This window comes from Paenibacillus sp. ALE2 (assembly GCF_054113385.1).
In genome coordinates this window covers 5,589,557-5,647,227 of sequence record NZ_CM134213.1, presented here as the reverse complement: position 1 = coordinate 5,647,227, position 57,671 = coordinate 5,589,557, and the positions used below count along the sequence as shown (strand labels likewise).

The 57,671-nt window shown below is 45.6% G+C and carries 51 protein-coding genes, 1 tRNA gene, 1 pseudogene and 1 riboswitch (2 of these 54 running past the window's edge); of the genes and pseudogenes, 43 read left to right on the top strand and 10 right to left on the bottom strand.

Annotated features, from left to right (window positions below; all coding sequences use genetic code 11):
- The 8 genes and pseudogenes from ACXHJ1_RS24460 to ACXHJ1_RS24425 form a co-directional block, all read left to right on the top strand.
- Positions 1-632, top strand: partial view of an ATP-binding protein gene (locus ACXHJ1_RS24460; protein WP_019686642.1) — the 3' portion only. It extends 472 nt beyond the left edge of the window; only the last 632 of its 1,104 coding nucleotides appear in the window; the start codon falls outside the window, past its left edge; the stop codon is at positions 630-632.
- 341 nt (positions 633-973) lie between these two features.
- Complete coding sequence (locus tag ACXHJ1_RS24455; RefSeq protein ID WP_019686643.1) at positions 974-3,115, top strand: bifunctional diguanylate cyclase/phosphodiesterase; 2,142 nt, start codon at positions 974-976, stop codon at positions 3,113-3,115.
- 107 nt (positions 3,116-3,222) lie between these two features.
- Positions 3,223-3,293 (top strand) — tRNA-Gly (locus ACXHJ1_RS24450).
- Between the two features lie 264 nt (positions 3,294-3,557).
- Complete coding sequence (locus tag ACXHJ1_RS24445) at positions 3,558-4,595, top strand: pectate lyase family protein (RefSeq protein WP_031463156.1); 1,038 nt, start codon at positions 3,558-3,560, stop codon at positions 4,593-4,595.
- Positions 4,596-4,957: 362 nt separating this feature from the next.
- A pseudogene (gene abc-f, locus ACXHJ1_RS24440) lies at positions 4,958-6,808 on the top strand (ribosomal protection-like ABC-F family protein).
- A gap of 448 nt (positions 6,809-7,256) precedes the next feature.
- Positions 7,257-8,288: a phenylalanine--tRNA ligase subunit alpha gene (gene pheS, locus ACXHJ1_RS24435; RefSeq protein ID WP_016820540.1), complete on the top strand. Its 1,032-nt coding sequence runs from the start codon at positions 7,257-7,259 to the stop codon at positions 8,286-8,288.
- Between the two features lie 28 nt (positions 8,289-8,316).
- Positions 8,317-10,764, top strand: a complete 2,448-nt coding sequence (pheT, locus tag ACXHJ1_RS24430; protein WP_107733932.1) for a phenylalanine--tRNA ligase subunit beta — start codon at positions 8,317-8,319, stop codon at positions 10,762-10,764.
- A 208-nt stretch (positions 10,765-10,972) separates the two neighbouring features.
- The gene (locus tag ACXHJ1_RS24425) at positions 10,973-12,997 is read left to right on the top strand and encodes a DNA repair protein (protein WP_107733931.1); all 2,025 of its coding nucleotides are present in this window, start codon (positions 10,973-10,975) and stop codon (positions 12,995-12,997) included.
- A gap of 149 nt (positions 12,998-13,146) precedes the next feature.
- On the opposite strand, the gene ACXHJ1_RS24420 is transcribed toward ACXHJ1_RS24425, so the two are convergent.
- The gene (locus tag ACXHJ1_RS24420; protein ID WP_016820537.1) at positions 13,147-13,506 is read right to left on the bottom strand and encodes a phage holin family protein; all 360 of its coding nucleotides are present in this window, start codon (positions 13,504-13,506) and stop codon (positions 13,147-13,149) included.
- A gap of 153 nt (positions 13,507-13,659) precedes the next feature.
- On the opposite strand from ACXHJ1_RS24420, the gene ACXHJ1_RS24415 reads away from it, so the two are divergent.
- The 4 genes from ACXHJ1_RS24415 (at position 13,660) to ACXHJ1_RS24400 (ending at position 18,628) form a co-directional block, all read left to right on the top strand.
- Entirely contained in the window at positions 13,660-16,029 is a 2,370-nt protein-coding gene (locus ACXHJ1_RS24415; protein ID WP_044785881.1) for an endonuclease MutS2, read from the top strand.
- Between the two features lie 52 nt (positions 16,030-16,081).
- Positions 16,082-16,495, top strand: coding sequence for a DUF350 domain-containing protein (locus ACXHJ1_RS24410; RefSeq protein ID WP_014599569.1), 414 nt, complete (start codon positions 16,082-16,084; stop codon positions 16,493-16,495).
- Between the two features lie 54 nt (positions 16,496-16,549).
- Positions 16,550-17,257, top strand: coding sequence for a hypothetical protein (locus ACXHJ1_RS24405; protein WP_025364442.1), 708 nt, complete (start codon positions 16,550-16,552; stop codon positions 17,255-17,257).
- Positions 17,258-17,374: 117 nt separating this feature from the next.
- Complete coding sequence (locus tag ACXHJ1_RS24400; protein WP_025364443.1) at positions 17,375-18,628, top strand: MFS transporter; 1,254 nt, start codon at positions 17,375-17,377, stop codon at positions 18,626-18,628.
- 70 nt (positions 18,629-18,698) lie between these two features.
- On the opposite strand, the gene ACXHJ1_RS24395 is transcribed toward ACXHJ1_RS24400, so the two are convergent.
- Entirely contained in the window at positions 18,699-19,937 is a 1,239-nt protein-coding gene (locus ACXHJ1_RS24395) for an NAD(P)/FAD-dependent oxidoreductase (protein WP_107733930.1), read from the bottom strand.
- Between the two features lie 113 nt (positions 19,938-20,050).
- On the opposite strand from ACXHJ1_RS24395, the gene ACXHJ1_RS24390 reads away from it, so the two are divergent.
- From ACXHJ1_RS24390 to ACXHJ1_RS24335, 12 genes are all read left to right on the top strand, one after another.
- Positions 20,051-20,287: a hypothetical protein gene (locus ACXHJ1_RS24390; RefSeq protein WP_025364445.1), complete on the top strand. Its 237-nt coding sequence runs from the start codon at positions 20,051-20,053 to the stop codon at positions 20,285-20,287.
- Between the two features lie 32 nt (positions 20,288-20,319).
- A complete protein-coding gene (locus tag ACXHJ1_RS24385) occupies positions 20,320-20,703 on the top strand; it encodes a spore coat protein (RefSeq protein ID WP_025364446.1) in 384 nt (127 codons plus the stop codon).
- A gap of 143 nt (positions 20,704-20,846) precedes the next feature.
- Positions 20,847-21,347 (top strand): Lrp/AsnC family transcriptional regulator, encoded by a 501-nt coding sequence (locus ACXHJ1_RS24380; protein ID WP_107733929.1) that lies wholly within the window; start codon positions 20,847-20,849, stop codon positions 21,345-21,347.
- A gap of 12 nt (positions 21,348-21,359) precedes the next feature.
- The gene (locus tag ACXHJ1_RS24375) at positions 21,360-22,571 is read left to right on the top strand and encodes an aminotransferase class I/II-fold pyridoxal phosphate-dependent enzyme (RefSeq protein ID WP_016820529.1); all 1,212 of its coding nucleotides are present in this window, start codon (positions 21,360-21,362) and stop codon (positions 22,569-22,571) included.
- Between the two features lie 114 nt (positions 22,572-22,685).
- Positions 22,686-22,892, top strand: a complete 207-nt coding sequence (locus tag ACXHJ1_RS24370) for an aspartyl-phosphate phosphatase Spo0E family protein (protein WP_016820528.1) — start codon at positions 22,686-22,688, stop codon at positions 22,890-22,892.
- Between the two features lie 100 nt (positions 22,893-22,992).
- Positions 22,993-23,562 carry a hypothetical protein gene (locus tag ACXHJ1_RS24365; protein ID WP_107733928.1) on the top strand — a complete coding sequence of 190 codons (570 nt, stop codon included), beginning with the start codon at positions 22,993-22,995 and terminating at the stop codon, positions 23,560-23,562.
- 18 nt (positions 23,563-23,580) lie between these two features.
- Positions 23,581-24,144, top strand: a complete 564-nt coding sequence (locus tag ACXHJ1_RS24360) for a cob(I)yrinic acid a,c-diamide adenosyltransferase (protein WP_016820526.1) — start codon at positions 23,581-23,583, stop codon at positions 24,142-24,144.
- A 21-nt stretch (positions 24,145-24,165) separates the two neighbouring features.
- Positions 24,166-25,122 (top strand): RluA family pseudouridine synthase, encoded by a 957-nt coding sequence (locus ACXHJ1_RS24355; RefSeq protein WP_107733927.1) that lies wholly within the window; start codon positions 24,166-24,168, stop codon positions 25,120-25,122.
- 42 nt (positions 25,123-25,164) lie between these two features.
- Positions 25,165-25,530 (top strand): arsenate reductase family protein, encoded by a 366-nt coding sequence (locus ACXHJ1_RS24350; RefSeq protein WP_019686701.1) that lies wholly within the window; start codon positions 25,165-25,167, stop codon positions 25,528-25,530.
- Between the two features lie 72 nt (positions 25,531-25,602).
- Positions 25,603-26,499 (top strand): 5'-3' exonuclease, encoded by an 897-nt coding sequence (locus ACXHJ1_RS24345; RefSeq protein WP_017426645.1) that lies wholly within the window; start codon positions 25,603-25,605, stop codon positions 26,497-26,499.
- Between the two features lie 217 nt (positions 26,500-26,716).
- Positions 26,717-27,595, top strand: coding sequence for an ROK family protein (locus tag ACXHJ1_RS24340; protein WP_457906199.1), 879 nt, complete (start codon positions 26,717-26,719; stop codon positions 27,593-27,595).
- Positions 27,596-27,760: 165 nt separating this feature from the next.
- Positions 27,761-28,768 (top strand): HRDC domain-containing protein, encoded by a 1,008-nt coding sequence (locus tag ACXHJ1_RS24335; protein WP_107733925.1) that lies wholly within the window; start codon positions 27,761-27,763, stop codon positions 28,766-28,768.
- A gap of 121 nt (positions 28,769-28,889) precedes the next feature.
- On the opposite strand, the gene corA is transcribed toward ACXHJ1_RS24335, so the two are convergent.
- The gene (gene corA / locus ACXHJ1_RS24330) at positions 28,890-29,825 is read right to left on the bottom strand and encodes a magnesium/cobalt transporter CorA (RefSeq protein WP_013370115.1); all 936 of its coding nucleotides are present in this window, start codon (positions 29,823-29,825) and stop codon (positions 28,890-28,892) included.
- Positions 29,826-30,373: 548 nt separating this feature from the next.
- Positions 30,374-30,500, top strand: a riboswitch (SAM riboswitch).
- Between the two features lie 117 nt (positions 30,501-30,617).
- Between corA and metA the strand changes: the two genes are divergently transcribed.
- The 4 genes from metA (at position 30,618) to mqnC (ending at position 35,494) form a co-directional block, all read left to right on the top strand.
- On the top strand, positions 30,618-31,535 hold the full coding sequence (gene metA / locus ACXHJ1_RS24325; protein ID WP_019686767.1) for a homoserine O-acetyltransferase MetA: 918 nt from the start codon (positions 30,618-30,620) through the stop codon (positions 31,533-31,535).
- Between the two features lie 124 nt (positions 31,536-31,659).
- Positions 31,660-32,844 carry a PLP-dependent transferase gene (locus ACXHJ1_RS24320; protein ID WP_107733924.1) on the top strand — a complete coding sequence of 395 codons (1,185 nt, stop codon included), beginning with the start codon at positions 31,660-31,662 and terminating at the stop codon, positions 32,842-32,844.
- Positions 32,841-34,019 (top strand): aminotransferase class I/II-fold pyridoxal phosphate-dependent enzyme, encoded by a 1,179-nt coding sequence (locus tag ACXHJ1_RS24315; RefSeq protein WP_017426650.1) that lies wholly within the window; start codon positions 32,841-32,843, stop codon positions 34,017-34,019. The genes ACXHJ1_RS24320 and ACXHJ1_RS24315 overlap by 4 nt, the downstream gene beginning before the upstream one ends.
- A gap of 341 nt (positions 34,020-34,360) precedes the next feature.
- Positions 34,361-35,494 carry a cyclic dehypoxanthinyl futalosine synthase gene (mqnC, locus tag ACXHJ1_RS24310; RefSeq protein WP_016820516.1) on the top strand — a complete coding sequence of 378 codons (1,134 nt, stop codon included), beginning with the start codon at positions 34,361-34,363 and terminating at the stop codon, positions 35,492-35,494.
- 148 nt (positions 35,495-35,642) lie between these two features.
- On the opposite strand, the gene ACXHJ1_RS24305 is transcribed toward mqnC, so the two are convergent.
- The 4 genes from ACXHJ1_RS24305 to ACXHJ1_RS24290 form a co-directional block, all read right to left on the bottom strand.
- A complete protein-coding gene (locus ACXHJ1_RS24305) occupies positions 35,643-36,506 on the bottom strand; it encodes a YitT family protein (RefSeq protein WP_107733923.1) in 864 nt (287 codons plus the stop codon).
- Positions 36,507-36,590: 84 nt separating this feature from the next.
- A complete protein-coding gene (locus ACXHJ1_RS24300; protein ID WP_107733922.1) occupies positions 36,591-37,817 on the bottom strand; it encodes a cation:proton antiporter in 1,227 nt (408 codons plus the stop codon).
- A 4-nt stretch (positions 37,818-37,821) separates the two neighbouring features.
- Complete coding sequence (locus ACXHJ1_RS24295; protein ID WP_025364453.1) at positions 37,822-38,316, bottom strand: cation:proton antiporter regulatory subunit; 495 nt, start codon at positions 38,314-38,316, stop codon at positions 37,822-37,824.
- A 196-nt stretch (positions 38,317-38,512) separates the two neighbouring features.
- Complete coding sequence (locus ACXHJ1_RS24290) at positions 38,513-38,908, bottom strand: hypothetical protein (protein ID WP_016820512.1); 396 nt, start codon at positions 38,906-38,908, stop codon at positions 38,513-38,515.
- Positions 38,909-39,147: 239 nt separating this feature from the next.
- Between ACXHJ1_RS24290 and ACXHJ1_RS24285 the strand changes: the two genes are divergently transcribed.
- The 12 genes from ACXHJ1_RS24285 (at position 39,148) to ACXHJ1_RS24230 (ending at position 51,921) form a co-directional block, all read left to right on the top strand.
- Positions 39,148-40,029, top strand: coding sequence for a putative sporulation protein YtxC (locus tag ACXHJ1_RS24285; RefSeq protein ID WP_016820511.1), 882 nt, complete (start codon positions 39,148-39,150; stop codon positions 40,027-40,029).
- A 61-nt stretch (positions 40,030-40,090) separates the two neighbouring features.
- Positions 40,091-40,666, top strand: a complete 576-nt coding sequence (locus ACXHJ1_RS24280; protein WP_016820510.1) for a 3D domain-containing protein — start codon at positions 40,091-40,093, stop codon at positions 40,664-40,666.
- An 84-nt stretch (positions 40,667-40,750) separates the two neighbouring features.
- Entirely contained in the window at positions 40,751-41,059 is a 309-nt protein-coding gene (locus ACXHJ1_RS24275; RefSeq protein ID WP_016820509.1) for a hypothetical protein, read from the top strand.
- A 195-nt stretch (positions 41,060-41,254) separates the two neighbouring features.
- Entirely contained in the window at positions 41,255-42,838 is a 1,584-nt protein-coding gene (locus tag ACXHJ1_RS24270; protein ID WP_019686771.1) for a S1C family serine protease, read from the top strand.
- Between the two features lie 150 nt (positions 42,839-42,988).
- Complete coding sequence (locus ACXHJ1_RS24265) at positions 42,989-43,678, top strand: response regulator transcription factor (RefSeq protein WP_016820507.1); 690 nt, start codon at positions 42,989-42,991, stop codon at positions 43,676-43,678.
- 1 nt (position 43,679) lies between these two features.
- Positions 43,680-45,158, top strand: a complete 1,479-nt coding sequence (locus tag ACXHJ1_RS24260) for a sensor histidine kinase (protein WP_017426656.1) — start codon at positions 43,680-43,682, stop codon at positions 45,156-45,158.
- A 110-nt stretch (positions 45,159-45,268) separates the two neighbouring features.
- Positions 45,269-46,225 carry a 4-hydroxy-3-methylbut-2-enyl diphosphate reductase gene (locus ACXHJ1_RS24255; RefSeq protein WP_025364457.1) on the top strand — a complete coding sequence of 319 codons (957 nt, stop codon included), beginning with the start codon at positions 45,269-45,271 and terminating at the stop codon, positions 46,223-46,225.
- Between the two features lie 266 nt (positions 46,226-46,491).
- Positions 46,492-47,529, top strand: a complete 1,038-nt coding sequence (gene aroF / locus ACXHJ1_RS24250) for a 3-deoxy-7-phosphoheptulonate synthase (protein WP_017426658.1) — start codon at positions 46,492-46,494, stop codon at positions 47,527-47,529.
- Between the two features lie 272 nt (positions 47,530-47,801).
- Positions 47,802-49,226, top strand: a complete 1,425-nt coding sequence (glnA, locus tag ACXHJ1_RS24245; RefSeq protein ID WP_016820503.1) for a type I glutamate--ammonia ligase — start codon at positions 47,802-47,804, stop codon at positions 49,224-49,226.
- Between the two features lie 268 nt (positions 49,227-49,494).
- Positions 49,495-50,586, top strand: coding sequence for a 3-phosphoserine/phosphohydroxythreonine transaminase (serC, locus tag ACXHJ1_RS24240; RefSeq protein ID WP_016820502.1), 1,092 nt, complete (start codon positions 49,495-49,497; stop codon positions 50,584-50,586).
- A 245-nt stretch (positions 50,587-50,831) separates the two neighbouring features.
- Positions 50,832-51,296, top strand: a complete 465-nt coding sequence (trmL, locus tag ACXHJ1_RS24235) for a tRNA (uridine(34)/cytosine(34)/5-carboxymethylaminomethyluridine(34)-2'-O)-methyltransferase TrmL (RefSeq protein WP_017426659.1) — start codon at positions 50,832-50,834, stop codon at positions 51,294-51,296.
- A gap of 376 nt (positions 51,297-51,672) precedes the next feature.
- A complete protein-coding gene (locus tag ACXHJ1_RS24230) occupies positions 51,673-51,921 on the top strand; it encodes an AbrB/MazE/SpoVT family DNA-binding domain-containing protein (RefSeq protein WP_014599574.1) in 249 nt (82 codons plus the stop codon).
- Between the two features lie 99 nt (positions 51,922-52,020).
- Here the strand turns inward: ACXHJ1_RS24230 and ACXHJ1_RS24225 are convergent, their stop codons facing one another.
- Positions 52,021-53,088 carry a phosphodiester glycosidase family protein gene (locus tag ACXHJ1_RS24225; protein WP_016820500.1) on the bottom strand — a complete coding sequence of 356 codons (1,068 nt, stop codon included), beginning with the start codon at positions 53,086-53,088 and terminating at the stop codon, positions 52,021-52,023.
- On the bottom strand, positions 53,085-53,492 hold the full coding sequence (locus ACXHJ1_RS24220) for a hypothetical protein (RefSeq protein ID WP_017426660.1): 408 nt from the start codon (positions 53,490-53,492) through the stop codon (positions 53,085-53,087). Before ACXHJ1_RS24220 ends, ACXHJ1_RS24225 begins: the two co-directional genes overlap by 4 nt.
- 271 nt (positions 53,493-53,763) lie before the next feature.
- Between ACXHJ1_RS24220 and ACXHJ1_RS24215 the strand changes: the two genes are divergently transcribed.
- On the top strand, positions 53,764-54,420 hold the full coding sequence (locus tag ACXHJ1_RS24215; RefSeq protein WP_016820498.1) for a response regulator transcription factor: 657 nt from the start codon (positions 53,764-53,766) through the stop codon (positions 54,418-54,420).
- Positions 54,421-54,469: 49 nt separating this feature from the next.
- Positions 54,470-55,723 carry an aminotransferase-like domain-containing protein gene (locus ACXHJ1_RS24210; RefSeq protein ID WP_016820497.1) on the top strand — a complete coding sequence of 418 codons (1,254 nt, stop codon included), beginning with the start codon at positions 54,470-54,472 and terminating at the stop codon, positions 55,721-55,723.
- Between the two features lie 19 nt (positions 55,724-55,742).
- Here the strand turns inward: ACXHJ1_RS24210 and ACXHJ1_RS24205 are convergent, their stop codons facing one another.
- On the bottom strand, positions 55,743-56,501 hold the full coding sequence (locus tag ACXHJ1_RS24205) for a DUF2161 domain-containing phosphodiesterase (RefSeq protein WP_457905347.1): 759 nt from the start codon (positions 56,499-56,501) through the stop codon (positions 55,743-55,745).
- Between the two features lie 283 nt (positions 56,502-56,784).
- On the opposite strand from ACXHJ1_RS24205, the gene ACXHJ1_RS24200 reads away from it, so the two are divergent.
- Positions 56,785-57,671 carry the beginning of a PrkA family serine protein kinase gene (locus tag ACXHJ1_RS24200; protein ID WP_457905346.1) on the top strand. The gene runs 1,009 nt beyond the window's last position, so only the first 887 of its 1,896 coding nucleotides appear in the window; it begins with the start codon at positions 56,785-56,787; its stop codon lies off the right edge, out of view.

The window sequence follows — 57,671 nt, the reverse complement described above, 5'->3', positions numbered from 1 at the left end:
TCGCCCATGAAATCCGTAACCCGCTTACTGCAATCCGGGGTTTTATTCAATTGCTTCGGCCGCACTTGGTGGAGTTGGGCAGGGACGAGTATGCCCGTATTATTTTAACCGAGATTGATCGTGCGAACGACATTATTTATGAGTTTTTAAATTCGTCCAAGCCTTCTGCTCCACAAAAAACGGCTGTATCTGTGATGGGACTGTTGAAAGAAGTAGTGATGCTGACAGAAAGCGAGGCGTTGATGAAGGGCTGCCAGATCGTACTGGATGAAAATGATGAGCTCATGAAGGTTTCCATTGACGTGAAGCAGATTAAGCAGGTTATCCTCAATATGATTAAAAATGCGATGGATGCCATTGAAAGCATCAGCGGGGAACGAGAGGGATGCATTGATATCCACACCGTGCTTGAGGGATCTTATGTGCACATTTGCATTGAGGATAACGGCTTAGGTATGGATCACAATACATTGGCGCGTTTATTCGATCCTTTTTTTACAACAAAAGAAAGTGGAACCGGCTTGGGATTGGCTGTGAGCTATCGTATTATCAAAAATCACGGAGGCTTCATTCATGTAGACAGTAAACATGGAAGCGGTACACAATTTAAAATCACACTTCCTGTAGTCTAATATGATGAGATTTTCGCAGAGGGGTCCTGTACATACTATTTCTGTTGTGGTGTGCAGCGTTGGGGTATAGGTATCACCTATTTGAAAAATGTCATCTGAAGCGCATGATCTGAAAAGATGATGCGCTTTTTTGGTACTGTAAGCATGTGCATTTGCATAAATGCGAAAATAAATTCATGAATATAGAACAAAAAAATGATTCACCTTTCACAGATTAAATGCTATTATATACCAGAATACAACATTTTTTTTGATACTATAGACTTAAACAACGGCTTCCAAAGCTGTCAAACGTCTTAGATGATCGGAATCTCCGATATGCAGGGGGCTGAAGAGGCTGAATGAATATACGGCTGGAAGTAAAAAAAACGATAGGCATTGGAATTGCCGCCATAGTTTTATTTGTCTTAGTGCAATTATTTCACGTAACTTTGAATAAAATATACTCCTATAATGTATTTTTCTTGGTATATCCGATTATAGGATTTGCCTGTGCGGCGATTTGTTTTTCTATTTTTTATCAATCCTGGTCCGTATTGCTGGAACAGTTAACCTGGCAGAGACTTCTTATTGCCCCAACGTTTTTGGTGGCTGGTCTGCTTTATCTTGTTCATATCGTTTCGTTTAGTTTCGTAAGCCTGACGGACTTTGCTTTGTCTCCGGGCATTTCGTTGTGGCTGCTGTTTGTAAATCGTGCCTTTACCTCGGTCATGCTCTTATTCGTTTGTTCCCTTCCATTTAGAAAGACGAAGTCAGAATACAAGACAGTGGCTTTGTGGGCAGGGATAGGCTGCACGTTGCTGATTCTAGGAGTTATAAAGGCATATGATGCAGGCTTGCCGGATCTACGTATACGGTACGAATTAGGTAACCTGGGCTGGACGTTGAATCTGGTTGTCATGTTACTGCTGGTACTCACATTTATTTTTGGAGTACGAAAATATCGGAAAGTTCGCCCCGCGGAATTGGGCATGTTGCTTATGGTTCGTGGGATTGGGCTGTGTGTTGTGAGCCAGTTGTTCTATTTATTTGCTGAGCAAATGAGTGATATCAATCATCTTATAGGACTTTTGACTAACGTGATTGCGTTTTATAATTTGTTGAGCGGTCTGGTCCGGCTTATGGTTCTGGTTCCTTATCGGGAAAAACAGGCGGCAGAATCTGAATTTAATCATATTGCTTATAACGATGATATAACAGGCCTCCCCAATCGGCGACGTCTTTCCCAGCGCCTGGATAAAATATTGCGCCATTCATTGAAATCTGATGAGACAGTAGCGCTTTTAGTGCTAAATATTGATCGTTTCAAAGCGATTAATGATTCGCTTGGGCATACGGCAGGCAATTATTTGCTGTATGCGGTAGGCGAACGCTTGGGGCATTTTTGCCGCGAAGGGGAAGCGGTCTTTAGCATGGGTGGAGATGAATTTGCCTTTCTTCTAATGGGCTACGAAGATTCAGATGTCATGAGAAATCGTATTGATGATATGGTGAAGCTGTTCGATCAGCCGTTTGATATTAATGGGGAGTCTTATCATGTGATGGTGAGCGTTGGCATAGCTTTGTACCCGTCGGATGCGAATCAGAGCGAACAACTTATTCAACAGGCGGATACTGCTGTACATAGTGCCAAGGAGCAAGGGGTGAATTTTCAGCGGTATGCTAGTGCGATGCAGATGCGAGCGCATGAAAGACTCCAGTTGGAGAATGATTTGCGGCGTGCGCTTGAAAATGAAGAATTTTCATTGGTGTATCAGCCACGTGTCCACCTGCAAAGTGGCGAGCTAACGAGTTTGGAAGCGCTGGTGCGTTGGAATCATCCTCATCGCGGGATGGTGATGCCTGGTGATTTTATTCCAGTAGCTGAAGAAAGTGGCCTGATCGTGCCCTTGGGGGAATGGGTGTTGCGTGAGGCATGTCTCCAAAATAAGCAGTGGCAGGAGCTGGGGTATCCATCGATTCCGATTTCGGTCAATTTATCCATGCGCCAATTCCAGCAAAAAAAGCTGGTTGATGTCATTCGGGGCATTTTGTCCGATACGGGACTGGAGGCACGCTATTTAGAGCTGGAGATTACCGAGAGTATGACTTTTGATAAGGACCGGGCCTTTGAACAGTTGAAAAAAATAAAAGCTATTGGTGTTGCAATCAGTATTGATGATTTTGGAACGGGTTATAGCTCATTGCATTATTTGAAAAATCTTCCGATTGATCGTCTGAAAATTGACCGGTCCTTTGTAAATGAGGTACTGGTTGACAGCAAAAATGCGGCCATTGTATCTACCATTGCCTCTATGGCTCACCATTTGAAGCTGAAGGTTACGGCTGAAGGGGTGGAGAATGAGGAGCAGCTTCAATTTTTGCAGGCGCAGGATTGTCATGAAGGTCAGGGGTATTATTTTAGCCGTCCCATTCCGGCAGAAGTTTTTGAAAAATTGTTTTTACGTAAACCTGTGAATTGGCTGGCTCAGGATGGCGTCTAGTATGCTTGCATTTTACAAAAAGGTAAGTTATACTAAATACCATCCTGATTCAGTTAGTTGACAAAGGTTTGTGCATGTCATACATAAGAATCAAGATGTTATATAATGCGGGTGTAGTTCAATGGTAGAACTTCAGCCTTCCAAGCTGATAGCGTGGGTTCGATTCCCATCACCCGCTTACGATTTTTAAAATTTCGAAACCCTTGTGACTCAAGGGTTTTTATTTTGTTTGCAATAAGAATATATTTTAGCCGGGATACCAATGGGGGATCCCGGCTTTTTGCGTTCCTGCGAACTATTTTCACGCTGATAAATAATACAATATTAAATATTTTTCTTATATGCTATAAATAAACAGATAAAAAGAACTATTTACCATTTTGCGAAAAAAGTATAGTCTCGTAATTGGAATTTAATATAAAAAAAGGATGGTGTAGCTGCGATGAGAAAAATCTCTTTTCTTTTAGCTTTAGCCTTTGTGTTTTTTACTTTTTCAGCAAGTGCTACGTTCGCTGCGACTGATTTCCCAAATACGTCGACGAATGGCATGATTGGTTTTGCTGGACAGGCTAAAAGCGAAACGGGAGCTTCAAAGCCTGCTACAACAGGGGGCAAAAATGGTCAGGTCATCTATATCAATAATCTAAACGAATTGAAAAATCAGCTAGGGGACTCAACACCTAAAATTCTGGTCATCGAAAAGAATATTTCTGCTTCTTCTAAAATCGTGATCAATATTGGTTCCAACAAATCGCTAATCGGCTCTTATGCGCAAAATAAGCTAATCAATATTCATTTGAAAACAACAGCTAACTCGGGAAATGTGATCTTTCAAAATTTAACTTTTGAGCACAGCGCCAGCATTAATGGCAATGATGATATCCAGCTATATCTTACTGCGGGCACAAATTATTGGATTGATCATGTTACTTTTGCAGGTCATAATTATAATGCAAATGGCTCGGATCTGGACAAGCTTTTGTACATAGGGCAATCGGCTGATTATGTAACCATTAGCAACTCCAAATTTGCTAATCATAAATATGGCCTTATTCTGGGTTATCCAGATGACAGCAATAAAAATTATGATGGCATGCCGCATATTACAATTGCTAATAATTATTTTGAAAACTTACTTGTACGCGGTCCAGGTCTGATGAGATATGGATATTTCCATGTGAAAAATAATTATATTAATAATTTTCAGTTGGCTTACACAATAGCAACCAATGCACGAATTTATTCCGAAAATAATTATTTTGGAAAAGGTAGTGAAAAGGGTGGTATTCTGGATGATAAAGCCAATGGTGAATTTAAAGATGTAGGTAGTTTTCCAGCCATCACCAACCAAAAATCGCCTGTGACCCGATGGAATCCGAGCAAGAACTACAGTTATCAAGTTCAAACCCCTGAATATACTAAAGAATTTGTAACTAAGTATGCAGGTTCGTCCAATACAACGTTGGTATTTGGAAAATAAAGCGGGTATTGGAAAATATGCTGTGGTCTGCTATACTGACTGCAAGTAAGTATCCCATGAAAAGGAAGGTAACCATACGTCCGATGAAGTAAGCACACTGATTTTCCCACTTAACTGCACGTTACTGGCAGGCGGCTGCAAGCTGCAACGGGAGAAGTGTGTCTGAAATGAAAGTAGGGACGTATGCGTTGAAGATCCGTAACGAGATTTTCTTTTTCGTTCGCGGTGTTATTTTTCATAGGTGTATGTTCTGAAACCATTCATAACAGTCATTCTATATTCCTGTATGCAAGCCGCAGCCTTCTGCGGCTTTTTTTATTGCTTCCGGTATAAAAACCGGACTGGGAAAGGATGATCGTGGTATGAAAACCATTTTACGGGTTCGCAATATAGTCAAGGAATGGAACGGGACATCTTTATTTGAGAATGTGTCGTTGGACGTGACGGAAGGAGAACGGCTCGCGTTGTTTGGAAGAAATGGGGCCGGTAAAACGACGTTGCTACGAATATTGCTGGGAGATGAAGCGCCAACCTCCGGTCAAGTAGAGTATGATTTGCCGCTGGAAGAGCACGGCTGGCTGAAGCAACAGGATACGGTGGATGGGTCTCGAACCGCACTGGAGACCGCACAGCAGGCCAGCCCTAAGCACTGGGATCTCAAGCAAGAGTTGGGACAGCTGGAAGCTGATCTAGCCGATCCTGAAAAGGACATGGAGCATCATCTGGAGCGTTACGGCGAGCTGATGGATGAATATGAGCGTCTGCAAGGCTTTGCCTGGGAGTCTGAGGTGGAAAAGGCGCTCACCCGAATGGGGATGCCTGCACAGACGTGGTCCATTGCTTATAGTGATCTAAGTGGTGGACAGAAGACAAGAGTACGACTGGCTGGACTGATGGTAAGGCAGCCGAAGTTGCTGGTGCTGGATGAGCCAACCAACCATTTGGATGCCGAAAGCTTGCTCTGGCTGGAGCAGTGGCTGTCCTCGTATTCTGGAACACTGCTGTTTGTATCGCATGACAGAGCCTTTTTGGATCAGGTGGCTACGAGTATAGTTGAGCTTACATCCACAGGTATTGGTCGCTATAAAGGCGGTTATAAGGAATATAAAGCACAAAAGGAGCGGGAACAACGAGAGCAGGAGGCGAGCTATCGGAAGCAGGAACTGGCGAGACAGGCGCTGGAGGAAACGATTCGAAATTACAGGGAATGGTTTCACCAGGCACATCGTAGCGCATCCAAAGTCGAAGTGGCTATTACACAGAGCTTCTATAAGGCCAAGGCTAAAAAAAATATCTCCCGTTATCATGCGAAAGAGAAGGAACTGGAGCGACTGGAGGCTAACAGGGTAGAACAACCACGTGAAGCTCCGTCTTTGCACATGAAATTAAGTGATAGCGGTTTTCAGGCTAAATATTTGCTGCGTACTGAACAGGTTGACTTTAGCTACGACGACCATGTCATTGTGAAAAATCTAAATCTGAACGTTGCACGTGGGGAACGTTTGGCTGTTCGGGGACCCAATGGAATTGGCAAAACCACGCTGCTTCGGTTATTAACAGGTCAGCTCGAACCGCAGATGGGGACAATTACAGCCAACCCACAGTTGAACATCGGATATTTTTCACAGGAGCTGGAGCAGCTTCCAGAGGATCAGACGTTGCTCGACAGTCTGCTTGCGCTCCCAACCATGACCCAAACAGAAGCGAGAACGGTGCTGGGCTGTTTTCTATTTGCCAAAGAGGACGTATTCAAAAGGATCGGAACGCTCAGTATGGGAGAAAAATGCAGGGTAGCTTTTCTGCGTCTGTACTTTAGTGGAGCCAATCTGCTGGTGCTGGATGAACCGACGAATTACTTTGACATTGAAACCCGTGAAATTGTAGAGGATTCTTTACGCCGATATGATGGGGCGTTGGTACTCGTCTCGCATGACTGGGAGCTGGTGCGTTGTACGGCAACTCGATGACTCGATATGCAGCCGGGGGGCGGATATGAAATCTACGAGGGGACGGCCGACGAAAAACAAGAAGATGAACGGAGAAGCATCCGAGAGCCAAAGGATCAGAGAGAGCGGGAGGAACGTCTTCGATTACAGCTGCGTCTTACCGAACTGATGGGAATGACGGGGACGAGTGAAGCAAATGAGGAGCTCTTGAGCGATATCAGGCGCATTCGTGCCAAGCTGGATCAGTTGAATGATCCCGATATCTGAAGGAATGAAATATAGGCGCTGCTTGCCAAAGTGCAGTAGTTTGCATATAATAATGAACAATAGTTCGTATTTAGAAAATGTCTTGATGGAGAAGAGTAGGCAGTGTCCGATTGAACAGGGAGGAAGCGCCGTAGGATTGAGAGCGTTTCTGCAAATATTGGGCTGTTGAAGTTCGCTCCGGAGCAGTTCCTTGAACCTCAAGCGTCATGTAAATGGCGGTTGTGCAAGTAGGGGATACCGGTTCACGACCGTTACAACGTGCAGAGCGAGATGATGATGCATAGCATGAATGAACCCCCGTACTGATTGCCACAAGGCAACGCATCGGGTAGCTGAACTTCATTGTCTAACGAGGGTGGTACCACGGTCTTTTCGTCCCTTTTCGGGAGAAAAGACCTTTTTTTGTTGTCTGAAAAGCTGGATATGAAGAAAGGGGACTGAACAGGCGATGAGCGAAACCATCCAAATGAAGGAACATTTGCTGGCCTTGAAGGAAGAAGCACTGGAAGTATTGGAGAAGGTGGAAACACCCAAGGAGCTGGCTGATCTACGAGTTAAATATTCGGGTAAAAAGGGTGCACTGACCGAAATTTTGCGCGGTATGGGCAAGCTGAGTGCGGAAGAGCGTCCAGTTGTTGGCCAGGTAGCCAATGAGGTGCGTGAGGCGATTGAAGAGGTCGTTAACCGTAAGCAGGACGAGTTCACGAAAGCAGAAACGAATGAGCGCCTGCAAGCAGAAAAAATCGACGTTACGTTGCCTGGACGCGCAATGCCGCAAGGCGGGCTCCACCCACTTAACAAAGTGATCGAGCAAATCGAAGATATTTTTACAGGTATGGGATATCGAGTGGCTGAGGGACCGCAGGCAGAGACCGATTATTATAACTTCGAAGCATTGAATCTGCCTAAAAACCACCCGGCACGTGATATGCAGGATTCATTTTACCTGACCGAGGATCTGTTGATGCGTACTCATACGTCACCAGTTCAGATTCGCGCGATGGAGGCGATGAAGGGTGAAACGCCTATTAAGGTGATTTGTCCGGGTACGGTATTCCGACGTGATGATGACGATGCAACGCATTCCTTCCAATTCCACCAAATTGAAGGCCTTGTGATTGGAAAAGACATTCGTATGAGTGATTTGAAAGGAACCTTGCTGCAATTTGCACGCGAAATGTTCGGGGAATCGACCGAAATCCGCTTGCGCCCAAGCTTCTTTCCGTTCACCGAGCCAAGTGCTGAAGTAGACGTGACTTTTGTGAAGAAAAACGGCGAACGCGTGTGGATTGAAATTTTGGGCTGTGGTATGGTGCATCCGAAAGTGCTGGAAATGGGTGGTTTTGATCCCGAGGTGTACAGTGGCTTTGCATTCGGTATGGGTGTAGAACGGATAGCCATTTTGAAATACGGCATTGACGATATTCGCCATTTTTATAACAGCGATCTGTCGTTCTTGAAGCAGTTTGCGCGTCAATAAACAACTATATCAAGGGAAGTGAACCCATATGAAAGTATCATTCGAGTGGCTGTCCGAGTATGTATCACTGGATCAAGTGAGTGCGGAGGAGCTAGCAGAAAAAATCACCCGTTCGGGCATTGAAATTGATGAAGTTGAACATCGTAACCAAGGAATTACTGGCGTCGTTGTAGGCTATGTCAAAAGCAAGGAAAAGCACCCGGATGCGGATAAGCTGAATGTGTGTATTGTCGATGCGGGTCAGGGAGAAGACTTGCAAATTGTGTGTGGTGCCAAGAACGTGGATGCAGGTCAAAAGGTTCCTGTTGCAGTTGTAGGTGCCAAGCTACCAGGAGATTTCCATATTAAAAAGGCCAAGCTGCGTGGTGTTGTGTCCATGGGCATGATCTGCTCGGCCAAAGAACTGGGCATGAATGATAAGCTATTGCCAAAAGAATTGCAGGAAGGCATTTTGGTGCTGCCAGAGGATGCTGAAATTGGTACGCCAATTACGAAGCTGCTTGCTCTGGATGATCAAGTGCTGGATTTTGATTTGACACCCAACCGCTCGGATTGCCTGAGCATGCATGGAGCTGCATATGAAGTAAGTGCCATTCTAGGACGTGACATTTCGCTCGCTGACCCTGCTAAGGATCTGGTGGAAATTAGCGATGCTGCGGCAGATCACTTGTCCGTTAAGGTAGATACTCCTGAACTGTGCACACACTATGCAGCGCGTTATATCACAGGTGTTAAAGTGGGCCCTTCACCGTTATGGATTCAAAACCGTCTGATGGCGGCAGGTGTTCGTCCGATAAACAATATCGTAGATATTACGAACTACGTTATGCTGGAATATGGTCAGCCGTTGCATGCTTTTGATGCGGATAAGCTGGAAAATGGAAATATTGAGGTGCGACTTGCTCGTACAGGCGAAACTTTGATTACACTTGACGATCAGGAGCGTAAGCTGGAACCACATATGCTGTTGATCACAGACGGTGTAAAGCCGATTGCATTGGCAGGTGTGATGGGTGGAGCCAACTCTGAGGTTACGGATGCGACGATTAGCATTGCGTTGGAATCTGCGAAGTTTGACGGCGGTACCGTTCGCAAAACATCACGTCAACTGGGACTGCGCTCGGAAGCAAGTCTGCGTTTTGAAAAAGAGGTTGATCCAGGAGCTGTTATACCTGCTGTAAATCGTGCAGCTGCGCTGATTCAGCGTTATGCAGGGGGCACTGTACACCAGGGCATCGTAGAGTCTGCTTCTGCAAAAGCTAAAAACCACATTATCAAGCTGTCGCTAGATAAAATAAACCGATATTTGGGAACCGAACTGTCCCTGCTTGAGGTGAAGACGATTCTTGGTAGACTTCATTTTGGATGTGGCGATGCAGAACAAGGGGTGCTGGAAGTTGAAGTACCTACACGCCGTGGAGATATTACCATTGATGTGGACTTAATCGAAGAAGTGGCACGTATGTATGGCTATGACAATATCCCAACCACGCCGATTGAGGGACCTACAACTCCAGGAGCTTTGACGGCATCGCAGTCCCTGCGTCGTTCCTTGCGCAGATTGCTGGCTCATGGTGGCTGGCAGGAGACGATCAGTTACTCTTTTGTTCATCCGCAAAGCACAGCTTTATTTAATGCTCTGACAGAAGGCAGCCATCCGGTACGTTTGGCTATGCCTATGAGCGAAGACCGTAGTGTATTGCGTACAAGCATCATTCCGCAAATGCTGGATACAGCGGTGTACAACATGAATCGGAAGCAAGATAACCTGGCGATTTTTGAGATGGGAACTGTATTCTATACAGAAGAGCAAACATTAACCCGCCAGCCGCAGGAAATTCAAGTGCTGAGTCTGCTGCTGACTGGAGTGCGCCGTGAAAAACAATGGAACATCGGAGCCGAAAAGGTCGACTTCTTTGATATTAAAGGTGCGCTTGAAACAGTGTTCGACTATTTTGGACTAAGTGCCAGCATTCGCTATGTGGCTGACCAGCCGCAAAGCTACCACCCAGGACGTTCCGCTTCGGTATGGCTGGATGTGAACGGAAACTCCCAACGGATCGGTACAGTTGGGCAGATTCATCCTGAACTGCAACAGTCCTATGGGCTGAACGATACGTATGTAGCTGAAATCGCGTTGCAACAGCTCGTTGAGCACGCAAACTCCCATATTCAGTTCAGAGAGCTGGCTCGCTTCCCGTCCGTGGAACGTGACATTGCCCTCGTGGTGAATAAAGACGTTGAGGCAGGTGAACTGCTTCGTGTTATTCACGCTGCAGGCGGAGAACTGTTGCAGGATGCACGGGTGTTTGATGTATTTACAGGCAGCAAGCTTGGTGAAGACAAGAAGAGCGTGGCTATTTCCCTGACCTATCGTCATTGGGAGCATACGTTGACGGATGAAGAGATTAATGCGGCGCATTCTCCTGTCGTTACGTCTCTAGAACAAACTTTTGGAGCGGAATTGAGAAAGTAGCAGGAAATGCGGGAAGCCGTATCGAATCTTAGTGACAGAGGTTCGATACGGCTTTTTGGCCTATCATCATAGAAGCTCTCTACTCTGATATTCACCCGCTGCGGGGAAGCCGGACTAATAAGGTTGAACGCTTCACGGAAGGCGGGTTACCCTAGTACCGGACACACCTTAGAATCAACATACAGTAGTATTGAAGGAGGGCATAATTGTGACTACACCAGATCGTACTCGCGTCACTGTAGAGATCTACGGTACTTCTTATAAACTTGTCGGCAGTAATAGCGATTATATGAAGCAGGTTGCTAATTACGTAGATGAACGTATGCACAGCATTTCTCAAGCACATTCACGTCTGGATATGCCCCGAATTGCCGTGCTGGCTGCGGTTCATATGGCTGAAGAAGCTGTACAAATTCAGGAGATTCAGAGCCATATGAACCGCTTGGCAGCGGAACGGGCGGAGCTCCGGGGAGATCTGGCCCAACTCCAGACGGCTCTAGGGGAACAACAGCAGAAAAATACAGATATGCACCAAGCCCTTGTTCAATTGAGGGAAGAAAAAGAAGCGACGCAGAAGAAACTGGTGGAGACCGAATCTACATCAGCCAAGGAAATTGCCGAACTAAGGGCAAAGCTTGAACAGCAGGAGAAAAAAGCGGCTGAACTTGAAAATGCACAAAAACAAGCTAAGCGTGAATTGGAAGAATCTCGTCAAGAGGCTTCTCGTAAGCTGAAAGAGCAGCAAGAGACTGCAAATGCGCGTGTCCGGCAGACAGAAGAGCAGTTGAAGAAGGAAATAGCCGAAGCGGCTAAACAGGCTGAAGCTAAGCTTTCCGCTGCGGAAAAGGCTCATCAGGAGCGAAAACGTATAGAGCTGGACAATTTGCGATCTACTTTGCAGCAAGAGCATAACCAGAAGATAAGCGAATGGCAGATCAAGTGCTCCGGGCTGAATGAGCAGTTGGAGCAGGAACGTAAACAGGCTGAATTGGCTCTAAATGAGGAAAAGCTCCAGCATGAGGAAGCGCAGAAACTTGCTGAAGAAGCTGCACTGGAGCAGGAGATTCGGATGGAGGAGCTTCAGGGGCAATTAGAACAAGTACAAGCAGGAAATGCAGAGCTTTCTTCTCGTCTGGAGGAGGCTCAAGAGCAAGCTGTGGCATTGAAGCAACAACAGTCCGAGCTGGAGGCTGATCTGCAAGCACAGCAGCAGGCGGCAACAGAGCGGGAACAGGCAAATACGCTTGCGCGTGAAGAACTGCAAAGCAGATATGATCAGTTGGTGAATGAAGCCAAGGCTACGCAGCAGCAGGCGGCTAAGCTGGAGGAAGAGCAGCGCCGGATGCAGAAGCTGCTGGAGCAAGCTCATGTATCTTCTCGCAAGCTGCAAAGCGAGCTGGCTACGCTGGCTGAAAGTGAGAAGTCATGGAAGAAGCTTGCAGAAGAACGTCAGTTGGCAGCCGATGAGTTGGAGCTTTCCCTGCTGGAAGCGCGTGAACAGAAGGAAGCGACAGAGGAACAACTACAGCAGACTGTGGCTGAGGTTGAGGCTGCTAATGATAAATATGCTTCACAACAGCAACGGCTGGTTCAACTTGAAGCGAAAATCAAGGAGCTATCACCTGAGCTGATTCGTGTTCAGGACGAGCTTGAGAAAGCCCAAGTCCGAGAGCAAGAGAATGCGAAGGCGTATCAATCGCTTCAGGAGCAATATGGAAGCATGAAGAGCCGAGCTGGACAGCTGGAGCAACATATTAAGCAACTCCAGCAGGAAAATCATGACCGGCAAAGTGAATTGGAACGTGCTGAGAAGGCCTCTGTGGAATGGCAGCTTAAATACGATCAGTTGAAGGCTGAAGCGGAACGTTTGGAAGCTGAAGATGCTGCCCGCAAGGAAGAATTTGCTTCTTGGGAACGGGAAATAGCGGTAACGATTGAACAAAAAGAACAGCTTCAGGAGGAGATTCGTTCCGCGGTTGAAGCTGCCAACACCGCAAAGGCAGAACAGCAGTCCATAGAGCAGGAACGCATGGCCTTGCAGTCTGAGTTAGATGAAGTAGGTCAAAAATATGAAATGGCGGCTCATCAGCTTCGTTTACTACAAGTACAACAGGACGTAGACCGAGAAAATGCAGAGAAGATTTCAACAGAATTACGTCAACTAAAGGAAGAATACACCAAGCTTCAAACCGAGTATAATGAATGGATTGAGCTTATCGAACAGGATCAGTAGATACGGATTATAAATGTAAGGCAATCCCCGGCTGCTCATGGCCGGGGATTGTTTGTTTATGGTATCGCTAAGAAGTATAAATGACAAAAAGCTGTCCTTTGGCAGATGAATCTGCTTCGGGACAGCTATGCTGGAAGTGTTTGCCGAAATTATTTCCCTTCCTTGCGCCCGGCTTCAAATGGTGTCGATACCGGAATGAACAGATCGATAATCCCGATAACCAATGCAGCGAGCAATGCGCCCATAATCGAAACACTAACATGGGCCACGACATATTGAGCGACCCAGATAACCAGAGCGCTCACTAGAAAACCAACGATACCGCGTCCAAATGGAGAAACGCGTCGACCAAATATCGCCTCGACGATATAGCCAATCAAGGCAATGACAATGGCAAGGATCAGCGCACTCCAAAAGCCGCCTACACTAAATCCGGGAACGATCCAGCTTACGACCATCAGAACCAGAGCGGCAACGATGAAACGTACAATGTGCCCAAGAATGCTCACGGAATAACCTCCTTTGTTTTTTTGAATTAACAGGGTTAGACAAAGGTTAGTGTGTGGCATGAAGAGCTTTCTTATGTGTAAAGCAGAGTTGGCAAATAGCGTAAGTTTGCTGCTTTCGGTATAATATAGATATAAGTGAAAGGAGCAGTGAAGTTGGACTCTAAAATTTTTAAAACCCTTGAATATCAAAAAATTCTAAATAAACTAAGTCACTATGCCCAAACGGCAACGGGACAACAGACAGCCCTTCGATTACAGCCCAGCGATGATTTGGAGCATATCAAGAAATTGCTGAAAGGTACGGATGAGGCCTATGCTGCTGATCGGCTGAAAGGAGTGCCTTCATTTAACGGAGTGGTGGATATCACTCCTACGGTGAAGCGTGCCCGTATTGGAGGAACGTTAAGTCCGCAGGAGTTACATGGTATTCGGACAACGGTTCAAGCTGCACGCCGTATACAGGTGTATGTAACAAGTTTGCATGAGGAAAATCCGGTTGAAACATTGCTGTATTGGAGTGAGCAACTTTCGGAACAAAGAAGTTTGGAAAACTCCATTAAAGGCTGTATTGACGAAAATGCAGAGGTACTGGATTCTGCCAGTACAGAGCTTTCACAAATTCGCCGGGAACTGCGCTCCGGTGAAGTGCGTATTCGTGAAAAGCTGGATTCCATGATTCGTTCCTCAACTGTGTCCAAAATGCTTCAGGATCAGTTGATTACGATTCGTGGAGATCGGTTTGTCATCCCGGTCAAGGCCGAATACCGTTCTTATTTTGGCGGAATTGTGCATGATCAATCCGGGTCTGGCGCAACCTTGTTTATCGAGCCAGAATCCATCGTGGCCATGAACAACAAGCTGAGGGAAACCAGGCTGAGAGAAGAGCGTGAAATTGAAGTCATTTTACAAAAGCTGACCGCACTTGTCGCAGAACAAGCGGATATGTTGCTGTATGATGTGGATATTTTAGGCAATCTTGATTTTATTTTTGCGAAAGCTCGTCTCGCTCGTGAAATGAAGGCAACGCTTCCCTTAATGAATGATCGCGGGTACTTGAAGCTGAAAAAGGGTAGACACCCTCTAATTCCGTTGGAACAGGTCGTTCCCATAGATGTGGAACTGGGTAATTCGTACACCTCCATTATCGTTACCGGACCGAACACAGGGGGGAAAACCGTTACCCTGAAAACTATAGGTCTGCTAAGCTTGATGGCGATGTCTGGACTGTTTGTGCCTGTTGAGGATGAAAGCCAGCTCTGCGTGTTTGATGCAATCTATGCCGATATTGGTGACGAGCAGAGCATTGAGCAAAACTTGAGTACATTTTCCAGTCACATGACCAATATTATTAGCATCTTGAAAAATATGACACCTAAAAGTCTTGTATTGCTTGACGAAGTGGGAGCAGGAACGGACCCGGCAGAAGGTTCAGCCCTGGCTGTATCTATTCTGGAGCATATACATGCTCTGGGTTGCCGCATGGTGGCGACGACTCACTATAGTGAATTGAAGGCGTATGCCTATGAGCGCAAAGGAATTATTAATGCAAGTATGGAGTTTGATGTCGCTACATTAAGCCCGACTTACCGCCTTCTGGTTGGTGTTCCTGGGCGAAGTAACGCTTTTGCTATTGCCGAGCGATTGGGATTACCAGGACGTATATTAGACTATGCCCGTGGTGAGGTAACCGAAGAAGACCAGCGCGTCGAGCACATGATTGCGTCACTGGAGCAGAACCGTTTGACCGCTGAGCAAGAACGGGAAAAAGCAGAGCAACTGCGTAAGGAAATGGAAGTATTGCGTACACGTCATCAGACCGAGCTGGATAAGCTGGAGTCACAACGGGACCGTATGCTAGAAAAGGCCGAAGACGAAGCAAGAGTTCTCGTGGATAAGGCTCGTAGTGAAGCAGAGAAAATCATTACGGATTTGCGTAAATTGGCTCAGGAAGAGGGAGCCTCGGTTAAGGAGCACAAGCTGATTGCAGCTCGTAGAGAACTGGATGAAGCAGAACCGAAACAACGTAAGAAAAGTACAGTCAAACGTCCGGCGACTCCGCGTACTCGTTCCATCATGGCTGGCGATGAAGTATCAGTTCACAGTCTGAATAAAAAAGGCCATGTGGTTGAACTAACTGGCAGCAAGGAAGCTATCGTTCAACTGGGTATCATGAAAATGAAGGTCAGTCTGGATGATCTGGAGCTGCTGCAACCAGCCCCGACGACTACTCCAAAGGTCCAAAAGCCAGTGACTGGCGTTAAGAGGACACGGGATGATAACGTGCGAAGTGAACTTGACCTTCGGGGGGCAAACGTGGAGGAAGCGCTGATGGAAGTGGACCGCTTCATGGATGAAGCGTTTTTAGCCAATCTGGGTCAGGTATACATTATTCACGGCAAAGGTACGGGGGTCCTGAGAACTGGTATTCAGGAGTACCTTCGCAAGCATAAGCATGTGAAAAGCTACCGTATCGGTAACTACAATGAAGGCGGCACGGGTGTAACGGTTGCTGAATTGGAATAGATATGGGTTGCTGACCGAGAACGCTTGGTAGAACGGGAGGGACGAGGTGAAGATGGCGATTGATGAATTGCTATCACATCCGTTGGGGATGATGCTGGGTTATTTCTCCGTGGCGGTGCTGGAGTTGATTGTATTTTTGTCCTGCTTTGAGCTGGTAACCCGTTATAAATGCTGGGAAGAGATCAAGCGAGGCAATGTTTCGGTAGCCATGGCAACGGGTGGGAAAATGTTTGGTATTTGCAACGTGCTCCGCTTTGCGATGGAGGCTAAATCCAGCGTATATGATACGATGATCTGGTCATTCGTTGGTTTTTTACTGCTACTTGCGGCGTACTTTCTTTTTGAATTTCTGACACCGGTATTTTCTATCGATCAAGAGATTAAAGAAGATAACCGTGCGGTCGGCTTGTTCTCTATGATTATTTCAATATCGTTATCGTATGTAATTGGTGCGAGTGTAACTTGACACATCCTGTATACTAAAGCTTGGTATACGCTTCGGAACGGAAGGATGATAAGCTTGGAAATGACTATTTGTCCATGGTGTAACATGGAAATTATTTGGGATGAAGAATTAGGACCTGAAGAAGAGTGTCCTTATTGCCATAATGATCTGAAAGGATACTCAGACATAGCCGATGACGAAGAGGAGTCTGAGTCTGTTTCTCCATCTGTTCACAGACATACGGATGGGCATGAAGATGCGACACACGATCATGCGGTTTCTGTAAGTCCGGCGCTCGGCGCTCATGGAAAAGAAGACCTCAAGGGTTATCGTACATTAAGTATTCAGCTCGGTGATGATGAGGAGCAGGATATTTTATACGAGGCAGAGGATGAAATCGTATTTGAAAAGCCAGCTGATGCACCGTTATTGCAGGATAATGAGCTTCATAAGCTGCCTGTGCTGCATACTTTACAAAAATTCGAAGAAAGCGGTGCGGATCTAATGGCTTATGAGCAAGGTGCTGAACAATTACTCGACAGACAAGATGAGGTTCTTGAATGTTCCCAATGTGGAGAGTATATGCTGCATGCGGGTTCGCAAACCGTAACCAGAGAGGGTTTCGAACCATCGATGTCTCCGGTGCTCGGCAAACCTGTTCTGGACTTGCCGTTCGTCTTGAATGTTTATGTGTGTCCTAGCTGCTTCCATGTTCAGCAGACTTTGTCAGAGAATGACCGACTGCGAATGCTGGAGAAGCTCAGCGGTATTTCCAATAATTAAATGGCAATTCCCCGGATAGGTCCAAGCTCAATACGGGCATGTTAAATCAAAGAAATCTTTGAACAAGCTGACTCGTAATAAGCTGATTGGTGATTTTTCCGTTAGGGGGGAACTGCATTGAAATCAAACCTGAACGGACAATCCATTCTGCTATTAAGCTTGAATGGATTGTTTGTGTTTGCAGCCGCATTGTCCGGCACATTTCTTAATGTGTATTTGTGGAAAAGCAGGCAGGATTACGCGATGATCGGCTGGTTTAATGTCAGTCAACAAATTGCGCTGGGAATTATGGTCTGGGTAGCTGGAAAGTGGGTCAAGGAACATAACAAAATGAATGCCCTGCGCGTGGGTACCGCGTTGTCCGGCCTATTCTATCTGATCGTGTTGTATACAGGACCTCAGTCTGTAAACTACATATGGCCACTCGGAATGTTGTTGGGTGCAGCCTTAGGTTTATTTTGGCTAGCGTTTAATGTCATTTTTTTCGAAGTCACGGATCAGGCAAGCCGTGATCATTTTAACGGATGGGTGGGTCTGCTGGGCTCGTTTTCCGGTATAGTGGGTCCTTGGCTCTCTGGTTGGATTATTGCGCGCATGGAGGATGACGCGGGTTATCGCGTGATATTCAGTATTTCTTTGGCCTTTTATGTCGTAGGAGTGGTGCTAAGTTTCTTTCTTCGCAAGCGTAAACCGACAGGAAATTACAATTGGAAAGAGCCTAAGCAGCGATTGTCGCAAAAAGGAAGTATGTGGCGTCCGTTGTCGTTATCACTTGTTACACAGGGCATCCGTGAGGGAGTGTTTGCTTTCCTGATCACGCTGCTTGTGTATGTCGTTACTCAACAGGAATGGAAGCTAGCACAGTTTTCACTTATTACATCGGGGGTTTCATTTTTTAGCTTTTGGGCTGTCGGAAAATGGCTCAAGCCACGCTATCGCTCGGCTGGTATGTTGTTGGGTGCTGTGCTGTTAGTGATCGCGCTTTTACCATTATTGTGGCGTATGGAGTATAGCACGCTGCTGATTATGGGGATTGGCACCGCTTTGTTCATGCCCTTGTATTTAATTCCTATGATCTCTGCGAGCTTTGATCTAATGGGTACGAGTGAAGGAGATGCTAATCAGAGAGTGGAACTGGTTGTACTGCGCGAACTATGTTTAATGATAGGTCGGTTGACAGGAACACTCGTTTTCTTGGGTGTCCTAAGTATTAGCAAGGCTCCTACGGCGATGATCTGGTTGTTGATTGGGCTGGCATTGATGCCAGTAATTGGATGGATTTTCATGCGAAGTGTGCTGAAAATGGAACAAAAAACGAAGCAAAGCAAGTCTCATTCCCATGCACGACGCTTGCACAAGCAAACCGAATAATTGAAAAATTCAATACAAAAGAGCCTCCAAATCCGTTGGTATAGGAAAAGGAGGTCTTTTTGTATCACATTTAAATCATCGGTTCTGTTGTCTCAGGCGAGGGTTTGGTGGGACGGGTCAGAGAAAAAAGCTCCATTTCAGGTCGGTGTGTGCCCGTCAGTTCATCAGCCAATAGCTGTGCGGCCACCATACTCGTAACCGTCCCATTTCCCCCGTAACCCTCCAAAAAGTAGCAGTTGGGAAAACGCGGATGTGGACCAATATACGGCAAGCCGTCGTGAGAAGAGCCGAATACAGCCGCCCAAGCATAATCGATTTGAAATGGGACACCGGGAAAATGCTCCTGTAGTGCTTGCAACAGCTTGTGCTGTTGGTGTAACAGTCTGATTTCACGTTGCTTGGCGTCCAGTACAGGCTCATCCAAACCACCGATAATAATACGTCCTTCCTGTGTTGAGCGTATATACAGATAAGGACGAGCCGTTTCCCAGATCAGACACTGCTCATGCCATAAGGGAGCATCTCCGATTGGATTGGTGGCGATAGCATAAGAGCTTTCTAGAACGGCTCCGCGATCTGTTTTAATCTCTTGTGTTTCATAACCTGTTGCAAAAATGACTTTTTTTGCTCGGATAATCCCACCGTTAGTATGACAAACGACCTCATTATCGTTGAATTCAAAATGCTTAGCTTCTGTATGCTCATATAAACGAACACCGAGGCGGCTGGCAGATTGCAGTAGTCCGTGAGCAAACAAAAATGGATTAACCTCGGCATCTTCATGCGTATACAAGGCTGCAGGTTTTCGAAAAGGAAATCGGGCAGCAACCTGGTGCTCATCCCAGTATTCCACCGGAAATCCAAAACGGGTTAACTGTTTGTATTCTTCCTGCAGCACCTGCACATCCTCTGTAGTACTTGCGTAGTAAAGGCTACTGCGGCGAATAAAGGAAGGGTCTCTGTCCAGTGTTGCAGCCAGTTGATCTAGCTGATCCAGAGCGTCCCTGCACATACGGTAAAATAGTACGCCGTTCGTCTCACCAAATGTGTTAATAAAAGAGGTTAAGGTCTTGTCATTGCTATATTGCAGCAGCCCAGTATTGGCGGAAGAACTTCCATGTACCAGCTTGCGTTTGTCAATAAGTACAGTGTCGACTTGTCGTTCTCCCAATAACCGGGAACAGATGGATCCACCCATCCCGCCCCCGATGATCAGGACATCACAATTTAAATCCTCTGCTAAAGGAGGAAAATCCAGCGTTTGCTCTAAGGTACTCGGCCAATATGTATTCCCGCTTATCAATTCCATATAAATAGCACTCCTTACAGGTAATATGTAGTATCTCTTATGTGTACATAGTATTTCGTCAAACGGACAAGATAACCAGCGTGCAACAAAACATTTAAGGAGGCATAGAGACTATGCAATCTACGAACATGCAACCCTTGACAGGCAAAGAGCTGGAGTACATCGTGGACTCCATTTCCAATGAAGAACTACTGTTAAAACAATGTGCGGCAACAGCGGCGTCTATTCAGCAGCCTGCCATTCAACAAGCCTGTTTGCAACTGGCGAAAACTCATGAGCACCACTTGAATGTGCTTTTTAATGCTCTTCAACAGCATCAGCAGCTTGCTCCAATGCAACCGCAGCAGTAATTTGGATTACCAAACAAAGGAGGTTTGACAGGATGTATTCACAAAACAATATGTCATTTATGCCCGAAGAAGATTTGCTCTATACCATTCTTGCTGATATGAAACGTACAGTGCGCGAGTATACAACAGCGACGACTGAATCCAATTGTCCGTCTGTGCGTCAAATGTTCACCGACCTTACGAACGACACGTTGCGTTTGCAAGGTGATTTGTATCGTCTGATGAGTCAGAACAATATGTACTCCACTTCGTCTAAAGCCTTGCGCATCGATTTGGACAAACAGATTCAAGAAGCTCGCAAGACCCAACAGGAATGCCAGCAGTTCATTCAGCAGAAGTCGTCATCCGCAGGAGTATATGGTCAACCTATGCATCAAGGCCAGTCTACTCACCAAAGTAACCCTTATTATATGTAAACGGGATTTTCCGTTTTTGAAGCAATTTCCCATAACAGCCGTCCGTCTGCCGGGTTTACCGGGGCGGACGGTTTTTCTTTGCAGGTTTAAAGTGCGTATTGTATGATGTATAGTAATCTCTTTCGATGGAGGCCTTATGTAGAATGACAGAGCTGAATGAATTGAAATTAAAAGTACTGGAATTGTTAAAAGAAGATGCAAGAAGAACACCGACTTTGTTGGCTACTTTGCTGGGGGTTGACGAGCAGGATGTACGCACCTCAATTAAAGAGCTCGAAGATCAACACGTGATTGTCAAGTATGCGGCTGTAGTCAATTGGGACAAAGTCGATGACGAAAAGGTTACCGCTTTGATTGAAGTACAGATTACACCTGAGCGTGGAAGAGGATTTGAAGGGATTGCAGAGCGGATTTATTTGTATCCGCAAGTTAAATCTGTTTATCTCATGTCCGGGGCATATGACTTGCTGGTAGAGGTGGAGGGCCGAAATCTCCGTGAGGTCGCTAATTTTGTGTCGGAGAAACTGTCGCCTATTGACTCGGTTTTATCTACCAAGACTAATTTTACGCTTAAAAAATACAAGCAGGACGGAATTATCTTTGAGGACCATCAGGAAGATAATCGTCTGATGATTTCGCCGTAAAGGAAGATCATGATGAATCTCAAAACAGAAGCATTTACCGACAGCAACAAAGCCATGAGTTCTTATTTATCCCCATTGGTACGCGAGATCCCATCATCGGGTATCCGTAAGTTTTTTGACCTGGTGGGTGGTAACAAGGACATTATTACCCTGGGGGTAGGCGAACCCGATTTTACAACCCCTTGGCACATGCGGGAAGCCTGTGTCTATTCATTGGAGCGAGGCTTCACCAGCTATACATCTAATGCGGGAACGCCAGAACTGCGTGAAGCGATTAGTGAGTATCTGAATGAGCAATTTGACGTCCGCTATGATCCTAAAAATGAGATTATCGTAACAGTTGGAGGTAGCGAGGCGATTGATCTTGCGTTGCGTGCCTTAATTGTACCTGGTGATGAAATTCTTGTGCCTGAGCCGTGTTACATCTCCTATTCTCCAATCACTTCGATTGGAGGCGGGATTCCGGTCGGCATTGAAACGTTTGCCAAGGACGAGTTTAAGCTGACGGCTGAGGCGCTGGAGGCCAAAATTACACCTAAATCCAAGGTGCTAATTTTATGCTATCCGAGCAACCCGACCGGTGCTACGATGACTTATGAAGATTGGCTTCCGATTGCGGAAATCGTGGAAAAACATGATTTGATCGTCATCTCTGATGAGATATATGCCGAATTGAATTATGGCGATAAGCACGTCAGCTTTGCTTCGGTACCGGGTATGATGGATCGTACGATTCTCGTCAGTGGTTTTTCCAAAGCCTTCGCCATGACTGGCTGGCGTATTGGATATACTTGCGGGCATCCTGATTTGATTGCTGCTATGCTCAAAATCCATCAGTACACCGTCATGTGTGCGCCCTCTATGGGCCAAGTTGCAGCCTTGGAAGGCTTACGAAATGGTATGGGTGAAAAAGATCGAATGGTAGAAGCCTATAATCAGCGTCGTCGTCTGATGGTTGAGGGATTCCGTGACATTGGTCTGGAATGCCACGAGCCAAGAGGGGCTTTTTACGTTTTCCCGAGTATTCAAAGCACAGGCCTCAGCTCGGATGAATTTGCACAGCGCCTATTGGCAGAGGCCAAAGTTGCGGCTGTACCGGGCAATGTGTTTGGTTTGGGAGGCGAAGGCTATCTTCGGTGTTCATATGCGACTTCTGTCACTCAGCTGACGGAAGCTCTGGATCGAATTGGTCATTTTGTAGAAAAAGTGAAAAAAGAAGGTTAAAATTATTTTTTTATGGGTAATTCATAGAAAATAGTCTTTTATTTCTAAATTTCTATGCTATAATTTGAAATCGGAAGCAGGAAGTTCAATTTTTCAATTACAGGAGGAGTGCTCATGTCATATGTTGGATATAATTCGCCGAGTTCAATAGGATACGACATTTCCCTGGAAGATGAAATTTTGTTCCTGCGCAATGAGATGATGCGGACGTTTCAGGAAGAGCAGTCCTTGACCTCTGATCTTGTCATCGAGATTAGCTGCAAACTAGATTTGAAAATCAATGAATACATGAAGCTGTACGGTACGGAATGCAGAGTGTAACTGTGTGAAGTCACCATAGCTACGAAGAAGGCCGCAGGGCCTTCTTTTTTTGCGTTCACAACTTATGATATATTAGTGGCATGGAAGAGGGGGCGTACACATGAAAGCAGGGCTAAAAAGGCTATCGCCATGGATCATCGGAATCATAGCACTTGTACTATTGGCTGGATGTGGGGGGCGAGACAAGGACAGCTTCTCCATATTTATTATGGATAAAGGGGATGCTTCAGTCATTCGTGACGAGCTGGCACAAAAGCTTAAGGATAAGCTGGGCGAACAGGCTCCGACAATCGAGATTTCAGTCAGCCCACTGTATAACCAGCAGAAGCTGGTCGTAGAATATGCGGCCGGAGAACATGATTTGTTTCTTTTGCCGGAAGAGGACATGAAGTTGTATGGACAAAATGGTTCGAATCTACCCTTAGATGATGCCTTTGACAAGAAGACATATGCCCGGGGTGTATTCCAAGGCGGCGTATTTAAGAAAAAGGAGCAAGGGGAAGAAGGAACGGATGTCATCAAGGAAACTCATTTGTTCGGAATTCCAGTGGAGCAGATGAAGATGTTTAAGGACCTAAAATATAACTCAAACACATTATTTGCTACCGTACCACCACGCACAAGCAATAAGGAAGAAGCCATCAAGGTGCTGAAAGCACTCACAGAATGATAAAGGGGATGAAATAGTATGGGTATTTATACCAGAACAGGTGATGAAGGACAAACTTCTGTGATCGGCGGTCGAGTGTCTAAAGATGACGACCGTGTGGAGGCGTACGGTACCATTGACGAGCTGAACAGCTTTGTAGGACAAGCGATCAGCTTTGCCGAAGGGGAAAAGTTTGCGGACATTCGGACTCAATTGGAAGAAATACAGCAGGAGCTGTTCGATTGTGGCTCGGATTTGGCGTTTGTTAAAATCAGTGAAAGTAAATATAAGGTCAAAGACGAGCTGGCAGAGCGGCTGGAAGGCTGGATTGATGCATGCCAGGAGGAAAATCCGAAGGTGGAACGCTTTATTATCCCGGGAGGCAGTACATTATCTTCGACGCTTCATGTTTGCCGCACGGTTTGCCGACGTGCGGAACGCCGTGCTGTTACACTAGGTAAGCACACAGATATCAATCCTGCGGTACGTCGGTATTTGAACCGCCTATCCGATTATTTCTTTGTTGTGGCTCGCACTGCGAATGTACGTCAGGGTGTACCTGATGTCGAATATGTTCGCAGCAAAAAAGTGTTCCGCAAATAAGGAGGCAATCGGGAATTTGTGATGAGCTCGTACTATGAACCTATCGTATATATGATCCCTCCTGAGGAGGAGGGCATGCTGCTGAAGACCATTCTACAAAAACGTATGAACATTTCTCGCAAGCTCATATCCAAACTCAAGCTGACCGAACAGGGGATCATGCTGAACGGGATACGTGTGTATATCAGTGTAAAGGTGAAGTCCGGGGATCGAGTAGAGATCCGCATGGAGCGCGAGCGTTCCGATGATATTTTACCGGAACCCATTCCTTTTGAGATTTTGTTTGAGGATGAACATCTGTTAGTAGTGAACAAGGCGGCGGGGATGATTGTCCATCCGACTCACGGTCATTACACAGGAACGCTGGCGAACGGGGTTGTGCATTATTGGCAGACCAAGGAAGAGCTGTTTCGGTTTCGGCCTGTTCATCGTCTTGATCAGGAGACGACCGGCGTGCTGGTTGTAGCTAAAAATCCGTATGTACACCAGCATATTTCCGAACAGATGATTGCGGGAACGGTGGACAAGCGCTATACAGCTTTGGTGCATGGGCGCCCTGAGCAGCAGGAAGGCAGGGTGGACGGACCGATTGACCGTAACCCGGATAATCCGCATTTGCGTATGGTGACTCCAGATGGTTATCCTGCCCTTACGCTATATAAGCTGGAGGAAGTATGGAGCGAAGGAAGCCGCATCAGTCTAAAATTGGAATCCGGACGTACGCACCAAATTCGGGTTCACATGACATATATCGGATGCCCGTTGATCGGAGACAAAATGTACCGGATTACACCCAATGATGCTGTGCAACGTGAGCGATATGATCAGCTTGATGCCAAGATGCCTCGACAAGCCCTGCATGCTTCAGAATTATCCTTGGTGCATCCTGTGACCGGGGAGCGAATGACGTTTTGTGCTCCTCTACCGGATGATATGATCGGAATGCAAGAGCTGTTAAGGGCTCAATATCCAGAATAAATATTCAACAAAGATTGAAACCAAATGGAGGTTAATCTAGCGATGAGCCAACTGAAAGTATACCAGTATTCTAAATGCAGCACCTGTCGTAATGCAGTGAAATGGCTGCAAAACAAGGGGCATGAGACGGAACTGATTCCTATTTTTGAACAACCGCCCGGCCCGGAGGAATTGGAAGACTTGATTAAAAAAAGCGGGCTGGAACTGAAAAAGTTTTTCAATACGAGCGGTGAAGTATACAAAGAATTAAAGCTGAAAGATAAGCTTGGAGACATGAGCCGTGAAGAGCAAATTTCGCTTTTGTCCTCGAATGGAAGATTAATTAAACGCCCGATTGTAACTGACGGGAATAAAGTAACCGTAGGATTCAAAGAGGAAACATTTGAGGGGACATGGGGAGCTCAGTAAAGCCCAATTTACCCCCACATTATGTTATACTGTGAGGGTTAAATATTATGATGAATGGGAGCAATACAATCTGTGACACAACGCAATGAACAATCCGTAATGCTGGTTGACGGCATGGCCCTGCTTTTTCGTGCTTATTATGCAACCGCTGCAAACGGTTATATCCGTCGTACAAAAGCTGGAGTACCAACGAACGCCATATATGGTTTTATTCGATATTTTTGGGATGCAGTTCAAACCTTTAATCCTACACATGTCATTTGCTGCTGGGATATGGGTGGAACGACATTCCGTGGGGAACATTTTGCTGCGTATAAGGGCAACCGTGCCGACGCGCCAGATGATTTGATTCCTCAATTTACTTTGATCCGTGAAGTGACGGACAGCCTCGGCATTCCCAACATTGGGGCGGAAGGCTTTGAAGCGGATGATTGTATCGGTACGCTCGCACGTCATTATTCGCAAAATGAGGATATGGATGTCATGATTCTCTCGGGAGATCATGATTTACTTCAATTGGTAGATGAGCGGACACGGGTCATTATTATGAAAAAAGGGCATGGAAATTATATGGTATATACCCCGGAGACCCTGCTGTCAGAAAAAGGGCTTAAGCCACGCCAAGTGGTCGACCTCAAAGGCTTGATGGGTGATGCAAGTGACAATTACCCGGGAGTACGCGGAATCGGTGAGAAAACTGCCCTCAAGCTGGTGCAGGAGTACGACTCCATTGAAGGCATTCTGGAAAATCTGGATCAATTGACTCCATCGGTTCGTAAAAAGATCGAGAGTGATTTGGATATGCTGCATCTTTCACGCAAACTTGCTAAAATTCACTGTGATGTGCCTGTTGCGTGTGCTTTAGACAGCTGTCTGTTGACGCTGGATCACGTGCAAATTGTCGATAAGTTTGAGCAGCTTGAAATGAAGAGCTTGTGTACGTTGATGGGTGTCGCAACCGGATCATAATGAAGCTGTTAGGCTTGTGCTGTGCATTTCAGGTGGACTAAGTTATATAGGGATGCTGGCGCTTGGTGCGTTAGTGTCCTTATTTGTATACAACTAACTCAGCTTAGGTATATAACCATGTGAAGGATTTTATACAATTGTGATAAGGGGATTGACCTTAGGCTCGTTTCAGGTGAATATAATGGAGAGAGATCATGGAGAGGGGATTACAGCAGCTATGACAGTATTGGGAGCAATTGAGGCAGGCGGTACCAAATTTGTATGTGGAATTGGAAATGAACGAGGAGAGGTATTGGAAAGAGCAAGCTTTCCAACAACGACTCCAGCAGAAACCATGGAGAATGTCATTGCATTTTTTGAAGGCAAGGGGATTGAAGCGCTGGGTGTAGGCTCATTCGGACCGATTGATCCTATCGAAGGCAGTGATACATATGGTTATATTACAACAACGCCAAAGCCGCATTGGGGAAATTATAATCTGATTGGCAAACTGAAGGAGCATTTCGATGTACCTATGGGGTTTGACACGGATGTGAATGGAGCAGCACTGGGTGAGTCCATTTGGGGTGCGGCTAAAGGATTGGACAACTGTCTGTATATTACAATAGGTACAGGCATCGGAGCGGGTGCTTTGGTTGGCGGAAAGCTGGTACATGGATTATCCCACCCGGAAATGGGACATATTTTGGTACGTCGTCATCCAGAAGATCACTATGAGGGCACATGTCCATATCATGGAGATTGTCTGGAAGGACTGGCAGCGGGGCCAGCACTCGAAAAAAGATGGAAGGTTAAAGGGCATGAGCTTTCTGTGGATCACCCGGCTTGGGAAATGGAGGCCCGTTATCTGGCACAGGCTTTAATGAGCTATGTATTAATCCTGTCACCGCAAAAAATTATTATGGGCGGCGGAGTAATGAAGCAGGATCAATTGTTCCCGCTCATTCGTACCAAGCTTCAACAACTCTTAAATGGGTACGTACAGCATCCGAGTCTGACTACAGAAATTGAGCAATTTATCGTATCTCCGGGCTTGGGTGACAATGCTGGATTGTGCGGTGCTCTGGCTTTGGCCAAGGAAAAGCTGAATTTTTAGAATTTATGGTTGACGGTACTCCAAGGTCCGGTTATCATATAGGCAACAGCATAGTACGGATCAAAAAGGGAAGCACCTTTCTTGCGAATACGCAGGATAGGTGCTTTTTTTGCGTTTGTGTATTGTGCGAGTCAGTCATTTTAACCTTATGAGGGAGGAAGAACCATGGAGATTGTATTTTTAAATCGCTTGTCCAAACAGAATGAACAGGGCTGTGAGGACTTTGCGCAGGTATGGATCGGACAACATGAAGGGGGATGGAGTGCAGGCTGGAGCACACACCATGTCCCAGATGAAAGTATAGATGACCTTTGGTATGAAGGCAGTTTGTGGCAGGAATTACTGCATGTATACCGTCATGAGCTGGCGCTCAAGATGGCTGAGGGCTACAGGCCTCTAATTCATGGCGTTTTTCATGAGCAAGAAGGATCATCAGGACGTGGACAAACGCTACAAAAGCTGTATTGCTATAGTGATTTGTTTCCGCGTGATGAGGTGTATGAACAATTAACAATGTGGAGACGGCAAAAGGCAGCAACTGAGCGAAAAGCACCTTATTTTATCGCTACGAATCGACTACTTCGACTCATCAGCGTCTATCTTCCTCATACCGAAGAAGAATTGTTAGAACTACCTGGTATGGGCCTGGGTAAGGTGTCGCAATATGGGACGGAGCTATTGGCTATAACGAAACAAAATGATCGGACCACGCCCTTTCCGCTGAACTGGGTAACAGAGACACTTGAAGAAGAAGTTTTTTTGTCATGGCTGTACAAGCAAAAAGAAAACCAGTACAGACAGGAACTGAATAAGTTTAGCCTGACTAGAGCGATTATCGAGGGCATTTCGGACGGTCTTTCACTGGAGCATATCGGAATGAAGACAGGTTTGCACCGTCGAGAAATGATTGAAGCTGTGGAGCATTTGGATAGGGATGGAATGGATATGGAGAAGCTGATCCGCAAGGAATTGGCACATGTATCAGAGGAGGAGCAGGCAGCCATCTGGTCTGCTTATGCAGAGTTGGGAGATACGCTGCTCAAGCCCATTATGCTAAAAGTGTATGGAGAAGAAAAAGCGACGGAAGCAGGGCTGGATCAAATTTATGAGCGACTGCGACTGATTCGTATACGGTTCCGCCATCAGGAGGTACCTGACCGACATGTTGGATAATATAGAGACGATTGAAAGTGTCCTAAAGTACAAATAAGATGCAACATAAAAAAAGCAGCAGCGAGTTCCTCATAGGACTCGGCTGCTGCTTTTGATGACCAAGCTTGAAAACCAAAATAATTCAAACCCAATCTTTCTTGCGGAAAATACAGAACATACTGACACCTAGTGCCACCATAATCCCAATGACGACAAAATAACCATAACGTGTATGAAGCTCAGGCATATTATCAAAGTTCATCCCATATATTCCGGTAATGACCGTCAACGGCATAAATACAGTTGTAATGGCGGTAAACACACGCATGATTTCATTAGCACGGTTGGCGATACTTGACTGATAAGCTTCTCTAAGGTTCCCCATCAAGTCGCGATAAGTTTCGAAAGTCTCCGAAATTTTCACAGCATTTTCATAAATGTCGCTAAAATATTTTTGTAGTTGATCGTCGATAAGCCGCAAATCCCGTTTGTTCAGGGTATTGATGACTTCCTTTTGTGGGCCGAGCACTTTTTTTAGCCATAGAATCTCACTGCGCAAGCCGATGATTTCGTTCAAGTGCGACTTTTTCGTATGCATCAGAATGTCTTCTTCCAGCTTTTCAATACGAACTTCAATCCGGTCACCAACCAGAAAATAGTTATCAACGATCAAATCGACCAACAGATACATAAAACGGTCAGGCTGGCTAACTTCCTGCTCCCACAGCATAGGCTTGAGAGTACGAAGCTCATTGATTTTCTGCTTGGTCACCGTAATGATAAAATGGCGGCCGAGAAAAATGTTCAAAGCACGCAAAAATATTTCTTCATCATCAAAACGAATACTATTTACAACGATAAAATAATGGCTTTCATAAATTTCAATCTTTGGACGCTGTTCTTCTTCACTCAAACAGTCTTCTACTGCAAGATCATGCATAGAAAATAAGGGCTGAAGCACTGTCAGATCCTCGACATCAGCATCAATCCAATAAAAGCCTTCTGCCGGTGCAGTGAGCGCCATTTCAATTTCTTCGACAGGGGTAAAAACCCCGTTGTTAACCAAACGGATTTTCATATATGTCACTCCTTATGCTCCGTCGTAACGGAAATACGTTTACCTTAAGCATAAGGAATGGACTCAGTTAGCCAGTTAGCCGGTGCGGGTAAGCGTGCATACCATCAAAAGCAGAAGGCTTTTGGAGCATGCGGAGCCTGGCGTCCCGTCTTTCGGCAAGCTGAAGTCATTCCTATGCTGTTGTTCAGGGATCGCCGCCTATTCGGACTCGGGTCGCCTTCCATTCCGGATTCACCTCACAAATGTTCTTTTTTAGGTTGCCACAGTATCGAAGAAAACACTCTAATCTACACTGTTGCACCGTATTTTTGCCTATTAGCACTTGTATAGTATAACGCTCGGCCTACGGCCTTTCAAGGGCAAAATCATGGGCTAAATCAACAGCAGTCATATGAGCTTCTGCGAAAGGGGGATATGATTTAACCTATGGAAAAGGTAGACAAAATGTGAATGCAGGGCACAAATTTACAAGTCCATCTTGACGAAGCCCAGCCGATGCATTAAAGTGAACAACAAGAACTTTGTGAACCCAAAATGAATATAGCGAAATCTTATCAAGAGCAGGTGGAGGGACTAGCCCGATGATACCCGGCAACCGGCGATTTTTATCGCACGGTGCTAATTCTTGCAGGACTCGCGCTTTGTACAAAGAAGCGTAGCCCTGACAGATGAGAGAGGCGCATATGGATACAAATATGACCTTTCTCTAACCGAGAAAGGTCTTTTTATTATATGCCCGGCATCTCTACCAGACGATTTTCGCACAACTTACCGATCAAGGAGTGAGTTTACATGCCGATTAAAATTCCAGATACACTGCCTGCTAAGGAAGTACTGGAGGGCGAAAATATTTTCGTAATGGACGAAAGCCTGGCTTATCATCAGGATATTCGTCCGTTGCGCATCGCCATTTTGAATTTGATGCCTACGAAGGAAACAACGGAAACCCAACTGTTGCGTCTGGTCGGCAATACGCCGTTACAAGTGGATGTCACGTTGGTGCATATGAAGTCACATGTATCTAAAAATACATCGCAAGAATATTTGAACATGTTTTATAAAACGTTTGATGAGATCAAGAACAGTCGTTTTGACGGCATGATTATTACAGGAGCCCCCGTAGAACAACTTGAGTTTGAGGATGTGACCTACTGGGCGGAGATCCGGCAAATCTTTGAGTGGACGAAAACAAATGTTACTTCGACCATGCATATCTGTTGGGCCTCACAGGCAGGCTTATACCATCATTTCAATGTTCCGAAATACGGGCTCGACACCAAATGCTTTGGGGTATTCCCACACACCGTTATTAAACCTAAAGTGAAACTGCTACGCGGCTTTGATGAACTGTTTTATGCTCCCCACTCTCGGCATACCGAGGTTCGGCGGGAAGATATTGACCATATTGCCGAATTAGAAGTTTTATCCGAATCCGAGGAAGCTGGAGTGTACCTGGTAGCCACGCTTGATGGTAAACAAATTTTTGTAACAGGGCATTCTGAATATGACCCACTTTCGCTGAAATGGGAATACGATCGCGATATAGCCAAAGGACTGGATATTGACGTCCCCAAAAATTATTATCCTAATGATGATCCTGGACGCATACCGCCCTCGATCTGGCGGGCTCATGCCAATTTATTATTTTCAAATTGGCTTAACTATTATGTATACCAAGAAACACCTTATGATATCGGACCTCAGATTTAAAAAGGGGCTTGTAGTTTACCCTTATACAGTACCACCTTGCAGTAGCGCAGCAGTATAGTCTTGGACATCCATTTTTGCAGCATATGTTATAGCACCTACTATGGAAGTGAACAGGAGGATTCATATGAGTGAGAAGCAGTGGAAAATCGAAAGCAGATTGGCACAAATCGGTTCAGTAGAGGAGCCAGTAACCGGGGCTGTTAATTACCCGATTTACCAATCTACGGCGTTCCGCCATCCCCGTCTGGGTCAAAGCACAGGGTTTGATTACATTCGGACGATTAATCCCACGCGAAAGGTACTGGAAGAGGCTGCTGCTGCACTTGAATCTGGTGATGCAGGCTTTGCTTGCAGTTCAGGTATGGCAGCGCTGCAAACGGTATTTGCTTTGTTTGGACAGGGAGACCACCTCATTGTATCGCTGGATCTTTATGGCGGGACCTATCGTTTGCTAGAGCGTATTTTATCCAAATTTGGTGTGACCGCAACTTATGTGGATACAAACGATCTCGAAGCACTCCAACAGTCATGTCGACCGAATACCAAAGCCGTATTCATAGAAACGCCTACCAATCCGTTAATGATGATAACTGATATTCAAGCGGTGGCTGCATGGGCATCACAACATGAGTTGCTTACTATTGTAGATAATACGCTGCTAACACCATATTTCCAGCGGCCATTGGAATTAGGTGCGGATATTGTGGTACATAGCGCAACCAAATATTTGGGCGGACACAACGATGTGCTGGCAGGGTTGATTGTAAGCAAAGGAAAAGAGCTGTCAGCTGAAATTTCCTTCCTGCACAATTCCATAGGGGCCGTGCTTTCCCCAAGCGACTGCTATCAGTTGATGAAGGGGATGAAGACGTTAGCGCTACGTATGGATCGACATGAGCATAATGCTACGGTGTTGTCTAATTATTTACTGACGCATCCAGCAGTGGCGGAAGTATTTTACCCGGCGCTTGAGGGCCATCCAGGTCGTGAGATACAAAATAAACAATCCAGCGGAAACACGGGTATTTTCTCTTTCAAAGTAAAGGATGCTCGCTATGTGGAGCCTTTGCTTCGTCATATTAAGCTTATTGCGTTTGCCGAAAGTCTAGGCGGTGTGGAATCGCTAATGACCTATCCTGCTGTGCAGACACATGCGGACATACCGGTAGAAATTCGGGATGCAGTCGGGGTAGATGACAGGTTGCTTCGTTTCTCTGTAGGTATCGAGCATACGGATGACCTGATTGAAGATTTGCGTTCGGCACTGGAAGCGGCACGTCAAGAAGTAGAAGGAGGGGAGCAGCAATGATAGAGGATGCGAGGAAGATCGGAGAGGATCTGGACAAAGGGCGGAAATTCGCAACCAAGCTGCTGCATTTTGGCTCTGAAATTGACAGTGTTACAGGGGCATCGAGTGTCCCGATCTATCAAGCTTCGACCTTTCACCATCATGATATTTTTAATCCCCCACAGCATGATTATAGCCGTTCAGGTAATCCGACACGACAAGCTTTGGAAGATTATATCGCCTTATTAGAAGGCGGAGCTTGCGGTTTTGCCTTTGCATCAGGTATGGCTGCCATCTCCACTACATTTATGCTCTTATCCGCTGGTGATCATGTCATTGTTTCGGAGGACGTATATGGAGGAACATATCGACTGCTGACCTCCATCTTGAAACGGATGAATATCGAAACGACCTTCGTTGATATGACGGATCTCAACCTTGTGAAAGAGGCGTTGCAGGAAAATACAAGGGCTGTGTATATGGAAACCCCGTCTAATCCGACCCTCAAAATTACCAATGTAGCTGGAATAACCTCATGGGCAAGGGAAAATGGACTTTTGACGTTATTGGATAATACTTTTATGACACCTTATTATCAACGTCCGATTGAGCAGGGAGTCGATATTGTATTGCACAGTGCGACCAAGTTTTTGGGTGGACACAGCGACGTACTGGCAGGGCTTGCGGTAGCTCGTACTGAGTCGTTGGGGAGACAAATCAAGCAGCTTCAGAATGGATTAGGTACTGTGCTGGCACCGCAAGAGTCTTGGCTGCTCATGCGTGGTATGAAGACACTGGAGGCACGTATGGCTCACAGCGAAAAAAGTGCAGCTAAGCTTGCCAATTGGCTAAACGAGCGCAATGACATTGAAGCGGTATACTATCCGGGCCTGGAAAATCATCCAGGGCGTGTGATTCATGAGAGTCAATCGAGCGGTTATGGTGCAGTGATATCGTTTGATGTGGGTTCGGGTGAACGTGCAAAAGAGGTCCTCAGTCGCGTACGTATTCCCATTGTGGCGGTGAGTCTGGGAGCTGTGGAAAGTATCTTGTCGTACCCAGCAATGATGTCACATGCGGCTATGCCGCAAAGTGTACGGTTGGAGCGCGGGATTACAGACGGACTACTTCGTTTCTCCGTAGGTCTGGAGGACATTGATGACCTGATCCGTGATCTGGATGAGGCGCTGAGCTAGAACGTTAGCACGCCCATAGCATCTCAACGTTATACGAAGGAAGCAAATAGGTACAGCCCTAAGCAGCAGGTTTCCTGTATTCAGGAGACTTGCTGTTTTCTATATGAATGACATGATAGACAGTGTGAAAAAAGGCACTTTTCAGTCTAAGTATGGTTCCTTACTAAAAGATATGTTAGTATTATCATTAGGTTTTACTATGCTAAATAGCACAGACAACATACAAGGCTAGTCATGAACATACATTACGGCAGGGTTCGAACGCAGGTTTGTGAAAGCATTCTCGTTCATAAGTCCTGTCTTTCATTTCGTCGCCCTGTGACAGCGAAGGAGGATACACCATGAGTGTAATCGACCATATTTTAGATAAAGCCCTACGCGGCGAACGCCTGAATTTAGAGGATACCGTTGCTTTGTTCGAATCAGACGAGGTTGAAAAAATAGGTCATGCGGCGAATAAAGTCATGAATCGCATGCATCCCGATCCCATAAAAACCTTCGTCATCGGACGAAATATTAACTATACGAACGTGTGTGACGTATACTGCCGCTTTTGCGCTTTTTACCGCAGACCGGGTTCCGATGAAGGTTATGTTTTGCCGGATGAGGTGATTTTCCAAAAAATTAAGGAAACGCAGGATGTAGGTGGCACCGAAATCCTAATGCAAGGCGGTGTAAATCCAAACCTGCCGTTCAGCTATTATACCGATTTGCTGAAAGCTATTAAGGAACGTTTTCCAGATATTACAATGCACTCCTTCTCACCAGCTGAAATTCACAAAATGAAGGAAAAATCCGGCCTATCCATGGAGGAAACGATCCGAGCCATTCATGAAGCTGGATTGGATTCGCTGCCGGGTGGAGGCGGAGAAATTTTGGATGACCGTACACGCCGCAAAATTAGCCGTCTCAAAGGCTCCTGGCGTGATTGGATGGATGTCATGCAAACAGCTCACAAGGTTGGGATGAACACAACGGCTACCATGGTAATCGGATTTGGCGAGCTGATGGAGGAGCGTGCGCTGCATTTGCTGCGTGTCCGTGATGCTCAGGACGAATGCATTGAAAACAAATATAATTCTGAAGGATTTCTGGCCTTTATTCCTTGGACCTTCCAACCAGACAACACGAATTTGAAGAAAGAACGCCAGACGCCAGAGGAATATTTGAAGACTGTAGCGATCAGTCGTCTTGTTTTGGATAACATCAAGCATATCCAGTCTTCATGGGTAACGATGGGGCCGGAAATCGGTAAAAAATCACTGTACTACGGTTGTGATGATTTTGGCAGCACCATGATTGAGGAAAATGTAGTTTCCGCTGCGGGAGCAACGTATAAGGTTAACATCGAATCCATTTTACAGTTGATCCGTGAGACGGGTCACATTCCGGCACAGCGCAATACCCGTTATGATATTATTCGTACTTTTGACAGTGCCAGCAGTATTGAGCATGACTTTATTATGCAAAATTAATATCAGCTAATATATCGTACATTACAAAACGCTTATCTTTCACTATCCTATGTACAAGGATAGTGAAGATAAGCGTTTTTGTGCGGAAGAGTGGATACTACAATATCTTTAATCATTTTTCTATTATGGTTAATATATTTGGGATTTGCTACGTTTCCCATCGCTTCATATACATGATCTCAGCCTGTGGGTCTGCCATTTGGATGGCCGCCTTAAAGCGCTGCAAATCCAAAAGATGAACACTGTAAATGATGACCATTTGTTCTTTTTTATCTGATTCGCTTTTAATCTTGCCCTTTATCTGGGCGGCAGAACCTTCAATAGGTGTGCTGTGTAAACGCAACCTGCGATATATGGCATCTTCGACAGTTGGCTGTTTTTTGCTGGCAACACAGACCATGCGTCTCAGACCAGTAAACATCAGCCGAGTCGTTTCATAGGCAGCGAGACAGGATAAGGCGGAATAGAGGGCTGGCTCCCAGCCTAACACAAAACCAGCCGTAATGAGCAGCAGGCCATTACACAACATTACGATCTGTATTAACGGAATTTTCCGATGAATTAGCAACAAAGTGGATGGACGGCCATCGTCAGATTCGCTGAGACCTAATGAATCAAGCAACCCCCCGTGACGAGCTGTCAGCGCTGCGCCAAGTCCAATACAGATTCCGCCTCCCAAAGCGCATACGACCGGATGGCCGCTCACTGCCGGAAAAGGCGAGAGAATGATGGCTGAGCCTGAAAAGGCAAACAAGCCAGGGAGTGCGCGAAGCAGCATGGGTTTGTGAGTAGACAAAGAATACAGCAGCATTAGTGGCAAGTTCAAAACGAATAGCAGTAACCCAAAATGCTCCTGTGTATAAAGCGACATGAGTCTGGAGATTCCCGTAACGCCTCCAGCGATCATATCATGCGGATGTAAAAACAATTCCAGACCGACGGATGCCGTAATTCCGCCAATTACCGTATAAAAGACAGGGAACCTGCTCGCATCTCCTGAAGCGGGCTTCACAAGCCGCCTCATAAAGTTTCGGCATGTTTTACAACGTGCGGCATAGCCTTCCCTCCTATGGATTGTCGTATCCAGCTTTTACAGTTACGCCGATTTGCTTTCTTCCTTTCGTAAGCGAGGGTCCTTAAATTTGAATATTTTGTTTAGCATATTAAAGATAGGCTTTGACTGCTTTGTCAGAAGCGGTCCAAGAATGGCCAGTATGAGTACATAGATGGCTGCAAAAGGTTGAACAATATCAAGCAAACCGCCTTCTTTACCCAAGTTGGCCATGATGATCGAAAATTCGCCTCGCGCCACAATAGTCAAACCGATATTTGCGGATGCTTTGGGAGTTAGGGACGCTGTACGCCCAGCCAGCATACCCGCCCAAATGTTACCAAATAGTGTGAGAAGGACTGCTGCCAGCGCAAGCCATATGGCGTTACCTCCTAGAGACAGCGGATCAATGGACAGTCCGAAACTGAAGAAGAACAGGGCACCAAAGAAATCGCGGAAAGGAACAATTAAATGCTCAATCCGTTTGGCGTGTTCCGTTTCGGCCAGTACCAGACCGACCAGCAGGGCTCCAATAGCTTCTGCTACATGGATCGTTTCTGAAAAACCAGCCACCAGGAACAGTGAGCCAAAAACAACGAGGCCGAATACCTCATTGGAGCGGATACGGAGAATCCGATTTAGCAGAGGGACGGCCTTTCGACCGATAATAATAACTGCAAGCATAAAGCCAAGTGCGATGAGTGCCGATAGCAGTACACCCCCGAGCGAGGAAGAGTCGCTAAGAACCAATCCGGAGAGGATGGAGATGTAGACGGCGAGGAAAACATCCTCAAACATAATAATACCTAAAATCATTTCTGTTTCAGCATTAGCGGTACGCTTGAGATCGACTAGCACCTTGGCTGCAATCGCACTGGATGATATTGTCGTAATTCCGGCAATAACTAGTGTCTCGGCTACAGGAAAGCCGCTCAGGAAGCCGAGAGCCAGCCCCAGTGTAAAATTGATGCCAATATAAATGGTACCGCCCACAGCAATGGAACGACCTGATTTAATCAACCGACCTACTGAGAACTCCAGCCCTAGGTAGAAGAGAAGAAACAGCACTCCGATTCTCCCCATAAAATCAATAAACGGGGCGCTTTCGATAAACCGAAAATCAAAATGCCATAGCTCCATCGCATGAGGTCCAACTGCCATTCCGATCAGAATATAAAAAGGGATGACCGAGAAGCGCAGTTTGGAGGATATCAGCCCCGCTGCAGCGATTAGAGCAATAGCCAATCCAACCTCAAATACCAGATGATCCATTCAATCACCCGCTTCCGTTCATAAGGATTTGTTTAAAGCGTTTCTGCTGGTCACGTTCTCCAACAACAACTACAGTGGCATCATCGCTAATAATCACTTCAGGGCCAGGATTTACATATTTTTTTCCCTTTTTCTCCACAATGGCGATAACCGTGGCACCCGAATTTTGCCTTACATCAAGCTCCCCAATGGATTTGCCTATACTTGCATAGTGGGATTCCACTCTGTACCATTCGATAATAAAATCGTCAAATGTCATCTCTACACTTTCGAGCTGCTTGGGCTTATAAGTCATACCACCGATGATGGAGGCTACTAATCGTGCTTCCTGATCATTCAGGGTTGTCATAGAAATGCTTTGTTCCAGATCCTCGTAATCAAAGTGATATAGCTCACGTCTGCCATCATCATGAATAATAATGACAATTCGGTCGCCACTCTCCGCATCAATTCGATACTTAATTCCGATTCCTGGCAAAATAGACTCTCGAATATCCATTTATAAAGCCTCCTGTATAATACGTTTATTTAAGTGAATGATATGGGAAATAAATCACATACTTTGGAAGTGATATGAAAAATTAGATTGCATTAAATTTTAAATAAAAAATGGAAAATTAAATTTTACGCAGTAGATGAATAGGAAAGTTAGCAAAGAGACATGCAAATGTGGTGATATGCATGCTAAAAGGAGGTTAAGCCACATAACTAGAGGTAAATTTGATGGGGAACAAGAACAATTGCTTCTTTAGCTTACAGATGACAGGTATAAAAGGCAGACGTAGCTTAGGGATGCTCATTAGCAGCACAAGCGCTATCAGAATGACAAAGGGAAGTGATTTAGCCGCAGCGATCACCAGATGCAGTAATGGGGAGGATTTGCGCACTGCTGGTTTGGAATGATGTTCCAGACCGTGAGAATCCGTTTCTAACGAAGTAACATCAGCATGAAGCATAAGTGAAGATCCCGAAGTAAACTGAAGGGATTGAGTGGTATCTTCCGCGTGAAACGTCACAGGAAGGGACAAAATCTGAACGAGGCTCAATATGACGATCATGAATGTGCGCAGCATGTTCAGCATCGTTGACATCTTATCTCCTCCCTCTTGTGAAAAATTCATATCACTATAACCTTAACATACCCCGCCCTAAATATTCAAACGTCTTTCGGTTTTTACCTAATCACGGTAATTGTTTATAACACGCTTAACGTCTCTTTGAAACCTGATCGGCCTCTTTTGCATATGTCTTTTTGTTTCCAGTCGTTCACTTCGTATAACCCTTCAGAGGCCGCCATATACTGAAAGCAGTGATCGAAAGGAGTGAGCCAATGGAACTGTTTACAGTGTGGACCAATACAGACGGAGATCAAGAAACCGACCGTTTTTACGAAGTGGTCAAAAGTAGAACCAAGGGACTACATATGTCACGGCGCGGATTTCGATTCACTTTCAGACAGCTGGACAACAAAGTGGCATGGACCTGCAAGGGCACTGAAAGCAATTCAGCGTTTGAAAGCTTTCTTCCCTGTGTATACAGCATCATGTCTTCGGCCATAGCGGATTATATTATCGAAGTCAGGGAGTGGGGGATTCTCGATCATATTCTCAACAAAGCCTGCTCGTTGCTGGAGAAAGAGGACGTTGAACAAATTCGTAGCATGATTCGCTCACTGTTAAATGATGATGGTCCCCGAGGACGTTTAAAGCGCCATGGTAAGCTGACCACCCTCTTGGAAAAGGACTTTAAGGAGCTTCGTGTAATCAATTTGGAAGGGCTTATTCAATTCAGACTGCATGCGTACAAAAAAGAGCTTGAAGAAATCGTTGACTATGCGATGGAAGAATTCTGGGCAGATCGGCAATACGAAGAATTTATGGGGCTGCTTAAATATTTTGTGTTTTTTCAGGAGAGCAAAGTTCCACTCGTGCATGTACTTCACCAAGGCGGGCATGATTTTATCATTCTCGATAGTGCCATGGTGCCCATACCGACTCCTGATGCAGATGATATTATTGTGGAAATGCCCGGTATTGAACTGGAGATGGAAGTTGAAGATCGAATCGTCAGCACTCTTATTTCGATATCTCCTGCTTCCATTATATTGCACACAGACGATGAGCACACCCCTATTGTGCGGACGCTTCTGCATATTTTTGAAGACAAAGTGAAGCTAAGCAGACTTTATCCGGGGCAGGATGTTCAAAAATAATTAATAGTCCGTATAAACTCATGGATTTCTGGAAAGCCTTTGCCTCAAGGGGAGGTTTTTTATGAGATCCATGTTGGTATGGAAACGGGTTTTGGGAACCATGTTAATCGCAATCTGTCTGGTATTATCCGGCAATGAGGTTTACGGTCACAAAGAACCGGTCCAGCATAAGAAATGGCAATCCGCACCTGTTATAGCTCCACGCGAAGAGCAGGTTATTACGACCATGACGGTCACGGCAACAGGTTATACAGCAGGGTATGAATCCACTGGCAAACGGCCGAATCATCCCGGTTACGGTATCACGTATTCCGGTGTAAAAGTGCGTCGTGACAAAAATACACTGTCCACGATTGCGGCTGATCCGAAGATGTTTCCTTTGGGCAGCATATTGTACATTCCAGGTTACGGTTACGGGATTGTAGCAGATACAGGTTCAGCGATTAAGGGCAATAAAATTGACTTGTATTTTAAAACAATCCGGCAGGTGTATTCTGAATGGGGCAAGAAAGATGTGGATGTTCAAATCATAAAAAAAGGAAACGGCAAGTGTACCGAAAAAATGATAAAATCGCTGCAAAAGGCGATAGAAACGCATAAGACCATTCCGCCCGAGACACTGGATGCTTCCATATAATCCTTGAATATTGTTTTTCCTGACTTCACATACTATGTTTCGGGATGAGCTTATCCCGCAAACCATACTGGGAGGTCGAGGAATATGCCAAATCAAGGCGGTAGTTCTTTCATGAACAAAGGCTTCAAGGCAAACACAGGAAATCAGTTCAAAGCGGAATTTGCACAAGACGATACGGTAGGCGTTGTTTCTCAAAAGGTGAAGCAGTCTGAACAAAATAAAATTCAAGACAACTTCCAAACACCAAATGAGAAGTATGACGAAGAATTTGCAACAGATCAAGGCGGTACAAGTGCAGTAGCGCAAAAAGTTCAAAACTCCAGTCGCAGCAAAATTCAAAGCAATGCACAAACACCGAACGAAAAGTTCGACGAGAACTTTAACACAAAATAAAAAGCATACTCAACACGAAATGCTCCGGATTGAATTCCGGGGCATTTCGCGTTGAGTAAAAGTAGCTAGATACAATAGGTCTGAGGTTTTATCTCCTTTTTAATTTTTTTTAAGGTGGAATTAAGGTTTAAAGTGCAAAATAAAGTCAGCTAAACAACACCACCTTGAAGCATAGGGTTTGGGAGGAGATATACAATGGACGAATTTAAAAATAATAATTCCGGGCGCCGGAACGACAATGATCAGGTTGATAACGATAAAACAACTCGGCCAAACGATTCAAATGGTTCCTCATATTACTATTCCTATGGCCCTTTCTCCTCAGTGCAGTCGGACGGACAACGCAGGGAAGGGCAGTCGGTGGAGGACGTTGAGATTACGCCACCGCAGGCAGTGAGACCGCTTCCTTCCTCTTATCAACGTGCTATGCCTGAGCAACAGGATGGTTCTGGTCGGAATAGCGGCAACTGGCAATTTAAACCGAATAAGCCCAAATCGCAGGTAAAAACGATTTTGTTATCTTTTTTAGCCGGAATGCTGGTCATTACGGTATTGATGTATACAGCTGACCGAACCAATATGTTCACACCGGAGACAGCGTTGACTTCGGCGGCAGCTGAAAGCGGAGAAACGACGAATTCGGGAACCACTAACTCGTCTCCAAGCGCAGTTCCGGCTGTGATGCCTTCAGGTACGGCTGATGTTCAATCTGTTGTAGCCAAGGCTGGCCCGGCAGTCGTCAAAATTGAAACACTTGCCAAGCAATCTAGTGCTGGAAGCGGCAGACAAAGCAGCCCTTATTACAATGACCCGCTGTATCAATACTTTTTCGGTAACCAGTATGGGGATAGTGGCAGCAGCGGCAATAGTAATGAAAATGAAGGCAGCAACAGTGGACAGCTGACTCCGCTGGGTATTGGTTCCGGTTTTATTTTTGATAAATCGGGTTACGTCCTGACTAACAACCATGTTGTGGAAGGCGCGAGTGTGGTACAGGTTACAGTAGAGGGAACCAACAAGCCTTACGAAGCCAAAGTTTTGGGCAAAAATGCAGATCTAGATTTGGCAGTTCTTAAAATTGAAGGCAAAAATAACTTCCCGACCGTAACCTTGGGAGACTCCGATAACGCTAAAGTCGGCGAGTGGATGGTTGCAATCGGTAACCCAGAAGGCTTTGAGCATTCGGTAACAGCCGGTGTGCTAAGTGCGAAAGAACGTACCATCACCATTAATAGTGAGTCAACTGGAAAACCGACACAATACAAGCATCTCATTCAAACGGATGCCTCCATTAATCCTGGTAACTCTGGCGGACCGTTGTTAAATCTGCAAGGGCAGGTTATCGGTATGAACGTAGCTGTTAGTGCAGATGCACAGGGGATCGGGTTTGCAATTCCGTCCAATACGATTTTGGAAGTCGTCGATAAGCTGAAAAATAACCAGCCTATTCCGAAAGAACCTGTACCTTTCATTGGTGCAAGTCTGTTGAACTTGAGCCCTGAAGTAGCCAAGGAATTGGGTACATCTCTGACCGAAGGCTCGGTTGTTCGGGATATTATATACAAATCACCAGCATATCAGGCCGATCTACGTCCTTATGATGTAATTATCGGAGCTAATGGCACGCCTTATAGCACATCACAGGAGTTAATTCAATTCATCCAAAAACAAAAAGTGGGTACAGCACTTACGCTTAACATCGAACGAGCCGGGCAGAAAAAAGATATTCAGCTAAAAATAGGAAATAAAAATGACTTTAGCTCGACTCTTCAGCAGTAAGAGAATAACTCTAAAATTGAACATGAACGTAAGAAACGGAAGGAAAACGACCCTTCCGTTTCTTGCTGCATGGGGTGGCAAGATGCTACACGCGTTTACTCCTGCTACAATAGAGGGAAAAGAAGAAGAGATAAAGGAGTTTGATCGTGTATGCGTTCTACTATTCTGATTATTGATGATGATGAAAAAATTGTATCCATGCTGCGCAGAGGGCTGGCTTTTGAAGGATATGAAGTGCTGACAGCCGCCAATGGAGCAGAGGGATTAAATAAAATGCTAACAGCTGAGCCTGATTTGGTCGTGCTCGATGTAATGATGCCGCAGGTCGATGGTTTTGAGGTTTGCCGTCGTATGCGGGAGGGAGGAAGCACGGTACCTGTCCTGATGCTTACAGCTAAGGATGAGGTGGAGAACCGGGTGAAGGGTCTGGACCTGGGGGCTGATGATTATCTCGTGAAGCCGTTTGCTCTGGAGGAGCTGCTGGCACGCGTACGAGCGCTTTTGCGGCGTAAAACTGAACAGCAGGACAATAATGGGAATCGGCTTACCTTCGAGGATTTACAACTGGATAACGAATCACGTGAAGTAGTTCGTGGTGGCAAACGCTTGGAACTGACGGCCAAAGAATTTGAACTACTCCATCTGTTCATGCAAAACCCAAAACGCGTTCTGTCGCGTGATCTGATTATGGATAAAATTTGGGGCTATGACTATAGCGGAGAATCAAATGTGCTGGAAGTATATATTGCCATGTTGCGACAAAAAACGGAGCAGGATGGTGGCAAACGGCTTATTCGTACCATTCGGGGAGCTGGCTATATTTTAAGAGGTGATGTGTAATATGTCTATTCGGTGGCGGCTGACAGCTTGGTATTCGAGCATCTTGGCTATAGTGCTTGTCATTTTTGGTCTGGCTATTTACGGACTAGTATATTACTACACATATAATGAAGTGAAAAGTCAGCTTATGACTCAGGCGCCACAGATTAACAAGCAATTACGCCTTATTATAAAAGGGGGATTGTTTGAGGTCCCTAATCTGGATTTGGGATTGGAGCAGGGGCGTGGAATAGATGACTCACAGCTCTATGTTCAAATTTACAATTATACGTCCGGTGTAACCAAAACGACCCAAAATATGAAAGACCTCAGTATCACCTTCCCTGTTCCGTCTACAGCGGCAGGAGCAGTTCAAAATGAAGGAATTCGGCGTGTGAACGTAAATGGTGATTCCTTTATGATTATTCAACAGCCGATCAAATCCGAGGAGTTGGGCTTGGTGGTCGGGCTGCTACAGGTAGGGCAATTCACGGGCTCTCAGGACCGACTTATGAACAGGTTACAAAATGTGCTTGTGTACGGTTCACTATTTGCCTTACTCGCTGCTGCGACCTCTGGTCTCTTCCTGGCTCGTAAATCTATGAAGCCGCTGGTTAAGGTCATTGAGGGGGCCAATCAGATTCAATCGAGTAATGATTTGAGTGTTCGGATTGAATATGACGGACCACCAGATGAAATTGGACAATTGATCGGGACGGTTAACAACATGCTGGGGCGTACAGAAGTGTTCTACAAGGAACTTGAAGATGCATATGGTGCGCAGCGCCGGTTTGTGGCCGATGCTTCCCATGAACTGCGCACACCCTTGACGACGATTCGTGGCAACGTTGATTTTCTGCTCAAAATGTGGACTACCGAACCGGGCGAGCGACCGAATATGGATGAAGCCATGATTCGCGAGCTTTCCATGGAGGCGCTGAATGACATGGCGGATGAAGGCAAGCGAATGAGTCGCTTGGTGAGCGATATGTTGTCACTTGCAAGAGCGGACACGGGGAAAACATTCGATAAGATGCCTGTTGCGCTGGAGCCGCTCGTAAACGAGGTTGCTCGTCGTGCTCAGTTTTTGGAGCGAACGGCCGAATGGAATGTGGGCGACTTTTCGTTGTTGAATGGTATTTATATGGACGGAAGCAAAGATTATTTGCAGCAAATGCTATTCATTTTCATTGATAATGCTTTTAAATATACGCCTGAAGGCACAGTCCGATTTGATGCGATTGTTTATCAGGGACAGGTAGGGCTACGGATCAGTGATACAGGTATTGGTATGGACAAAAGTGAGGTTCCCTTTATTTTTGACCGGTTTTACCGGGCAGATGAGTCACGCGGCGTGACAGAGGGAATTGGCTTGGGATTATCTATTGCCAAGTGGATTATTGATGAACATCAGGGGTCTGTGGAAGTGGTTACGCGCCAAGGAGAAGGAACGACCTTTGTCATTTGGCTTCCAGTCAGCTTTTCCGCGCCTTTGGAATAGGCTATAATAGGAGGGGAACTACATCATAGATTGGCCGGTAGAGGCATAAAAGCCCACAGCTGTCCAGTTATTGGGGCTGTATACTGTGTCGAAGAAAGTGGGGGCTATTTTTGGAGGTACTCAGAATTTCGCCCCGGGGTTACTGCTACGGCGTAGTCGATGCCATGGTATTGGCTCGTCAGGCAGCCAGAAATTTGGACTTACCCCGGCCTATTTATATACTAGGCATGATTGTTCATAACAGTCATGTCACCAATTCCTTCGAAGACGAAGGAATCATTACATTGGACGGACCGAACCGCATGGAGATTTTAAGCCAGGTAGAGAGTGGTACTGTCATTTTCACTGCTCATGGCGTATCACCAGAGGTTCGCAAGCTGGCACGAGACAAGGGATTGACTACGGTTGACGCAACCTGCCCTGACGTGACGAAGACACATGATCTGATTCGGGAGAAGTCTGCCGAAGGCTATCAGATTATTTATATTGGCAAAAAGAATCATCCAGAGCCAGAGGGAGCTATCGGTATTGCTCCTGACCATGTTCATCTGATTGAAAAGGAAGAAGAGATTGACAGTCTTACACTGTCAGCAGGCAAAATCCTGATTACGAATCAGACGACCATGAGTCAATGGGACATCAAGCACATAATGAAAAAGCTTCTAGAAAAGTACCCAGGTGCCGAGATACACAATGAAATCTGTTTGGCGACACAGGTACGTCAGGAAGCGGTAGCTGAGCAGGCAGGACAGGCGGATCTGGTAATCGTGGTCGGTGACCCGCGAAGCAACAATTCCAACCGATTGGCTCAGGTGTCAGAGGAAATAGCTGGTACTACGGCTTATCGTATTTCTGATATAACCGAGCTGAAGAGGGAGTGGCTTGAGGGTGTAGCCAAAGTAGCTGTGACCTCCGGGGCTTCAACACCTACGCTGATTACCAAAGAGGTCATTACGTATTTGGAACAGTATGAAGCGGATAACCCGGAAACATGGGAGATTCAGCGAACCATTGATATGAAAAAACTGCTGCCTCCTGTACGAGAAAAGTCAAAAACGACGAAATAGTATGTCATTGATTACAGCCGTTATTCGGATACAAACATCCGGGTAGCGGCTTTTTTCAAATTGTTTAAGTACCGATATTATTCAATTAGATCAGCTTCACTAAGTCAAAAAATAGAACTATTCGGGATAATTAAGCCTTGACGAGGCAAGTTAAAACAGGTATAGTTGCTTTAACGAATAAAAGCTTAAAAGCGAACAAGCGTCTAAGTGTCATAACATTATTCTATGTGGATAATAAAATATGGTTTATAGAGAGGAAGAAAAAAATGATCGTTATCGCTGGTGTTCAAACACCTGAAGAACATATTCAAGCTATTGTTGAAGTGATTGAAAAAGAAGGATTGCAGGCTCATGTATCCCGAGGATCGGATCGTACGATTATCGGACTGATTGGTAGCGTAGAGCCGAAGCTGGCAGAACATCTACGCCAAATGAAGGGTGTAGAAAATGTAGTTAAAATTTCGAAGTCCTACAAATTGGCCAGCCGTGATTTTCATCCGGAAAATACGGTGATCTCCATCAAAGGTGTAAATATCGGCGGCGGCGAGCTTGTCGTTATGGGGGGACCATGTGCTGTTGAGTCTGCTGCACAGATCGATGAAATTGCCGGATTGGTCAAAGCTGCAGGCGCGCAAGTCCTTCGTGGAGGTGCCTTTAAGCCGCGTACAGGGCCATACAGCTTCCAAGGAACGGGTGTAGAAGGTTTAATCATGATGGCTGAGGCGGGGCAGAAGCACGATCTCTTGACCATCACAGAGGTCATGACACCTGAATACGTAGACATCTGCGCGGAATACGCCGATATTCTGCAAGTAGGTACACGTAATATGCAAAACTTTGATTTGCTGCGCAAGCTGGGTACTTGCGGCAAGCCAGTATTGCTCAAGCGAGGTTTCAGCTCGACTTATGACGAGTTTTTGAATGCTGCCGAGTACATCTTGGCAGGCGGCAACCCGAACGTTATGTTATGTGAGCGCGGTATCCGTACATTCGAAACCTACACTAGAAATACGCTCGACTTGTCCGCGATCCCTGTTTTGCAACAGTTGAGCCATTTGCCGGTCATTTCCGATCCTAGCCATGGCACAGGTAGACGTGAACTGGTTGTTCCTATGACGAAGGCTTCGGTAGCAGCGGGAGCGGATGGTTTAATTATTGAAATGCATACAGACCCTGACAACTCGATGACGGGTGATGGTGTACAGTCCCTATTCCCGGATCAATTTGCAGATTTACTAAAAGATTTGGAACTGTTGGCTCCTGCAATTGGAAAAACATTCCATACACCTAGTGCTGTATCTTAAAACTAATTATTAACATTAATGCATAAAAGTTTTGCCGGAATGCAGTGAATAAGAGTAAAATCACCTAAAAGCCCGATGTTTCGGGCTTTTTGTATTGTTCAAATGTTATCAAGGGCGTAAGCATATCTAACATTAGTTTAAAAAATACCTTACATAGCTATTGACCCGTGTCATGTTTGAGATTTATAATGACGACAGAAAAAAACATTCGATCATGAACATTTCAGGGTTGTATAAGACTTAATGTTCGGAAAAATTGGGAGGAAGAAGACATGTCCGTTGAAAACGTATTGAAAACAATTCAGGAAAATAATATTGAGTGGGTAGATTTTCGTTTTGTAGATTTGTCTGGTCGTGCTCACCATATTTCATTGCCAGCTTCCGAAGTAGATGAAGAAACATTTGTTAACGGTGTTGCTTTCGACGGTTCTTCCATTCCCGGCTATCGTGGCATTGAGGAATCCGACATGGTTATGCTGCCCGATCCAGAAGCGGTTTTTATCGACCCTTTCACTCAGCATCCTACACTGAATATCCTGTGTGATATTGCTACGCCAGACGGCGAAAAATATGACCGTGATCCTCGTGGTATTGCCAAAAAAGCTGAGGAATTTCTGCAATCCGCAGGAGTGGGTACAGCGGCATTCTTTGCACCTGAATCTGAATTTTTCATCTTTGATGATGTTCGCTACGAAAGTGGCATGAACAGCTCCTCCTTCTTCGTAGATTCCGAGGAAGCAGCTTGGAACACGAACCGTAAGGAAGAAGGCGGCAACCTGGCCTTTAAAGTGGGTGTGAAGGGCGGCTATGTACCGGTAGCACCAGTAGACACCCAGCAAGACATTCGTAGTGAAATGTGCCGTTTGCTTGAAGAAGCAGGTCTGAGAATTGAGCGCCATCACCATGAGGTGGCTACGGCAGGCCAAGCGGAAATCAACTTCCGTTTTGATACACTCAAGAAAACAGCAGACAACCTGCTCGTTTATAAATACATTGTACACAACACAGCGCGTCAATATGGTAAAGTGGCAACATTCATGCCGAAACCGATTTTCGGGGACAACGGAAGCGGTATGCACGTTCACCAATCTATTTTCGATGGCGACACTCCTTTGTTCTACGAAAAAGGTGGTTATGCTAATCTGAGCGAAATGGCTCTTCATTACATTGGCGGTATTCTGTACCATGCACCTGCGTTGATCGCTTTGACCAACCCAAGCACCAACTCGTTCAAACGTCTCGTTCCTGGCTACGAAGCGCCGGTTAACCTGGTATTCTCCAAAGGTAACCGTTCTGCGGCTGTACGTATTCCAGTAGCGGCTGTAACGCCTAAAGGCTGTCGAATCGAGTTCCGTACACCAGACTCCACAGCTAACCCATACCTTGCTTTCTCAGCAATGCTGATGGCGGGTCTGGATGGCATCAAGCGCAAACTGAACCCAGTCGAATTGGGCTATGGTCCACTCGACACTAACATCTATGAGCTGTCTGACGCTGAAAAAGGCAAAATCCGCAGTGTACCTGGTACACTAGATGAAGCTCTGGACGCTCTGGAAGCCGATTACGAATTCCTGACTGAAGGCGGCGTATTTACGAAGGACTTTATCGATAACTATGTAGAGTTCAAACGTTCTGAAGCTAAATCAGTGAACATCCGTGTTCATCCACATGAATACAGCTTGTATTTTGACTGCTAATACTACATTGATAGCATAGCAGATTTGAATAACACTCATTAGCCTGCGGGGAATAGTTGTTGTTCAAGATAGGTCTCCGGTCTTATGCCGGAGACCTTTTCCCATTATGATAAATACTACAAAATGAAGATGTTAAATATATTAACATTCACAGCTTTGTCACATCATAAAGGAAATCGGAAACATTTTTATACAAGTCTTGAACGCATTTATGAATACTGCTATCATAGCGATAATATCCACACCAGAGTAGAGAAGGGATGGGAAATTGTTGAGTAAGAGAGCCTACAATTTTAATGCAGGACCAGCGGCATTGCCGCTCAAAGTACTGGAACGTGTACAAGCTGAATTCGTAGATTTCCAGGGGACAGGGATGTCCATCATGGAAATGTCTCACCGTGGAGCCGTGTATGAATCTGTCCATAATGAAGCGCAGGAACGTCTGCTATCTCTGCTGGGCAATCCACAAGGCTACAAGGTGTTGTTCTTGCAAGGGGGCGCAAGCACGCAGTTTGCCATGCTGCCTTTAAATTTCTTAGGCGAAGGACAGATCGGAAGCTATGTAATGACAGGCAGCTGGTCGGACAAGGCATATAAAGAAGCTAAGCTATTGGGCAAGGCTCACATTGCCGCCTCCTCCGCTGATGAGAAATTCATGCGTCTTCCGAATGTGGATTCCTTGGACTTGCCTGAGAATACTGCATATGTGCATATGACGTCCAATGAGACGATTGAAGGTACACAATTTAAGCAATTCCCGGATACGGGTTCCGTACCGCTGATTGTGGACATGTCCAGTGATATTTTTTGCAAGCCTTTTGATGTTACTCAATTTGGATTGATTTATGCTGGTGCGCAAAAAAATCTGGGACCTTCTGGTGTAACGGTCGTGGTTGCCCGTGAAGAGCTACTGGCTTCCTCACCAGGCAATATTCCTACGATGCTGCGTTACAGTACTTATGAAAAGAATAACTCTCTCTACAATACTCCCCCGTCCTTTGCCATATACATGGTGAATGAAGTGCTCAAATGGATCCAGGAGGAAGGCGGTTTAGAAGGCATCGAGCGTGTGAATCAGCAGAAAGCTGATCTGCTATACGACCGTATTGACAGAAGCGAAGGCTTCTATCGTGGTTGTGTGGACAGCGCTGATCGTTCTATTATGAACGTAACCTTCCGCCTTGCGAATGAGGATCTGGAAAAACAATTTATTAAAGAATCCGAACAAGCGGGTTTCATCGGATTGAAGGGGCATCGCAGTGTAGGAGGGCTTCGCGCCTCAATCTACAATGCGGTTCCACTGGAGAACTGTCAAGCATTAGCCGAGTTTATGGATGGATTTAAGCAACGTAACAGTTGATTATACAGACATATATTTCGATACACGATATTTGATATCGAAAAAGTAAAAATAAAGCCTTCCCTGAATGTGTATAGGGGAAGGCTTTTAGTGGTGTAGGGAAATTGATATTTTTTTGTCGTTTGATGTCTATATCCCTCTGATTTTGTTAAAATGAAGAAAGTGTATGTTTTCAGTATACACATTTTAGTTAGACTTTAGGTTATTTGTCTAATGAATTTAATAATGAAAGGAACGAAAAACTGATGCCATTACATATTGTGCTTGTCGAGCCGGAAATTCCAGCTAACACAGGGAATATTGCCAGAACGTGTGCAGCAACCGGAACTCATCTGCATCTGGTTAAGCCCCTGGGCTTCCGTACCGATGATGCTACGTTAAAACGGGCTGGGCTTGATTATTGGTATGCTGTTCATATTGAGTATCACGATTCTTTTGCTGAAGTACAAGAGAAATATCAAGAAGGTCGCTTTTTTTATGCGACGACAAAGGCAAAACAGCAGTATAGTGATATTGAATTTCAGGATGGAGACTTTTTGGTGTTTGGTAAAGAAACGAAAGGTTTGCCTCCTGAACTGTTAGCTGCTAATCCTGATACATGTATCAAGATGCCTATGTCAGATAAAGTAAGATCTCTAAACTTGTCGAATTCCGCTGCGATTATCGTATATGAAGCGCTGAGACAATTGGATTTTCCAGGTTTATCGTAAAGAACATCAATCGATCAAGTATAAATGCGAATAAAGAACCAGGACCTTAGTTGCTGGTAAAAGTTGCACTATTATTGCTCGAAAGTACATGACAGTAGAGCTTAAATAAAGGATATATGGTCATAAATTTGCGGAAATTCTCTGTGAAGGCTAATGATAATTGGCTTTCCGGTCGATAAAAATATTATAGACATTCTGTACCATACTTTGATATGGTTCATGATTTTATGAAAAAATGTAATAAAATTTCCTGTGATCAGCAGGATTCGACAAAAAGACAGCGAATACTACATAAAGAATAGTGTCTTTGTACCTAGTTTTTCGCCTGGAAAGAAAATTGCAAGCTAATACTCAATAGGAGAGGTGTACGATCACGATGAAACCTGCCGGTGTGGTACGTAAAGTTGATCAGTTGGGGAGAATAGTTCTGCCTAAGTCATTGCGTAAAAGATATCAAATGAATGAGGGAGATCCTGTCGAAATTTTGGTTCAGGGCGACCATATTATTTTGGAGCGTTATCGTCCAAAATGTGTATTCTGCGGCTCAATAGAACAAGTGAACGATTTCAAAGAACGTTATATTTGTGCTCAATGCCTGACAGAAATGACACAGTACTCCTCCTAAATGAGGCAAAAGCATCACGACATTCGTTCGTGATGCTTTTTTTCGGATAGAGCTATGCCTGAACAGCATATATTTAATTGGATAGTAAACTACACCTAACTATTTATAGAACAAAAAATGAGTAGGGACTGGACGCAAATTACCATCTGACGGTTTGTTTACGATTCGGCCGTTTAGTATAAGGGACGATGAACCGCCGCCGTCCAAATTATAAGCATCTTGAACTCCCAGATTGAACATCTTCCCTTGGAGTTCTTCGAGCGTTGCACCTGAACCCCCGCTTTCATTGTAGCCGTCTACGACAATAATGAGCAACTGATCATCTTTATAGTTGCCAATGACTGTACGTGGAGCCCGCTTGGGAGAGACTTTCCATTTGTCAGGAATAGGCACTTTTTGTCCCCTTTGCAACAGAACGGGAACAAAGGTAGCTCCAAAGGCAGGTTTTAAGCTGTCAAGAGCACTTTGATTGTAAAATTTGCCCCCAATAAGCTTGCCGTCGTTACTCAATCCGACGAATGACAAGTCCTTGAAACTCGACTGAAAGCCAGTAAGATAGCGGCCGTTCAAGACAGTAGTGCTTAATGGATAGCGTTTGCCATCTCCATCGGCAAAGCCGCCTGCGTTGATGCCTGCAATGGCTCCGTGTCTCAAGACTGCACGCATGGTCGTTTCTGAGCCACCCAATTTGTCATTTCCCAAAGACATTTTCATTGCCGTAGGATCTTTAAGTTTGACTTTCATAGCGTATCCGTGATAAATTCCCGGGTTTACTTTAAACAATTCAATGGTAATCCGGTTGCTATCTACCTGGTAGTAGGGAACCCCCAGTTTGGCAGTGATGCGCCGATTATAGATAACCGCGGGTCGCTTGGACTGCGCAGAGGCAGTCACGACAAGCTGATTCATCGTTTGGGTCGTTTGTTTGTAGAGCTCAGACGTCCGGCGAATCGTAGATAAGGTATACGTTGCTGTTTGCTTGGCTTCATCAAGCTGCTTGCCTACTGATTGCGTTTGTAAAGTAATTTCGGCTTTTTGCAGACTCGGAGATGTAGATTCAGGAAAGCTCAAAGGGGGATGCACTAACAAAATACACCCTAACAAACCGATAAAAGGAGCAAGGGCCAACATAAAGAACCGGTTTACTAGCTTTGCATCTACATTCATTTTAGCAAGTCCATTTTTTTCTGAAGTGTATTGAGCTGCTGCTTGACTTCATTTAATTGAGTATACAGTTTATTGCTATTATCGGTCTTGTTATTGGCATTATCCTTTGTAAAGGTCAGTAGTTCGTTGAAGGACTGAACCTTGCCCTGCAATCCGCTAACTTCCTTGGAAAGTGCAGTCAATTGCTTTTCATAGTCAGATTTGAGTACTTGAATTTGTTGGTCTGTATGGGTTTGCATTTCGTTTAGCATTTGCTGCTTTAAGTGATTGCTATACAAATAGGTTGCGAGAGCACCTAGTATAATAAGAATGAACCAAAATAGCAGAAAAGTCTTTACGGGCAACCCCTTTCTTGAATTGCTCCGCCGGGCTTCGGCAGGAGGACGTTCAGGTGAAGCTTGCATGTGATTTTCAACTCCCGTGTAAATTCAAATTTCCAGTCTTTATTTGCAGTACCAATTCTATCATGGGCCTATTTATTTCGCAAAAGCGAAATAGTCATATAAAAATATTGGAAAAAGAGATTGCATCGGAAGGAAGTCCTAGGATACAATTTCCTTAAATCGTTTTCGCTTTCTATACGTTCACATTTACGCAATTTCTACATAAGCACTCTCTAGTTTTGTGATTACTTTCGCTAAATATGTATTTTTTTGTAAATCAGGAGGTTTAGATATGAGAAAAGTATGGCAGGTGGTCATCATAGATATCCATCCTACAAGTATGCTGGGAACAAAGCTTATTTTGGAAGACCAGCAGGATTTGCTTGTTAGAGGGATGTCTTCCTCCGGCACAGAAGGCCTGGAGCTGGTTTGCTCCATTCGCCCGGAAATTATTTTAATGGACTATAGGTTGCCTGAGGGAACGGCGGAACCGTTTTTGACACAAATGCGGGTCTTGTCTCCGGACAGCCATATTGTTATTATGACGGATGAGGACAATATTACGTTGTTCCAGCAGTTAATCTCGCTTGGCGCAAATGGAATGCTATCCAAGCAGGCATCACCGAGCCAGTTAATTCACCTGATCAACGGTTTGCGCGAAGGATTTGCTTCATTACCAATGGATTGGATTCGTTGTGGAAACTGGCCATTTATGCCGTTAATGGCTTCTGAGCCTTTTGACGAATTGACGCAAACCGAAGTTTTTATTATGGAACGTATTGTACAAGGAATTACATATGACAAAATTGCTATCGAGATCGAAGTTAGCCGGCGCTCCATTGATAATTATTTACGTAAAATTTATGCGAAATTAGGTGTGTCCAGCCGGGCGCAGGCGATTGAACGTTATGCCTTATATGCGCGTCAGATGAAGCAGTTATATGCTTGACGTGTCAGCCCGGAGATCATGACTATTTTTCAGGAGAAGGAGGATGTTCATGCAATATTCCTTTGCTTCACGAACGGCTGCGATGTTGGCTTCTCCAGTGCGTCATATCCGGGAAAATGCGAGAAGACATTCCTTTATATCTTTGGCTGAAGAATTGCCTGCACAAGAGCTGTTTCCGGTGAAACTGTTGGAAGAAGCAGCTCATGATGTGTTTGGCTCCGGCCCTGACGCCCTCCAGTATGGTGAACCGGAGGGCTATTTTCCGTTGCGGGCATGGCTTGCGGGAGAGTGGGAGCAGCGTAAAGGAGTAAGAGTACCGCCAGGTCAAATTCTTCTCACCACAGGCAGCCAGCAGGCCATTGACTTGATCGTAAGGCTGATGGTGGATGAACGTGATCCGGTATTGGTCGAGAACCCGACATCCCCTGGATGTTTACAGGTACTATCTATGCAAGGGGCGCAGGTCGTTCCTGTAGAATCGGATGGGGAGGGCGTTATTCCCGATAAGCTTGAAGCTTTAATGATCCGTTATCGCCCCAAGCTTTTTTTTGCTACGCCAACGTTTACGAATCCGACAGGCGCCTTATGGAGCGCGGCTAGACGGCAGGAAATTTTGGACCTCTGTAGGCGTCATGAGGTGTTGGTCGTTGAGGACGATTCTTACGGTGAATTGCATTTTAAGCAAAAACACGAAACCCATGATAAGAGTCCACATGCCCAGAGCCGAAAGTTTGCAGAGGCTTACCCCTCACTATTCGCACTGGATCATGCGGGTCAGGGCGGTCAAGTGCTATATATCGGTTCATTTAATAAAACAGTTGCCCCTGCACTGCGAACTGGCTGGGCGGCTGGTCCTGCGCCGCTGATCGAAGGGATGTACGCCTTGAAGCAGCTGGCTGACGTGCAATCCAGTACGATGAACCAACGGCTGCTGTTCCAATTGCTGACCAATTCGCGTTTTCAATGGCATGAGCACTTGGCAATGTTGAACAAGGAATATTCAACTCGGCTCCAATTACTCTTAGAGCTGCTGAAGCGTCCGTTTTGGAAAGACGTGACGTATCATATTCCATCTGGTGGAATGTATGTTTGGGTGAAATTGCCCGCTGGGCTGGACAGCGCCTTGCTGCTCAAAGCGGCGCTACCCAAGGGCGTAGCCTTTATGCCAGGTGCGTTGTGTGCGGTTGGCGATGAAGGTGCGGCCCATATTCGCCTTAACTTTAGCCACCCGGGCCGAGAACAACTGCTTATGGGTATGAATTTAATCGGTGAGACGATCGGTGAATTTACTGCGCGAAGCTAGTAATAATCACTATCCGGGGTCAGTCATCCTCTGCCGTCATTCCAGGCGCCGCTTCAATGCCCTGTTGCTGCAGTACTTCTGCATACTCGCTCAGAGCGGCTTCACCGAACGGAGTCAGCCGATAACGCCCGCGGGCTACACGTTCAAACCAACCGTAGTAGTTGCGCTGGAGTACGGCAGCAGCGTCGCTGACGGCTGCTGTGCGGGCGAGCTGCGCCGGGGCGGCTTCCCCCAAACCCTGTAAAGCAGCGGCTACGCGCAGCGCTTTTTCCCGGTAGGCGGTGACCAGCTTGCGCCGGGTGCTCCCGCCGACATTGTGGTCACCGCTGCGTGCGTGAAATTCCCGCAGCAGCTTTTCCTTGCGCGAGCCGCGGCGAACGGTAGTCGTTTTGTAAACATCATCACTAGATGCGACGGGCTTACACAGCACCTCAACGAGCGGAGGCTTTGTTTTAAAATGCGTGACGGTGAGCAAGCCAAGCCCCAACTGGCGGCACAGTCCGACCAGCTCATTCCAGCGTTGATTCACCGCCCCTTTTTTGGCACGATTCCGTTCTACGGCCACATATACATTGCTGCTTAGCTTCAAGCGCTGCATGCCTTGCAGTACCAGCGCCAGGTTAAACGTCTTTTTTATCTCCACAATTAGAGGCGCTTGCTTCCCTGGCTTGATCCCCATCAAATCGCAGTTGCGCACTTCTCCTTTGACTTCATATCCCAAATTTTCAAAAAAGGCTTTGACCGGAGCGTACAGCTCCGTCTCATGCCGAACCGCCATGGATTCTCCCGCTCCTTTATCCCATTATTCCGAGTTTATATTGTACCATAATGCGTCAGGTCCGCGTCGTTGTTGTCTATTTTAGCATAGTGAATCCCTTTGTTTTTGGAAAAAGCCTAGAGACCTGTCACAAAAAAATAGGTCAATTCTGAAATCAATCTGCATAGGTATGTATTACACTTTTTTTAAGAGGATCGCATTATATCCTGAAAGGCGTGACGAGTGTAGCCATAATCATCAAGAGTGGAGGATAGTCATTACGCAGTCATGGGAGGAACCGAGCATGAATATTTTTGACCGCCTTGCGGAGTACCGAGCGGAGAACAACCGCTTGGCCTGGAACGGCACTTTTAGAGAGTATATCGAGATACTCAAGAAAGACCCGACACCGGCGATGACCGCTCATGCACGGGTTTACAAAATGATTGAATCTTTTGGTGTAGAAGAGGTTGGGGGACATAAGCGATATAAATTTTTTGAGCAGGAGATTTTTGGGCTGGATCGTGCACTGGAGAAGTTGGTGGAGGAGTACTTCCATTCCTCAGCCAGGCGGCTCGATGTCCGCAAGCGTATCCTGCTTTTGATGGGACCTGTTAGCGGAGGGAAATCAACACTGGTCACTTTGCTAAAGCGTGGTCTGGAGAAGTTTTCGAGAACAGATCAGGGAGCCGTGTATGCCATAGAAGGCTGCCCTATGCACGAAGATCCCCTTCATCTTATTCCTCATGAGTTGCGTCCCGAATTCGAAAAAGAACTGGGTGTGCGCATTGAAGGTAATTTGTGCCCATCCTGCCAAATGAGATTACGTACGGAATTTGATGGTGATATTGAGAAGGTTCGCGTGGAGCGGGTATTTATATCGGAAGAAAACCGGATCGGCATAGGTACGTTCAGTCCTTCTGATCCGAAGTCGCAGGATATTGCCGATTTGACAGGCAGCATCGACTTTTCCACCATTACAGAGTATGGTTCGGAATCGGATCCACGCGCCTATCGATTTGACGGAGAGCTGAATAAAGCGAATCGCGGACTGATGGAATTTCAGGAAATGCTGAAGTGCGATGAGAAATTTTTGTGGAATTTACTGTCTCTGACCCAGGAAGGAAATTTCAAGGCCGGACGGTTTGCGCTCATCAGTGCAGATGAATTGATCGTAGCTCACACCAATGA

Coding starts and splice junctions, on each gene's coding strand:
- ACXHJ1_RS24455 (WP_019686643.1), top strand. CDS start 974: ATGAATATACGGCTGGAAGTAAAAAAAACGATAGGCATTGGAATTGCC.
- ACXHJ1_RS24445 (WP_031463156.1), top strand. CDS start 3,558: ATGAGAAAAATCTCTTTTCTTTTAGCTTTAGCCTTTGTGTTTTTTACT.
- pheS (WP_016820540.1), top strand. CDS start 7,257: ATGAGCGAAACCATCCAAATGAAGGAACATTTGCTGGCCTTGAAGGAA.
- pheT (WP_107733932.1), top strand. CDS start 8,317: ATGAAAGTATCATTCGAGTGGCTGTCCGAGTATGTATCACTGGATCAA.
- ACXHJ1_RS24410 (WP_014599569.1), top strand. CDS start 16,082: ATGGCGATTGATGAATTGCTATCACATCCGTTGGGGATGATGCTGGGT.
- ACXHJ1_RS24395 (WP_107733930.1), bottom strand. CDS start 19,937: ATGGAATTGATAAGCGGGAATACATATTGGCCGAGTACCTTAGAGCAA.
- ACXHJ1_RS24390 (WP_025364445.1), top strand. CDS start 20,051: ATGCAATCTACGAACATGCAACCCTTGACAGGCAAAGAGCTGGAGTAC.
- ACXHJ1_RS24385 (WP_025364446.1), top strand. CDS start 20,320: ATGTATTCACAAAACAATATGTCATTTATGCCCGAAGAAGATTTGCTC.
- ACXHJ1_RS24380 (WP_107733929.1), top strand. CDS start 20,847: ATGACAGAGCTGAATGAATTGAAATTAAAAGTACTGGAATTGTTAAAA.
- ACXHJ1_RS24375 (WP_016820529.1), top strand. CDS start 21,360: ATGAATCTCAAAACAGAAGCATTTACCGACAGCAACAAAGCCATGAGT.
- ACXHJ1_RS24370 (WP_016820528.1), top strand. CDS start 22,686: ATGTCATATGTTGGATATAATTCGCCGAGTTCAATAGGATACGACATT.
- ACXHJ1_RS24365 (WP_107733928.1), top strand. CDS start 22,993: ATGAAAGCAGGGCTAAAAAGGCTATCGCCATGGATCATCGGAATCATA.
- ACXHJ1_RS24360 (WP_016820526.1), top strand. CDS start 23,581: ATGGGTATTTATACCAGAACAGGTGATGAAGGACAAACTTCTGTGATC.
- ACXHJ1_RS24355 (WP_107733927.1), top strand. CDS start 24,166: ATGAGCTCGTACTATGAACCTATCGTATATATGATCCCTCCTGAGGAG.
- ACXHJ1_RS24350 (WP_019686701.1), top strand. CDS start 25,165: ATGAGCCAACTGAAAGTATACCAGTATTCTAAATGCAGCACCTGTCGT.
- ACXHJ1_RS24340 (WP_457906199.1), top strand. CDS start 26,717: ATGACAGTATTGGGAGCAATTGAGGCAGGCGGTACCAAATTTGTATGT.
- ACXHJ1_RS24335 (WP_107733925.1), top strand. CDS start 27,761: ATGGAGATTGTATTTTTAAATCGCTTGTCCAAACAGAATGAACAGGGC.
- corA (WP_013370115.1), bottom strand. CDS start 29,825: ATGAAAATCCGTTTGGTTAACAACGGGGTTTTTACCCCTGTCGAAGAA.
- metA (WP_019686767.1), top strand. CDS start 30,618: ATGCCGATTAAAATTCCAGATACACTGCCTGCTAAGGAAGTACTGGAG.
- ACXHJ1_RS24320 (WP_107733924.1), top strand. CDS start 31,660: ATGAGTGAGAAGCAGTGGAAAATCGAAAGCAGATTGGCACAAATCGGT.
- ACXHJ1_RS24315 (WP_017426650.1), top strand. CDS start 32,841: ATGATAGAGGATGCGAGGAAGATCGGAGAGGATCTGGACAAAGGGCGG.
- mqnC (WP_016820516.1), top strand. CDS start 34,361: ATGAGTGTAATCGACCATATTTTAGATAAAGCCCTACGCGGCGAACGC.
- ACXHJ1_RS24300 (WP_107733922.1), bottom strand. CDS start 37,817: ATGGATCATCTGGTATTTGAGGTTGGATTGGCTATTGCTCTAATCGCT.
- ACXHJ1_RS24295 (WP_025364453.1), bottom strand. CDS start 38,316: ATGGATATTCGAGAGTCTATTTTGCCAGGAATCGGAATTAAGTATCGA.
- ACXHJ1_RS24290 (WP_016820512.1), bottom strand. CDS start 38,908: ATGTCAACGATGCTGAACATGCTGCGCACATTCATGATCGTCATATTG.
- ACXHJ1_RS24285 (WP_016820511.1), top strand. CDS start 39,148: ATGGAACTGTTTACAGTGTGGACCAATACAGACGGAGATCAAGAAACC.
- ACXHJ1_RS24280 (WP_016820510.1), top strand. CDS start 40,091: ATGAGATCCATGTTGGTATGGAAACGGGTTTTGGGAACCATGTTAATC.
- ACXHJ1_RS24275 (WP_016820509.1), top strand. CDS start 40,751: ATGCCAAATCAAGGCGGTAGTTCTTTCATGAACAAAGGCTTCAAGGCA.
- ACXHJ1_RS24270 (WP_019686771.1), top strand. CDS start 41,255: ATGGACGAATTTAAAAATAATAATTCCGGGCGCCGGAACGACAATGAT.
- ACXHJ1_RS24265 (WP_016820507.1), top strand. CDS start 42,989: ATGCGTTCTACTATTCTGATTATTGATGATGATGAAAAAATTGTATCC.
- ACXHJ1_RS24260 (WP_017426656.1), top strand. CDS start 43,680: ATGTCTATTCGGTGGCGGCTGACAGCTTGGTATTCGAGCATCTTGGCT.
- aroF (WP_017426658.1), top strand. CDS start 46,492: ATGATCGTTATCGCTGGTGTTCAAACACCTGAAGAACATATTCAAGCT.
- glnA (WP_016820503.1), top strand. CDS start 47,802: ATGTCCGTTGAAAACGTATTGAAAACAATTCAGGAAAATAATATTGAG.
- trmL (WP_017426659.1), top strand. CDS start 50,832: ATGCCATTACATATTGTGCTTGTCGAGCCGGAAATTCCAGCTAACACA.
- ACXHJ1_RS24230 (WP_014599574.1), top strand. CDS start 51,673: ATGAAACCTGCCGGTGTGGTACGTAAAGTTGATCAGTTGGGGAGAATA.
- ACXHJ1_RS24225 (WP_016820500.1), bottom strand. CDS start 53,088: ATGAATGTAGATGCAAAGCTAGTAAACCGGTTCTTTATGTTGGCCCTT.
- ACXHJ1_RS24220 (WP_017426660.1), bottom strand. CDS start 53,492: ATGCAAGCTTCACCTGAACGTCCTCCTGCCGAAGCCCGGCGGAGCAAT.
- ACXHJ1_RS24215 (WP_016820498.1), top strand. CDS start 53,764: ATGAGAAAAGTATGGCAGGTGGTCATCATAGATATCCATCCTACAAGT.
- ACXHJ1_RS24210 (WP_016820497.1), top strand. CDS start 54,470: ATGCAATATTCCTTTGCTTCACGAACGGCTGCGATGTTGGCTTCTCCA.
- ACXHJ1_RS24205 (WP_457905347.1), bottom strand. CDS start 56,501: ATGGCGGTTCGGCATGAGACGGAGCTGTACGCTCCGGTCAAAGCCTTT.